General features: G+C 72.9%; 29 protein-coding genes and 1 pseudogene (1 of these 30 cut by a window edge). 11 read left to right on the forward strand and 19 right to left on the reverse strand.

Annotated features, from left to right (window positions below; genetic code table 11):
* Window positions 1–1,782 (reverse strand): ABC transporter transmembrane domain-containing protein (locus ACZ4NT_RS12490; protein WP_467725080.1); only part of this gene is annotated, 1,782 nt, incomplete at its 3' end.
* 360 nt (window positions 1,783–2,142) lie between these two features.
* Between ACZ4NT_RS12490 and ACZ4NT_RS12495 the strand changes: the two genes are divergently transcribed.
* Together ACZ4NT_RS12495 and ACZ4NT_RS12500 are read left to right on the forward strand one after the other, a co-directional pair.
* Entirely contained in the window at window positions 2,143–2,889 is a 747-nt protein-coding gene (locus tag ACZ4NT_RS12495; protein ID WP_467725082.1) for a hypothetical protein, read from the forward strand.
* Window positions 2,890–3,009: 120 nt separating this feature from the next.
* Window positions 3,010–4,704 (forward strand): peptide-N4-asparagine amidase, encoded by a 1,695-nt coding sequence (locus tag ACZ4NT_RS12500; RefSeq protein ID WP_467725084.1) that lies wholly within the window; start codon window positions 3,010–3,012, stop codon window positions 4,702–4,704.
* Here the strand turns inward: ACZ4NT_RS12500 and ACZ4NT_RS12505 are convergent.
* Both ACZ4NT_RS12505 and ACZ4NT_RS12510 read right to left on the reverse strand, forming a co-directional pair.
* Window positions 4,661–5,001, reverse strand: a pseudogene (locus tag ACZ4NT_RS12505) (FAD-binding oxidoreductase); the annotation flags it as partial. The gene ACZ4NT_RS12500 and the pseudogene ACZ4NT_RS12505 overlap by 44 nt on opposite strands.
* A 52-nt stretch (window positions 5,002–5,053) precedes the next feature.
* Entirely contained in the window at window positions 5,054–5,509 is a 456-nt protein-coding gene (locus ACZ4NT_RS12510; protein ID WP_121408442.1) for a MarR family transcriptional regulator, read from the reverse strand.
* A 94-nt stretch (window positions 5,510–5,603) separates the two neighbouring features.
* On the opposite strand from ACZ4NT_RS12510, the gene ACZ4NT_RS12515 reads away from it, so the two are divergent.
* Together ACZ4NT_RS12515 and mltG are read left to right on the forward strand one after the other, a co-directional pair.
* Complete coding sequence (locus tag ACZ4NT_RS12515) at window positions 5,604–7,403, forward strand: ABC transporter ATP-binding protein (RefSeq protein WP_467725086.1); 1,800 nt, start codon at window positions 5,604–5,606, stop codon at window positions 7,401–7,403.
* Between the two features lie 43 nt (window positions 7,404–7,446).
* Window positions 7,447–8,289, forward strand: a complete 843-nt coding sequence (gene mltG / locus ACZ4NT_RS12520) for an endolytic transglycosylase MltG (protein WP_467725088.1) — start codon at window positions 7,447–7,449, stop codon at window positions 8,287–8,289.
* 32 nt (window positions 8,290–8,321) lie between these two features.
* Here the strand turns inward: mltG and ACZ4NT_RS12525 are convergent, their stop codons facing one another.
* From ACZ4NT_RS12525 to ACZ4NT_RS12550, 6 genes are all read right to left on the reverse strand, one after another.
* Complete coding sequence (locus ACZ4NT_RS12525; protein ID WP_467725089.1) at window positions 8,322–9,410, reverse strand: NAD(P)-binding domain-containing protein; 1,089 nt, start codon at window positions 9,408–9,410, stop codon at window positions 8,322–8,324.
* Between the two features lie 48 nt (window positions 9,411–9,458).
* Window positions 9,459–10,616: an LLM class flavin-dependent oxidoreductase gene (locus ACZ4NT_RS12530; protein WP_467725091.1), complete on the reverse strand. Its 1,158-nt coding sequence runs from the start codon at window positions 10,614–10,616 to the stop codon at window positions 9,459–9,461.
* 2 nt (window positions 10,617–10,618) lie between these two features.
* The gene (locus tag ACZ4NT_RS12535; RefSeq protein WP_467725093.1) at window positions 10,619–11,650 is read right to left on the reverse strand and encodes an ABC transporter substrate-binding protein; all 1,032 of its coding nucleotides are present in this window, start codon (window positions 11,648–11,650) and stop codon (window positions 10,619–10,621) included.
* Between the two features lie 76 nt (window positions 11,651–11,726).
* On the reverse strand, window positions 11,727–12,488 hold the full coding sequence (locus tag ACZ4NT_RS12540; RefSeq protein ID WP_467725095.1) for an ABC transporter ATP-binding protein: 762 nt from the start codon (window positions 12,486–12,488) through the stop codon (window positions 11,727–11,729).
* Window positions 12,461–13,351 carry an ABC transporter permease gene (locus tag ACZ4NT_RS12545; RefSeq protein WP_467725097.1) on the reverse strand — a complete coding sequence of 297 codons (891 nt, stop codon included), beginning with the start codon at window positions 13,349–13,351 and terminating at the stop codon, window positions 12,461–12,463. The genes ACZ4NT_RS12540 and ACZ4NT_RS12545 overlap by 28 nt, the downstream gene beginning before the upstream one ends.
* Before the next feature lie 146 nt (window positions 13,352–13,497).
* The gene (locus ACZ4NT_RS12550) at window positions 13,498–13,581 is read right to left on the reverse strand and encodes a putative leader peptide (protein ID WP_349817350.1); all 84 of its coding nucleotides are present in this window, start codon (window positions 13,579–13,581) and stop codon (window positions 13,498–13,500) included.
* Window positions 13,582–13,703: 122 nt separating this feature from the next.
* Here ACZ4NT_RS12550 and ACZ4NT_RS12555 point away from each other — a divergent pair, with 122 nt between their 5' ends.
* Window positions 13,704–14,126 carry a secondary thiamine-phosphate synthase enzyme YjbQ gene (locus ACZ4NT_RS12555; RefSeq protein ID WP_121408434.1) on the forward strand — a complete coding sequence of 141 codons (423 nt, stop codon included), beginning with the start codon at window positions 13,704–13,706 and terminating at the stop codon, window positions 14,124–14,126.
* Between the two features lie 11 nt (window positions 14,127–14,137).
* On the opposite strand, the gene ACZ4NT_RS12560 is transcribed toward ACZ4NT_RS12555, so the two are convergent.
* The 10 genes from ACZ4NT_RS12560 to ACZ4NT_RS12605 form a co-directional block, all read right to left on the reverse strand.
* Window positions 14,138–14,413 (reverse strand): hypothetical protein, encoded by a 276-nt coding sequence (locus ACZ4NT_RS12560; RefSeq protein WP_467725099.1) that lies wholly within the window; start codon window positions 14,411–14,413, stop codon window positions 14,138–14,140.
* Entirely contained in the window at window positions 14,406–19,163 is a 4,758-nt protein-coding gene (locus ACZ4NT_RS12565; protein ID WP_121408432.1) for a putative T7SS-secreted protein, read from the reverse strand. Before ACZ4NT_RS12565 ends, ACZ4NT_RS12560 begins: the two co-directional genes overlap by 8 nt.
* Window positions 19,163–19,831: a hypothetical protein gene (locus ACZ4NT_RS12570; protein WP_121408431.1), complete on the reverse strand. Its 669-nt coding sequence runs from the start codon at window positions 19,829–19,831 to the stop codon at window positions 19,163–19,165. Before ACZ4NT_RS12570 ends, ACZ4NT_RS12565 begins: the two co-directional genes overlap by 1 nt.
* Window positions 19,828–20,442, reverse strand: a complete 615-nt coding sequence (locus tag ACZ4NT_RS12575; protein ID WP_467725102.1) for a hypothetical protein — start codon at window positions 20,440–20,442, stop codon at window positions 19,828–19,830. The genes ACZ4NT_RS12570 and ACZ4NT_RS12575 overlap by 4 nt, the downstream gene beginning before the upstream one ends.
* 100 nt (window positions 20,443–20,542) lie before the next feature.
* Complete coding sequence (locus ACZ4NT_RS12580; protein WP_467725104.1) at window positions 20,543–21,283, reverse strand: class I SAM-dependent DNA methyltransferase; 741 nt, start codon at window positions 21,281–21,283, stop codon at window positions 20,543–20,545.
* A gap of 144 nt (window positions 21,284–21,427) precedes the next feature.
* Complete coding sequence (locus ACZ4NT_RS12585; protein ID WP_467725106.1) at window positions 21,428–23,482, reverse strand: RICIN domain-containing protein; 2,055 nt, start codon at window positions 23,480–23,482, stop codon at window positions 21,428–21,430.
* Window positions 23,483–23,580: 98 nt separating this feature from the next.
* Window positions 23,581–25,638, reverse strand: coding sequence for a beta-galactosidase (locus ACZ4NT_RS12590; RefSeq protein WP_467725108.1), 2,058 nt, complete (start codon window positions 25,636–25,638; stop codon window positions 23,581–23,583).
* A gap of 49 nt (window positions 25,639–25,687) precedes the next feature.
* Window positions 25,688–27,022, reverse strand: a complete 1,335-nt coding sequence (locus ACZ4NT_RS12595; protein ID WP_467725110.1) for an ABC transporter substrate-binding protein — start codon at window positions 27,020–27,022, stop codon at window positions 25,688–25,690.
* Window positions 27,023–27,105: 83 nt separating this feature from the next.
* On the reverse strand, window positions 27,106–28,062 hold the full coding sequence (locus ACZ4NT_RS12600; protein ID WP_121408427.1) for a carbohydrate ABC transporter permease: 957 nt from the start codon (window positions 28,060–28,062) through the stop codon (window positions 27,106–27,108).
* Between the two features lie 5 nt (window positions 28,063–28,067).
* Complete coding sequence (locus ACZ4NT_RS12605; RefSeq protein ID WP_121408426.1) at window positions 28,068–28,994, reverse strand: carbohydrate ABC transporter permease; 927 nt, start codon at window positions 28,992–28,994, stop codon at window positions 28,068–28,070.
* A 193-nt stretch (window positions 28,995–29,187) separates the two neighbouring features.
* On the opposite strand from ACZ4NT_RS12605, the gene ACZ4NT_RS12610 reads away from it, so the two are divergent.
* The 6 genes from ACZ4NT_RS12610 to ACZ4NT_RS12635 form a co-directional block, all read left to right on the forward strand.
* Window positions 29,188–30,261, forward strand: a complete 1,074-nt coding sequence (locus ACZ4NT_RS12610) for a LacI family DNA-binding transcriptional regulator (protein ID WP_467725113.1) — start codon at window positions 29,188–29,190, stop codon at window positions 30,259–30,261.
* Window positions 30,262–30,503: 242 nt separating this feature from the next.
* Window positions 30,504–31,277: a thioesterase II family protein gene (locus ACZ4NT_RS12615; protein WP_467725115.1), complete on the forward strand. Its 774-nt coding sequence runs from the start codon at window positions 30,504–30,506 to the stop codon at window positions 31,275–31,277.
* Window positions 31,278–32,480: 1,203 nt separating this feature from the next.
* Window positions 32,481–33,689, forward strand: coding sequence for a cytochrome P450 (locus ACZ4NT_RS12620; protein WP_467725117.1), 1,209 nt, complete (start codon window positions 32,481–32,483; stop codon window positions 33,687–33,689).
* Window positions 33,690–33,786: 97 nt separating this feature from the next.
* Window positions 33,787–35,136 (forward strand): serine hydrolase domain-containing protein, encoded by a 1,350-nt coding sequence (locus ACZ4NT_RS12625; protein WP_467725119.1) that lies wholly within the window; start codon window positions 33,787–33,789, stop codon window positions 35,134–35,136.
* A 136-nt stretch (window positions 35,137–35,272) separates the two neighbouring features.
* Window positions 35,273–54,076 (forward strand): non-ribosomal peptide synthetase, encoded by an 18,804-nt coding sequence (locus ACZ4NT_RS12630; protein WP_467725121.1) that lies wholly within the window; start codon window positions 35,273–35,275, stop codon window positions 54,074–54,076.
* Window positions 54,077–54,089: 13 nt separating this feature from the next.
* Window positions 54,090–57,671 carry the start of a non-ribosomal peptide synthase/polyketide synthase gene (locus ACZ4NT_RS12635; RefSeq protein ID WP_467725123.1) on the forward strand. 16,443 nt of this gene lie beyond the right edge of the window, so the window shows 3,582 of its 20,025 coding nt (coding positions 1–3,582); its start codon is at window positions 54,090–54,092; its stop codon lies off the right edge, out of view.

The following is a 57,671-nucleotide window of genomic DNA, read 5'->3' on the forward strand; positions in this document are numbered from 1 at the left end:
GGCTGGGGTGCCGGTCGTGGGACGGCTGTCGCAGAACGGGGTTGCGTCCTCGGTCTCCGGGGTCACAAGGGCGCGGGACCGGGGCTCGGCGTGCACCAGCTCGCGGTGCACGCCGACGGCCACGACCTCGCCTCCTTCCACGAGGACGACGCGGTCCGCGTGGTCCAGGAGCAGGGGTGAGGAGGTGAAGACGACCGTCGTACGGCCCGCTCGCAGGGAGCGGACACCGTCGGCGACCCGGGCCTCGGTGTGTGAGTCGACCGCGGACGTGGGCTCGTCCAGGACCAGCACCTCCGGGTCGGTGATCAGGGACCGGGCCAGCGCCAGCCGTTGCCGTTGGCCGCCGGACAGGGACCGGCCCCGTTCGGTGATGCGTGCGTCCATCGGGTCCCCGGCGTCCAGCGACCCCTGGGCGAGCGCGTCCAGCACATCACCGCACTGTGCGGCCGCGAGGGCCTCGGGGGCAGTCACGGCGCCGGAGGCGGGGACGTCGAGCAGATCGCGCAGCGAGCCCGACAGGAGCACCGGGTCCTTGTCCTGGACCAGGACGGCGGACCGTGCCGAGTCGAGGGGCAGTTCGTCCAGCGGTACTCCGCCCAGCAGCACGGAGACGCCGGCCTCCTCGCCCGTCGCATGTCCGCCGAGCCGCTCGGCCAGGACGCCCGCCGCGTCCGGGTCGCCGCACACCACGGCGGTGAACCGTCCGGCGGGTGCCAGCAGCCCGGTCGCCGGGTCGTACAGGTCGCCGGTCGGCACGACGGCGTCGCGCGAACCGGCGATGTCCGTGATCCGTTCCAGCGACAGCACATGGGCGGCCCGCTTGGCGGAGGGCCGCGAGAAGGAATACGCCATGGCGATCTCCTCGAAGTGCCGCAGCGGATACGTGAGGAGCATGACGGCGCTGTACACCGTGACGAGTTCGCCGACCGTGATGCGGCCGTCGCGGGCCAGATGGACCCCGTACCAGACGACCGCGACGAGCAGCAGACCCGGCAGCAGCACCTGGAGCGCCGAGATCAGCGCCCACATACGGGCGCTGCGCACCGCGGCGCGACGGACCTCCTGGGAGGCCCGGCGATAGCGGTCGAGGAACAGCTCCTCGCCGCCGATGCCGCGCAGCACCCGCAGGCCTGCGACCGTGTCGGAGGCCAGTTCCGTGGCGCGTCCCGCCTTCTCGCGCTGCTGGTCGGCGCGGCGGGTGGCGGGCGGGAGGAGAGGCAGGACGGCGAGCGCCAGAACCGGCACGCCCACGGCGACGACGACACCGAGCGCGGGCTGGTAGACGACCAGACCGGCGCAGACCAGGACGACGGTGAGTGCGGCGGCGGCGAACCGTGACAGGGCCTCGACGAACCAGCCGATCTTCTCCACGTCACCCGTGGAGACGGCGACGACCTCGCCGGCCGCCACGCGCTGTGTCAGCGCCGAGCCCAGCCGGGCGGTGCTGCGGGCCAGGAGCTGCTGGACGCGTGCCGCGGCGGTGATCCAGTTGGTGACGGCGGTGCGGTGCAGCATCAGTTCGCCGAGCGCGATGGCCGCACCGCAGAGGGCCATCAGCCCCCCGGTCAGCGCGAGCCGGCTGCCGGACCGGTCGACGACGGCCTGGACGGCCAGGCCGACGCAGAAGGGCAAACCGGAGACGGCGACGAAGTGCAGCAGACCCCAGGCGAGGGCCTTGAGCTGTCCGCCCAGTTGGTTCCGGCCGAGCCACCACAGGAATCTGGGACCCGAGCGCGCGTCGGGCACACCCGGATCCGGATACGGAAGGTCTTGAATCTGCATGACATCCCAGTGGCTCGTGTCAGGGGTGGACGGCCGCGCGGACCGACGGCGAACCGGTCGCGGCGGCCGGGCGGAACCGGCCCGGGGCCGGTGGCCCCGCGGCCGCATGCCGCGGGCACCGGACCGCTGGGCGGTCGAACCCGGCCCCGCGAGGGACCGGCACCGACCGCCGCTGCCGTGGCCGGCACCGAACCGGTCGCGAGAGTCGGCAACAAACCGTGAAAGGTTCGCCTCGGAGCGTGGTCGGAGGCAAACGGTTTTTCTCCGCAGGGCAAAGATTCGGCCCGGACCGCCCGCATATGACCGGGAAGCGAGGGGGCCGCGGGCAGGGGTCCCGCACGTGGTGCGACGATGGACCGCATGCAAACAGGCGGTGCGAACGGTTCGGCGCGAGCGGGGGTCGCTGTGGCGGCCTGCGGTGTGCTTCTGATGTCCCTGTCGGCCTGCGGCGGTTCGGACGGGGGGAGCGGGACGAAGGGTGACGGCGGCAGCGAGGCCGGCCGGGCCGCGGCGCGCACGGTCGACCTGAAGCGCATCCCTGACGTCGGCGACCGGCTGCAGAAGCAGATTCCCGCCAACTCCCGCCAGGTCGTGGCCGTCTACGGAGAGGGCAAGGACTCCGCCGACTCGACGGTCGTCCTCTATTCGAAGCACGGCGCCACCTGGGACCGGACCCGTACGTGGAAGGGCCACAACGGCAAGAAGGGCTGGACGACCGAGCACCACGAGGGCGACAAGCGCAGCCCCGTCGGTGTGTTCACGCTCAGCGACGCGGGCGGAGTCCTCGCCGACCCGGGTGCGCGGCTTCCGTACACCAGGTCCGCGTCCTTCCAGGCGCCGCACTACTGGGCCAAGTCGCACTGGCACGACTTCGACTACGTCATCGCCATCGACTACAACCGCGTCAAGGGCACCTCGCCGAACGACCCCACCCGACCCGAGGGCCAGTCCAAGGGCGGCAGCATCTGGCTGCACATGGACCACGGCAGCGGTACCTCGGCCTGCGTGAGCCTGTCCAAGTCCGGCATGAACTACCTCCTGCGCACGCTCGACCCGGACCGGCATCCGGTGGTGGTGATGGGCGACAAGGCCGACCTGAAGGCGTAGCCTCCGCCTGCCCGGCCCCGGCCTGCCCGGCTCATTGCCCCGGCCCCCAAGGGTTCCGGGGCTCGGATGTCTCCCTGGCACCGTTGCGGGCGAGGCCAACTCCCCCGTAGAACACCGCCCATGAGAAGACCGGTCATCATGTCCATGCTCGCCGGAGCGATCCTCGCGGTGAGCACTCTCCTCGGCGCAGGCCCGGCTCCCGCGGCGAGCCCCGCGCAGGATTCCGCGGCCGAATCCGTGGACCCACCGGCCGAGTTCGGTACCGACTGGCACGATCCCCTGACGGCCGCCCCGCCCGTCTCCAGGCCCGGCGGCAAGGCCTGCCGGGTCACCGTAGCCGAGGCGCAGTTCCGTGACTTCACGCCGTACCGCGGCACGTACGCGCCGCCGAGCGGGTGTGGTGAGCGCTGGAGCAAGGTCGTACTGCGGCTCGACGGCACCGTCAAGGGGCGGCAGTTCGACCGTCTCGGATACCTCCGCATCGGAGGAGTCGAGGTCTTCCGCACATCGACGCCCGAGCCCTCACCCGACGGCATCGAGTGGTCCGTCGAGAAGGACGTGACGCGCTACGGCGACACCCTCCGGGAGCACCGTGACGTGGAGATGCTCATCGGCAACGTGGTCGACGACACCTACACCGGAGTCATCGACGTCAAGGTCACCCTGACCTTCTACCCGGCCCGGCACACCATGGGTCCCGGCGTCACGACCCGGCGCGGCACGCCCGCGCAACCCGCCGCCCGCACCGGTTCCGCCAGCCCCGCCTCACCCCCCGACCGCGTCCTCACCCTCAAGGACGGGACGCTCACCGCACCACGCAACAGCGAACGGATCGTCGCCGAGGTGTACGCCACCGGTTCGGGCGGCGGGTGTGAGGAGTACTGGTACCTGACGGTGCCCGACGCCGCGCCGTACTCCTGCAAGGCCACCGACGGCCCCTACCGCGAGGTGCAGATCACGGTGGACGGCCGGCTCGCCGGTGTCGCGGCTCCGTTTCCGACCGTGTGGACCGGCGGGTGGTCCAACCCCTTCCTCTGGTATGTGATTCCGGGTCCCCGCGCCTTCGACATCAAGCCGATCGAGTACGACCTGACCCCGTTCGCCGGACTCCTCAACGACGGCCGAGCCCACCGGATCGACGTCTCCGTGGCCGGGGTCCCCGCGGGCCGGAGCGGCTGGAGCACCCCGGTCAACGTGCTGGTGTGGCAGGACGCGGGGCGCGCGCACGTCTCCGGCGCGCTCACCGAGGTCACCGCGGGAGACCTCACCAACTCCTCCGTGCACACGCCTGGTTCCGAACACCGGCTGGACACCGAGGGCGGCCACCGGCTGACGGTGGCCGGATACGCCGACACCTCGCACGGCCGCGTCACCACCACCGTGCGCCGCACGCTGGCCAACACCTCCGTGCACCGCTGGACCGACGGCGAGAGCACGGACGGCCTCGACGCCGTCTGGACGGACGACGAGAAGGTCACCGTGGACGGACGCGGACCGGCCGTCGTGACGCGCACACACCGCACGTACACCATGGACGGCACCACGACGCTGGGCGCCGGTGACCGGCTGCGGACGGTGCTGACCCTCGGCGACCGGGTGTCGGTCGACGAGACGCGCGGCCGCCGCACCGCCTGGTCGAAGGCGGACGACATCTATACGGGCGACGCGACGTACACGGCGAACGTGCCGCGCGACCAGCGGCACGCGGTCGCCACCACGCGTGAGCGCTACCGGCTGCGCGGCTCGGACGGGTGCCACGATCGGACCCTGGTCACCGTGCAGGGGACGCTGACCGAGGACCTGAGCCGCTGCTGACCGCTGATCGGTCACCGGTGACGCGCAGACCGGTGCCCGGAGGTCGGCAGGCCCCGCTGAGACGGGTCGCGCGCTCGGCTCCAGCAGGACGGAGCGGTAGCCGCGGCCCGTCGCGTGGTCCATGCCGACCCCGCATCTGCGGTTCGCCGAGCGGTGCGCGTCGAAGGCGCGGGTCGCCACGAACGCGGCCTCCCTGCGCGTGGCCGCCTCGGTGAGTTCCGGGTGCGGCATGCCGCGGTCACCGGCGAAGGCGCAGCAGCCGGCGTCGGCGGGGACGACCCCCTCGTCGGCGTGTGCTCGGCCACCACGCGGACTCACGCGTTCCGGTCGGCCACCGCCCCAGGGACGGTCAGCAGGGCGGCTCCGCGCCGGGCGTGCCGTCGACCAGGGTGTCCAGCAGCTCGCCGAGCACCTCGCGCTGCGCGTCCGTGAGCGGAGCCAGGATCTCCTCGGCCGCCGACCGGCGCGCGCCGCGCAGCTCCCGCAGCGCCTTGCGCCCGTCGTCCGTGACCTCGATCCGGATCACCCGGCGATTGCTGGGGTCGGGCACCCGGCGGACCTTCCCGTTCGCCTCCAGGCCGTCGACCAGCGTGGTCACGGCGCGCGGCACCACCTCCAGGCGCTCGGCCAGATCGGCCATCCGGGGCGGCGAGCCGTAGTGGGCCAGGGTGCGCAGGAGCCGCGACTGGGCCGGCGTGATGCCCAGGGCGCGCTGCTCCAGATGGCGCTTCTGGATGCGGTGCACGCGACGGGTCAGCCGCAGCAACTGCTCGGCGAGCAGGCCGTCGGCATCGGGGGTGGTCATGCGGGAACAATATCAGGATGCCGTTCATTGTGAGTATAGGTAACAATGAGCTATGCTCCGTCAGTCGTCCTCGTCTCACCTCCCGTAGGAGCCCATGCGCCCCGATCGCCCCACCTGGACCCCGCCACCCGCCGAGGCCGAGCAGCCGCGTCAGGTGCGCCGCATCCTGAAGCTCTTCCGCCCCTACCGCGGCCGGCTCGCGGTCGTCGGCCTGCTGGTCGGCGCCGCGTCCCTGGTCTCCGTCGCCACGCCCTTCCTGCTGAGGGAGATCCTTGACGTCGCGATCCCCGAGGGCCGCACCGGTCTGCTGAGCCTGCTCGCGCTCGGCATGATCCTGAGCGCGGTCGTCACCAGCGTCTTCGGCGTGCTGCAGACGCTGATCTCCACCACGGTCGGCCAGCGCGTCATGCACGATCTGCGCACCGCCGTCTACGGGCGGCTGCAGCGCATGTCGCTCGCCTTCTTCACCCGCACGCGCACCGGAGAGGTCCAGTCCCGCATCGCCAACGACATCGGCGGCATGCAGGCCACGGTCACCTCCACCGCCACGTCGCTCGTCTCGAATCTCACCAGCGTCGTCGCCACGATCGTCGCGATGGTCGCCCTGGACTGGCGGCTCACGGTCGTCTCGCTGCTCCTGCTGCCGGTCTTCGTCTGGATCAGCCGCCGGGTCGGCCGCGAGCGCAAGAAGATTGCGACGCAACGCCAGAAGCAGATGGCCACGATGGCCGCCACCGTCACCGAGTCGCTGTCCGTCAGCGGCATCCTCCTCGGCCGGACCATGGGCCGCGCCGACTCGCTCACGCGATCCTTCGCCGACGAGTCCGAGAGCCTGGTCGACCTGGAAGTCAGGTCGAACATGGCGGGCCGCTGGCGCATGGCCGTCATCACCATCGTCATGGCCGCCATGCCCGCCGTCATCTACTGGACCGCGGGACTGGCCCTGCAGTTCGGCGGGCCGGCCATCTCCATCGGCACGCTCGTCGCCTTCGTCTCGCTCCAACAGGGGCTCTTCCGGCCGACCGTGAGCCTGCTGTCGACGGGCGTCCAGATCCAGACCTCGCTCGCGCTCTTCCAGCGCATCTTCGAGTACCTCGACCTGCCCATCGACATCACCGAGCCGGAGCAGCCGGTCCACCTCGACCAGGTCAAGGGCGAGATCCGCTTCGAGGACGTCGAGTTCCGCTACGACGGCAAGGGCGGACCGGTCCTTCAGGGCATCGACATCACGGTGCCCGCGGGCGGCAGCCTCGCCGTCGTCGGCCCGACCGGCTCCGGCAAGTCCACGCTCAGCTATCTCGTGCCCCGGCTCTACGACGTCACGGGCGGGCGCGTCACGCTGGACGGGGTCGACGTGCGCGACCTGGACTTCGACACGCTCGCCCGCGCGGTCGGCGTGGTCTCCCAGGAGACGTACCTGTTCCACGCCTCGGTCGCCGACAACCTGCGCTTCGCCAAGCCGGACGCCACCGACGAGGAGCTGCATGCGGCGGCCCGGGCGGCCCAGATCCACGAGCACATCGCCTCCCTGCCCGACGGGTACGAGACGGTGGTCGGCGAGCGCGGGCACCGGTTTTCCGGCGGCGAGAAGCAGCGTCTGGCCATCGCCCGCACGATCCTGCGCGACCCGCCGGTGCTCATCCTCGACGAGGCGACCAGCGCCCTGGACACCCGCACGGAGCGCGCCGTCCAGGAAGCCATCGACGCCCTGTCGGCCAACCGGACGACGCTCACCATCGCGCACCGGCTGTCCACCATCCGGGGCGCCGACCAGATCGTGGTCCTGGACGCCGGCCGCGCTGCCGAACGCGGCACGCACGAGGAGCTGCTGGAGCGGGACGGCCGTTACGCCGCCCTCGTCCGCCGAGACGCTCAACTGGAGCCGACAAGATGAAGATATGTCGGGTTTGTGAGCTTTAGCGGGTTACCGTGCCCGCATGCAGACCAACACTCCGCCACGGAGCACGATTCGACTGACGCGCCGGGGCCGGGTCGCCCTGATCGCGACCGGAGCCGTCGTCGCGGCCACCGCCGTGGCGGTGCCGCTGCTGACCATGGACGACGAGGACGCGCGTCCCAGGTCCCTGGTGATTCCGGAGGGCTGGCGAGCGGTCCAGGTGTACGGCGCCGTGGACAAAGCCCTGCGCCTGCCGGCCGGCAGTACCAGGAAGTCCCTGGGCAAGGCCGGTCTGAAGTTGCCCAATGACGCCGAGGGCAACCCGGAGGGCTACCTCTTCCCCGCCACGTATCCGCTCGACGAGAAGACCAGCCCCGAGTCGCTGCTGTCGTTCATGGTCGCCACCGCGAACAAGAAGTTCAACGGCGGCCAGGTCACCGCGGGGGCCCAGCGCAACGCGATGAACGTGTATCAGGCGGTCACGATCGCGAGCATCGTCCAGGCCGAGGCCGCCACCAAGGAGGACATGGGCAAGGTCGCCCGTGTCATCTTCAACCGGCTGGAGCGGGGCATGCCGCTGCAGATGGACTCCACCCTCAACTACGCGCTGAACCGCAGCAGCCTGACGACCACGCAGAAGGACACCAAGCTCGACAACCCGTACAACTCGTACCAGCGCATGGGGCTGCCCCCTACGCCGATCGCCAACCCCGGCGAGGAGGCGATGCGCGCGGCGATCAACCCCACCCCGGGCGACTGGCTGTACTTCGTCACCGTCAAGCCGGGCGACACGCGCTTCACAGCCGTCTACGAGGAGCACCAGAGGAACGTCGCCGAGTTCAACCGGAACCAGAAGATCGCCTCGGCCTCACCCTCGCGCTGACCGGGCGGGCAATGCGCCGGCCCGCCCGGACGTCACGCGCTGGCCGGCACCTCCGCCAGCAACCGCCTGATGTCCCGCACCGCCGCGCGTCCGGCCCGGTTGGCGCCGATCGTGCTGGCCGACGGGCCGTAACCGACCAGGTGGACGCGAGGGTCGGCGACCGCCCGCGTGCCGTCGACGCGGATGCCGCCGCCCGGCTCGCGCAGCCGCAGCGGGGCGAGGTGGTCGATCGCCGCACGGAACCCGGTGGCCCACAGGATGACGTCGGCGTCCACGTGCCGCCCGTCGTCCCATGCCACGCCGTCCGGGGTGATCCGGTCGAACATGGGGAGCCGGTCCAGGACACCGTCCGCGAGGCCCCGCCGGATCGCGTCGTTCAGGGGCAGCCCGGTCACGGACACCACGCTCTGCGGGGGCAGGCCCCGCCGGACCCGCTCCTCCACGCGCGCGACCGCGGCCCTGCCCACCTCCTCGTCGAAGGGCCCCTCCCGGAACACGGGGGGCCGCCGGGTCACCCAGCTGGTCTCCGCCGCGTACGGGGCGATCTCCATCAGGTGCTGGGTGCCGGACGCGCCCCCGCCCACGACGACGACCCGCAGTCCGGCGAACTCCTCCGGTCCCGGGTACTGCGCGGTGTGCAGCTGGCGGCCACGGAAGGTCTCCTGGCCCGGATAGCGCGGCCAGAACGGCCGGTCCCAGGTGCCGGTCGCGTTGATCAGCGCCCGCGCCGCCCAGGAGCCGTCCGAGGTCTCGACGAGCAGCCGCCCGCCGTCGCCCTCGCGCACCGCACGGACGTCCACCGGCCGGCGTACGCGCAGATCGAAGGTGCGCTCGTAGGCGTCGAAGTACTCCGCGATGACCTCGGAGGACGGCCGGGCCGGATCGGCGTCCGTCAGCTCCATCCCCGGCAGCGCGTGCATGCCGTGCACCTTGCCGTACGTCAGTGACGGCCAGCGGAACTGCCAGGCGCCGCCCGGCCGCGTGGCGTGGTCCAGCACGACGAAGTCCCGCCCCGGCTCGGACCCGGTCCGCCGCAGGTGGTGGGCGCTGGACAGGCCCGCCTGCCCAGCGCCTATGACGACCACGTCGACCTCGTGCGTCCCTGCCCCGGTGCTGTTCACTCCTCTGCCAACCGGACCGGGGTCCGGTATCTTCCCGGGCGGGAGAGTTCAGCGGCCGCTCGCGACCAGCAGCGGTGCGCCACCGCCGACGGCCCCGGCCCCGGGCAGCAGCCCACGGGCGGCCAGGTCCGGGATCACTCCCTCGCCGAACCAGTACGCCTCCTCCAGATGGGGATAGCCGGAGAGAACGAAGTGCTCGATGCCGAGCGCGTGGTACTCCTCGATCCGGTCCGCGACCTCGGCGTGGCTGCCGACGAGCGCCGTTCCGGCACCACCGCGGACCAGACCCACGCCGGCCCACAGGTTCGGGGAGATCTCCAGCTCGTCCCGCGAGCCGCCGTGCAGGGCGAGCATGCGCTGCTGTCCCACCGACTCGCTGCGACCGAGCGCGGCCTGCGCGGCGGCGATCGTCTCGGGGTCGAGGTCGCCGAGCAGCCGGTCGGCCGTCGTCCACGCCTCGGCGGAGGAGTCCCTCGAGATGGTGTGCAGCCGGATCCCGAAGCGCACCGTGCGTCCCTCGCGCTCGGCGAGCGAGCGGATCCAGTCGATTTTCTCCTTGACCTGGGCGGGCGGCTCGCCCCAGGTCAGGTACACGTCGGCGTGCCGTGCGGCGACGGGCCCGGCGGCGGGCGACGAGCCGCCGAAGAAGATCTCCGGCAGCGGGTCGGGCGGCAGCGCCGTCAGTCCGCCCTCGACCTGGTAGTGGGTTCCGTCGAAGTCGTAGGGGCGGCCGCTCCACACGCCCCGTACGACGGAGAGGAACTCGTCCGTGCGGCTGTAGCGCCGGTCGTGGTCGAGGTGGTCGCCGAAACGCCGCTGCTCGGTGGAGTCGCCGCCGGTCACGACGTTGAGCAGGAGCCGTCCGCGCGTGATGCGCTGATAGGTGGCCGCCATCTGCGCCGCGAGCGTGGGGGAGATGACGCCGGGGCGGAACGCGACCAGGAACTTCAGCCGCTCGGTGTGCTGCGCGAGTGCCACCGTGGTCAGCCAGGCGTCCTCGCACCAGGTGCCGGTCGGGGTGAGCACCGCCTCGAAGCCCAACTGCTCGGCCGCCTTGGCGATCTGGGCCAGATAGTCGATGTCGGGAGGGCGCACCCCGCTCACCGGTCGTGCGCGGTCGACGGGGTTGGCGGCGTAGGCGTGCCGGTCCACGAGCGTGCGGCCGTCGCCGCCGGTGGGCAGGAACCAGTGGAGGTGGACGGTCACGGTCACGACTCCTTGTAGACGCGGGGAGCGGTGGTCGACGCAGGCAGATCGCCGTTGAAGCGGGTGTCCACGAAGTCACCGAAGTCGACCTTGCGCGGGATCAGCTTCAGACCGGCGAAGGTGTCGACGATCTCCTGCTCGGAGGCCACGAGCTTGTCGTCGACGGCCACCGGGACGCGCGAGGCGTTGGTCCTCTTCACCGATGCCAGGGCCACCTCGTAGGGCAGCCCGGTGTCCTTCGCCCACACCTTCGCCCAGGCCGCGGGGTGGGCGAAGACCCAGTCCTGGGCGCGCCGCAGCCGCTCCAGGTAGTCCTTGACGGCGGCGGCCTTCTTCTTGTCCCGGAGCGCGTCGGGGGCGGCCACCTGGAAGGTGAGGCCGTTCACCACGCCGTCGCCGTCGGTCAGGACGCGGCCCTGCCCGGCCTTCAACACCTGCGAGGTGTACGGGTCCCAGACCGCCCAGGCGTCCACCTTGCCGCTGGTGAAGGCGGCCAGCGCGTCGGCCGGCTGCAGGTACTTCACCTTGACGTCGCCCAGTTCCAGCCCGGCCTTCTTGAGTGAGGCGACCAGCTGGTAGTGGGCGGACGAGCCCTGTGCCACGGCGATCGATTTGCCCTTGAGCTCCGCGGGCTTCTTCAGCGGGGACTTCGGGGGTACGAGAATGGTGTCGCCCTTGGACGTGCCGTGCCAGGCGGCCACCACCTTGATCTTCGAGCCGGCGCCGGCCGCGAAGACGGGCGGGGTGTTGCCCACGCCGCCGATGTCGACGGCCTTGGCGTTGACCGCCTCCAGCAGGGGCGGGCCGGACGTGAACGTCGACCACTTGATCTTGTAGTCGAGGTCGTCGAGCTCCCCGGCGGCCCGCAGCACCGCTTCCGAACCACCCTTCTGGTCACCGACGTCGAGCGTGAGCGAGCCCTTGCCGTCGGTCCCGCCGCCGACCGGGCTGTCGGCCGCCGAGTTGCCGCCGCAGGCGGTGAGCAGCAGGGCGAGGGGGAGGAGCAGTGCGGCGGGAGCGAGACGTCGTCGCATGGTGATTCCGTTCGGTCGGTTCAGATGAGGGTGTGTTCGGCTCCCGGGCAAGGGGTGAGCCGGGAGGGGAGGGAGGTCAGGCCGCTTCGGCGGCGGTGTCGACGCCGAGCCGTTCCAGGAGTTCGCCGCGCAGCTCGGCGAACCGCGGGTCGGTGATGTCACGGGGGCGGTCCAGGTCGACCGTCGTCTCGTAGGCGATGACGCCGTCGTCCATGACGAGGACGCGGTCCGCGAGCAGCACCGCCTCCTCGACGTCGTGCGTGACCAGCAGGACGGCGCAGCCGCGGCGCTGCCACAGCCGGCCGACGAGCCGCTGCGCCTTGATGCGGGTGAGGGCGTCGAGCGCGCCGAACGGCTCGTCGAGCAGCAGCAGGTCGGGTTCGCGGACCAACGCCCGTGCCAACGAGGCGCGTTGGGCCTCACCCCCGGAGAGCGTCTTGGGCCACGCGTCCGAGCGGTGGGTGAGTCCGACTTCCGTCAGCGCCTGTTCGGCGACGGCTCGTCCGGGCTTGCCGGGCAGTCCGAGGAGGACGTTGCGCCACACCTTCTTCCACGGCATCAGTCGGGGCGCCTGGAAGGCGACGGCCTTGCGGCGCGGTACGAGGACCGTGCCCTCGATGTCCCGGTCCAGGCCGGCCAGGATGCGCAGCAGGGTGGACTTGCCGCAGCCGCTCCGGCCGAGCAGGGCCACGAACTCGCCCGGTTCGACGTCCAGTCGGAGGTTGTCGATGACGGCGCGGCCGTCGAAGGAGCGGGTCAGCCCGTCCACGCGTACCGCCGGTGCCGAGGCGGGCGCGGTCGGGTCGGCAGTCACCGGCCGGTGAACGTCGGTCGCCATTGCAGCAGCAGCCTTTCGAGGGAGCGGACGATGAAGTCGGCGAGCAGGCCGAGGAAGGCGTAGACGATCAGGCACACCACGATCACGTCGGTGCGCAGGAAGTCGCGGGCCTGCACCATGAGGAAGCCGATCCCGGCGTCCGCGTTGATCTGCTCGGCGAAGACGAGGGCGAGCCAGGCGATGCCCAGCGAGTAGCGCAGGCCGGTCATGGCACCGGGCAGCGCGCCGGGCAGGACGACATGGCGCACCAGTCCCCATCGGGACAGTCCGAGGGATTCCCCGGCCTCGATGAGCTGGGAGTCGACGCCGCGGATGCCGGCGTACACGTTGAGGTAGAGCGGGAAGGACACGCCGAGGGTGATGATCGCGACCTTCGGTGCCTCGCCGATGCCGAACCAGATGATGAACAGCGGGATCAGGCCGACGAACGGCACGGTGCGCAGCATCTGGACGCTGGCGTCGACCAGGTCCTCGCCGATCCGGAACAGCCCCGACAGCAGGGCGAGTCCGGTACCGACGACGGTTCCGAGGAGCAGGCCCACGGCGACGCGCTGCAGCGACACGCCCATGGCGTTGGGCAGCGACCCGTCCGCCACCAGGTCCTTTCCGACCCGGGCGATGGTGCCCGGCGAGGCGAGGACGTCGGGGGTCAGCACCCCTGTGCTGCTCAGGACTTGCCACAGCGCGAGGAGGAGGAGCGGGCCGGAGGTGCGGCGCAGCCAGCGCGGGACCCGGGTGCGGCGGGTGGAGGCGGGGACGATGGGTTCGAGGGCCGGCGACGCGTGCTCGGAGGCGCTGACGTTCTTGGATATAGCCGGAATGTCGGACTCTTGAGAGCCCGGCGGGGCATGGCTGATGCTCATGACTGCTCCACGGGAGGAGAGCGACCGGAAGGAGGTGCGCGAGGGCGCGACCGAGCCCGGCGATCAGCGCGTCAGGAGGCCGACGTGTGATCGGACATGCGGACGGGCGAGGCGCAGGGGCGCGGTGTCAGCAGGGTGAAAGGGCGTCAGCAGCCGCGGCGACACGCGGCGGAGGCCACCCGCAGCAGGTCGATGTGACCGCGCGTGGTGAGCAGGGCTGAACGCAACATGCGGCAGAAAGTAGCCAGACTGCGTGTGCACGGTCAATGGCGTCTCGCGGAGTGGAATGCGCGTACCACCGAACGGGCGCCAGGTCAGGTGTGAAATGCGGCCCACGGGTCAGGATGGGGTCATGTCCGAAGCCTTCACCACGCGTGTCCTGAACATCGCCTCCGGCTCGTCCGAGAACGTCGTCGACCTCACCCGCGACTGCGAGGCGTTCCTCGCCGAGGCGGCGGCGGGCCGGGACGGTCTGCTGAACGTCTTCGTCCCGCACGCCACCGCCGGAGTCGCGATCATCGAGACCGGGGCCGGCAGTGACGACGACCTGCTCGCCGCCCTGCACACCCTGCTCCCCGCCGACGACCGCTGGCAGCACCGGCACGGCAGCCCCGGCCACGGCCGCGACCACGTGCTTCCGGCCATGGTCCCGCCCCATGCCACCCTGCCGGTCGTCGCCGGGCGGCTGGAGCTGGGGACGTGGCAGTCGGTGTGCCTGGTCGACACGAACAAGGACAACCCCGACCGGAAGGTGCGCCTGTCGTTCCTCGGGTGACGAGGGGCGTGTCACTCCACCGACACGAGGGTGGTCTGCGGCACCACAAGCCCCGCGCCTGCGCCGGTCAGGGTCACCCTGCCGGAGTGCACGGTGTCGAGTTCCGTCACCTCCCTGCCGTACCACTCGATCCGGGTCAGCGCGAGTGAGTCCCCGGTGCCCGCCTCGGTCCGAAAACGGGAGCCGAGCACGGCGGTGCCCTGAAGGCAGCGCACCACACAGACGACGGTGTCCTCGGATGTCATCGGTTCGAGCGACAGCACGCTCAGGACCGCGGGGTCAGGCACGGCGGTGGGCCTCCTCGACGAAGTGGCTGATCTGCTCCGGTGTCAGCTTCGGAATATCGTATTCGAGCAGCGGATCGATATCGCCGTTGCCGATGCGGCGGGGGACGTCGATGCCCATCTCGCTCAGAATGTCCCGGGCGACGGACGACGGCACCTGTACCGAGGCGCGGGAAGAGAGTTCGGCAGGGCTCAGCTCGACCGGCCATTCGGCTTCGCGGGCGATGTAGCCCTCGTGGACCGGGACGTCGTTCAGGGCGCCGCGGGGATAGATCTCGACGACGGCGTCCCCGAACCGCTCGGCCTGGGTCGCGAAGACGGTGGCCACTCCGGGGTCGGACGACGTGGGCGTGATGCCGTGCCGCTGCACCCCGGGGCTCCCCTCGAAGCCTCGGGTGGTGCCCCGGAAAAGATGGGGCGGGCAGGGCGACAGGCCCAACGGGTCCGACCAGGTGTGGGGATTGGGCACGTAGGAGGCAGGGTTGGGCGCCGGAGTCAGCCCGAGCGGATCGCCGGTGAGGTACCGCCCCGTCGCGGGGTCGTAGTGGCGGAAGTAGTTCTGGTGCAGGCCCGTCTCCGGGTCGAAGTACTGCCCGGGGAAGCGCAGCGGCGTGTAGGCGGTGCTGTCCTTGCTCCACGCGGTCGTGCCCCACAGAGTGGAGCGGGCCCGCCATGCCGTGGCGCCGCTCTCGTCGACGAGTTCGCGGGGTGTGCCGACGAGGTCCGTGACGATGGCGAAGAAGCGGGAGTCCACTTCCGTCTGCGGAGCGCCGGCCGCGTGGATGCGCTCCGTCTGGGTGAGCGGGCGCGCGCCCGCGTGGTCCCAGGTCAGTGTGACGACGTTCGGCGACTCGGCGACGGTCGTGCTCTGCTCGCACAGCGTCGGGCCGTCCCAGGTGAAGTCGGTTCGCTCGGCCACCGACCGTCCGTCGGCGGCGAGCCGCAGTTTGGCGGTGCGGCGCCCCGTGGGGTCGTAGCGGTACCGCCAGCGCGTGCCGTCCGGTGTCGTCACCCCGGTCAGACGGTCCTCGACGTCCCAGGAGTAGCGCCAGACGTCCACCGGCCCCGACAGCCGCCGGACCCGGCGCTCGACCACGCGGCCGGCCTCGTCGTACGTGTAGTGGACCCGGCCGGCGCGCACGACCTTGGTGCCCGTGTACGCGCGGGGACCGGCGGCTTCCCGGCCGACGGGGGCGTCGGGCCACTCGGCGTCGGTCTGGTTGCCGGAGGCGTCGTAGGCGTACCGCTCCGTCCAGTTCGCCCCCTGGACGGTGGTGACCCGGCCCGTCGGATCGAGACCGAAGGTGCACGCGCCGAGCAGGGGGTCCTCGACCGCCGACAGGTTCCCGTCGGGACGATAGACGTACGCGCGATGCGCGAGGGACTCCTCGCGCGCGTTCCGGAGCGTCTGGCCGGTGAGCCGTCCGAGTGCGTCGAAGGTGTGATGGATGCCGATCCCGCTGCTGAACCGGCGGGCCGTCTCCCGGCCCGTGGCGTCGAAGGAGAAGGCCACGGTGCGGCCGGACGTGGCCAGTTCCGTCCGGTTTCCTGCCGCGTCGAACGCCCACGTGCTGGTCGCGCCCGCGGGCGTGCGCCGCGAGACGCGTCGGCCCAGTTGGTCGTAGGTGTACGTGATGGTGCGCCCGTCGACCGTTTCGGACCGGAGGAGACCGGCGCGGTCCCGGAGCCGGACGAGGGCGACGTCGGGCCCGCGGGCTTCGGCGAGTTGGCCCGTGAAGTCGTAGGCATACGTGGTGACCCGGCCGCCGGCCTCCTTGCGGACCACCCGGCCCAGCGCGTCGCGCTCGAAGGTGACGACGTCACCCGAGACGGTGGTCCGGGCCGCGAGGCGTCCCGCCGCGTCGTGCCGGTAGCCGGCCGTGCGCCCGTCGAAGTCCGTCTCCGAGACCACCCGGCCCGCCGGGTCGTGGTCGTAACTCCACGTCAGCCCCAGCGGGTTGGTGACCTTGGTCAGGCGCAGTTCCGTGTCGTAGGTGAACTCGTGACGTGCTCCGTCGGGGTCGGTCCGGGCCGTCAGGAGGTCGAAGTCGGTGTACTCGAAACGGGTCACCGCGCCCGTGGCGGTGGTGTGGCTCGTGCAGTTGCCCTCGCCGTCGTACGTCCACGACTGGACGCCGCCGTCCGGGGAGATGTGCCGGGCGAGCCTGCTCTCCACGGTCCATTCGAGGCGGGTGGTCGCCCCGAGCGGATCCGTGATCGCGACGGGGCGTCCGAACGCGTCCCGTTCGTACCGGGTGGTCGCGCCGAGCGGATCGGTGACGTGCGTCGGCAGCCCCGCGGCGTCGCAGCGGACCCGCGTGGTGTCGCCCAGCGCGTCGGTGACCGAGGCGAGGTGCCCTGCGGAGTCGTACGCGAAGCGGGTGGTCCGCCCGCCCGGAGCCGTCAGCCGGACGCGGTTGCCGCGCTCGTCGTACTGCTGGTGCATCGCGGTGCCGTCGGCACCGATCACCTTCACGGGCAGGCCGTGAGCGTACTCCGCGTGCGCCGTGTGGCCGTCCGGCCGGGTGACGGACGTCTGGTTGCCGTCCTGGTCGTACGTGAACGACGTCGTGCCGCCGAGCGGATCCGTGCGCGAGAGGAGACGTCCCTTGTCGTCGTAGGTGTGGTGCGTGGCCGCACCGCACGCGTCGACGGCGGTGACGACCCGCCGGTGCCGGTCGATCCGGTAACGCGTGGTGTGGCCGAGCGAGTCGGTCACGGCGGTGGTCGTGAACCCCGGCTCGGGACCGTCCTCGTACCGGAAGACCGACCGCAGGTGCCCGGCGCCGCCGGACTGGCCGACGCAGCGGTCCCGGTCGTCGTAGGTGTACGAGAAGGTGTTCCCGTTCGTGTCGGTCCACGCGGTGATGCGCCCCGGCTCGTCGTACGCGAACCGCAGGGGAGTTCCCGACGAACCGGTGACCTCGGCGAGATGACCGTCGGGGCCGTACCCGTACCGGACGATCTCCTGGTCGGCGCCGTCCGGCGCTCCGCCCGCCAGACGCAGCGAGGTGACCCGTCCCTCGCGGCTGGTCAGCAGCAGGCGGCGCCCCGCGCTGTCGTACACCGAACAGGGGGCGCCGGTGTCCTCGTCGTACTCGAAGGCGATCCAGTGGCCGCTTCTGTCGTCGATGCGCTCCAGCAGCGCCTCGTACTCCCCCCGCTGCCCGAAACTCAGGACGCGACCGGAGCGCGGATCGGTGACCGTGTAGCCCTGGGCCGTCCGGTCCAGGCGCCACTGCGGCCCCCGGTGGGGGAGGGTCGGCGCCCCCGGCGCCGGGTGCGGGAAGGTCAGCAGCAGACCGTGCTCGCCGACGAGGACGATTCCCTCGGTGTCGATCTCCAGACGCTGGTCGACGGTGGAGGACCAGGTGGGGCCGAACCAGCGGCCCGCCCGGTACGAGGACTCGAACTCCCGCTTGAACACCAGCGGGAGGCGGCCCGGCAGCGACACGTCACCCTGGGCCAGCACCATGTGGCCGCTGGCCACGTCGACCGGATCCTTCTCGCAGGTCTTCTCGTGGGGCTGCTGCGCACGTGTCTGCGGATGCTGCTCGGCGCCGTTGCGCGCCTCCCGGCGCAGCCCGCTCTCCAGTCCTTCCTTCGCGCCCGTCTTGAGACCGAGGCGTACACCGCTCCGGGCCAGGCCCGCGCCCTTGGTACCGATGAGCTCGGGGATGAGGCGGCCGACGAACTCCGAGGGGTCCTTCTTGAAGCCGTCGACGGCGGCGGTGACGATCCGCTCGGGATGCGCAGCCGTGGAGACGAGGCCGGAGAGCGTCATGGACACGTTCTGCAGGTATGCGGCCGGATGCGTGAGGTTGTACGGATCGGTGGGGTTGAGGCCGCGGGCGAAGTTGACGAGGCCGGCGGTGCCCTTGAGCGCACCGCCGACGACATGCGTCAATTCGGTGTTGACGGCCTGGTAGCCGTCGACGAGGTTGTTGCCGAGGCGGTCCAGCGGAGGCGGCTCGGCGGGCGCGTGCGCGAGAGCCCCCTTGACCTTGGTCCCGGCCTCGGAAGCGCTGGTGTTGCGCTGCTTGCGGGCCTCGGCCAGGGTTTCCCGGGCCTTGGTGATGTCGGCCTTGCCGGGATCCCGGAACGGCTCGGGCCTCGGGCCGGGGTCCTCGTTCGCCTTGACCTTGGCGTTGTAGGCGTCGACGCGCTTGTTGTACGCCGCGACCGCGTCGTCGGACGCCTTCCGGCCCTTCTTGTAGAGCTCGACGGCCTCCTTGGCCCTGCCCTGCGCCCACTTGACGGTGTCGGCGTACGCCTCCAGTGCCGCCGCGGCCTTGTCACAGGCGTCGGAGGCCTGCGCCCACTTGGTGGGATGGACACCGAACTTCTCGCGGAACGCGTCGCCGCCCTCGCCCGCCCAGCCGGACGCGTCGACCTTCTTCATGCCCTGGGCGACGTGGTCGAAGGCGGTGTGGAAGTCCTTGAGATGCTTCGCGGACTCACTGATCCTGGCGGGATTGCCGTGGACGAGTTCGTTGGCCTCCTCGGTCTGGCCGAGCTGCTGCTCACCGGGGGTGGCGCCGAGGTCGGAGGCCACCTCGTCGCCCCAGTCCTCGACCGCGTCCGCGGCGTCGTGCAGGCCCACGTGGTCCAGGCCGTCACCGACCTTGCCGGTGGCCCAGTCGACCCCCTCGCCGACCTTCTTCCTGCCCTCGTCGACGAGGTCCTCACCGATGGCCAGGCCGTGGTTGATGCCGCCCTTGATGCCGTCACCGATGTCACCCAGGATGCCCACTACTGCTCACCCCCGCCCTGCTGCTCGGCGGCCGCCGCGCGCGCTTCGGGGGACGGACCGAAGGTGCTGTCGAGCCACTGGTCGTACTCGGCGTCGGACATGCCCGCCGCGCCGTGCAGGTTCTCCGGGTTGAGGCCCAGCGGGCCGACCGTGTGGGAGGTCATGACATCGCGGCCGGCGTCCTTCCAGCCCTGCGCACTGTTCGCCATGGCCTGGTCGAAGGACTCCTTGCTGTAGTCGGCGCCGCCGAACGCGCCGGAGGTGGCGATGTCGCCCCAGCCCTGCCCGATCACCTCCTCCTCGGTGGCGTACGGGTTGCCGATCGCTGCGTTCGTCACGACCTTGAGGGATCCCTCGACGTACTGCTCGGTCTCGTAGTAAGTGCCCGCGGACAGACCGGTCTTGACCGCGAAGGCGTTGCCCTCGTTGACCAGTGACCGCACGCCCCACTCCCAGCGCTCGCAGAAGGACTTGAACGTCTCGGTCAGGCCTTCGTGGCCGAGCTCCAGGCCGGACAGCGCGATGTCGCCGAAGCCGCGTCCGGCGCCGGCCTCGCCGACCATGCCGAGTTCCTTCAGCTCGCCCAGCGCCTCGGTCAGTCCCTTCGCGACCAGGTCCAGACCGCCGGCCTTCAGATCCTTGCCGCCACCGTTTCCGCCGCCCGTCATGCCGCGTCCTCCTCGTGGCCGTCGACGGCGGCCTCGGCCGGCACGATGCCCCGCACCGGCGGGAACACCACGCCGTCCGGGCCGTCCGCGCAGTCCAGTGCCACCCCGCACGGCACCCCGGCCGCGGGCACCGCCACGTCGAGCAGCCGGGCACCGAGCACGGTGCGGTACGTCCATTCCCGGGTGTACGCGCCACGGGCCTGCGCGTAGCGGGCCAGCGCCTGCTCGTCGGAGAAGGCGAGGATGAACCTGATGCCGTTGAAGTCGGCGGTCAGCAGCCCGCGTTCCTCCGCCGGGCCGGGTTCGTCGCCCAGCGGCACGAGCACGGCCGTCCGCCGGAACTCGCCCAGCAACCGGGCGAACGCCTTTCTGCGCGCAGCCACTTCGGGATCCTCGACGACAGAGCCCTCGGCGACGGGGCCCTCGACGACCGGCTCCGCCTCCGGGGCGGGCGGTTTCCGGACGGCGGGGTCCGGCTCCGGCTCTCCGGCCGGGTTCCCCGACAGCGGGGGAGCGTCGGCGGCGGGCGCCCCGCTCAGCTCCGCGTAGTCGGTGAGACGTGATGTCGGTATGCGTGGCGGCTCATCTGCCGCACCCCCGTGCTCGAACATGCTGTCCATCATCACAACTGCACATCGCACACGGCAACGTGCCTGCGTCACACCCGTGTCACAGCCTCTGACGTGGGGTCGCCGTGGGATACCCGGTGCGTCAGGACGGCTTGCGCCACACCGAGACGTGCTGCGACGACTCCTGGGTGAAGGGCGTCCCGTCCCAGTCCGCGACGCGGCGCTCCAGTGCGAGTCCCGCGATCCGGGCCATCAGGTCCAGCTCCGCGGGCCACGCGTACCGGTGCCGGGACGCCCCGCGGCGGAAGCGTCCGTCGTCCCCGTCGGAAGTGAAGTGGTGCGAGACGAGGATCTGCTCGACCAGGTCGAAGGTGTCGAAGCCCAGGTGGCCCTCGGAGACGTCGAAGGGCACCGCCGTCTGCCCGGGCGGCAGGAACCGCAGGGGCGGGACACCGAGCTCGATGACGAACCGGCCGCCGGGGGCGAGATGGCGCGCGGCGTTCCGGAAGCACTCGACCTGCTCGTCCTGGGTCAGCAGGTTCGAGATGGTGTTGTAGACGAGATAGACCAGCGTGAACTCACCCGGCACGACGGTCGTGGCCATGTCCCCGACGGTGACCGGGAGCGTCTGCTCGTCGGCCTTGCGGCGCAGGACCGCGACCATGTGCTCGGACAGTTCGATGCCCGCCACGGGGACGCCGCGTCGCCGCAGGGGGACACCCACGCGGCCGGTGCCGATCGCAAACTCCAATGCCCTTCCGCCACCGGCCAGTTCGGCCAGGAAGTCGAGGGTGGGTCCGAGGAAGTCGGTGGAGGTCCGCTCGCCCTCTTCGGCGTCGTAGCGTTCGGCGGTCGCTCGGTCCCAGAATTCGCTGCTCGTCACGAGGGCCACAGTGCCCGGCACGCCGGACACTGTCGACCGATTTTCGCCGCGCGGCGTCGGCCGCCGGTGCCGGGGCCACACACGCCTTCGTGACCCCGGCCGGGTGGGCGACAGGCGGGGGTGGTGGCCCCGGATCGGCCGGGTCTACGAATCCGGGTCTTCGGTCACGTCGGAGATCCTCCACCGCTGATTGGAGCCGGAGTTCGGGGTCCAGACCGTGACCGGGGAGCCTTCCGACGTGGCCTGTCCGCCGACCTCCAGGAGCCGGCCGGTGGCGGCGTTGACCAGGGTCCAGGTGCCGTCGCCGGTGGTCGACAGGATCCACTGCGCCGCCCTGTCGCTCCGGCGGCCGTCCGCCTCCAGGACGGCGGCGCCGTCGCGCACCGCCAGCCGCCTGCCCTCGGCGGGGTTGGTGAGCACGTAGCGCTGGAGGTTGCCGGTCTCGCTGCCGGTCCTGCGCAGCCGCCACTGCTGCGGGGTGCCGGCCGCGCCCCCGGTCGCGGACCTGATGACGAGCCCGGCACCGTCGTCCGCGACGGTGAGGGCCTTGCCGCTCTGGACGCCGGTCAGCCGGTAGGTGTGGCCGTGCTGTGCGGGAGCCGCGTCCTCGGCGACGCCGGAGACGCCCTTGACGAGGAAGGACGTCACGGACTGCGCGGGCACGGTCAGGGTGGCCCGTCCGCCCGCGACCCGGACGGGGGAGCCCCGGTCGAGCTTGCCCGCGGCGCTGGTCACCACGGGCGTCACGGTCGCGTTCCGTGCGATGCGGCCGAACTTGGACAGATCGAGCGTCACCGCCCGGGTATCGGTGGTCCGGTTGACATGGACGACCGTCGCGGCCGCGCCCTTGCCGGCGACGGCGGCGGCGCTCGACGTGTCGTCGGTCCCGATCAGCCGGTCACCGGGCTTGATGTAGTGCGTGAAGTTGCGTGCGGTGTCGAACTTCGTGTTGGTACGCACCGGGCAGGTGGCCGGGGTGTCCGCGGCGGTGCAGCCGAACGGGAGCTGGATACTGCCCCAGTTGCCGCCCTTGGCCGACTCGCCGCCGGGCTTCATGTTGTCGTAGTCCTCGACCGGCTGCCAGAACACCCAGGCCCTCGGCTCCAGTTCGCGCAGATCGTCGACCATCTGCTGGGCGAGGCCGAGGCCCGGCCGCATGTCGGTGAAGCTCTGGCCGTCTCCCCAGTCGCCCTCGACCTCGCTCATCCACAGCGGCTTGTCCGCCGCCTTGGCCAGGTCGCGGACGCTGGTGCGACCGCCGGTTCCGTAGGTGTGGACGTTCAGCTGCCCGACCAGGTCGCGCACGTCCTGCGGGTAGGTGTTCCAGTTCTGTGCGAAGAGCGTCGGGTTGGTCTCGTCCATGGCGGAGATCTCCGCGCCGGTCCCCGCCTTCTTCAGGGCGGGGGCCAGGGCGCTGATCACCTTCTGCTGGAGCCCGGGACCGATGTGGGCGCCCTCCTGACGGCCGCCGACCGGCTGCCCGTCGGCTCCCAGGCGGGTGCTCCAGTAGCCCGTGTCGGGCTCGTTGAACGGGTCGAGCGTGTCGACCTTGATGCCGTGCGCCTTCTCCAGGCGCTTCGTGGCGCCCGCGAGGTAGGCCGCGAAGTCGTCGACGGAGTCGGCCCTGAGCTGGTCCGCGTTCGCGTCGAAACCGCCGGAGACATAACCACTCCCGGTCATGAACCAGGGCGGTGAGTTGCTGAACGTCTCCCAGTGGTCGACGTCCTTCTTGATCCGGTCCACCCACCAGCGCTGGGTGGCGTCGGCGTCCGGGTTCCAGTCGGCCGGGTCCTCCGCGTCCCACCAGCCGGTGTCCTCGCGCGTGGTGCCCGCCGGTGCCTTCCACCAGCCCTCGACCGCCCCGCCCGCGCGGAGGTAGTCCTTGACGTCGGGCGCGTTGCCGCCGCCTATGTTGTAGCGGGCGATGTTGAGCGCGAGGCCGTCGTCGCCGAAGAGCAGGTCGGCGAGCTTCTCCCGGATCTCCGGCGGATAGTCGCCCGTGGCGTTGGCGAACCAGACCAGGCTGGTGCCCCAGCCCTCGAAGCTCTGTGCCCGGTACGAGGGGTCGGGCGAGACGGTGACGGCGGTCGCCGCCGCCTCCGCGTGCGTCGGTGGTGCGGTGACCAGGGTGGCCCCGAGGGTCAGAGCGGTGACCCCGAGGGGTCCCGGAAGCCGTCGTGTGCGGGTACGGCGTGCCAACGTGTGCTCCCAACTCGTCTGTAGTCGCTGCGATGGACCGTCGTGCCCGGTGGTCGCGGCACGACGGCTGCCCCGGAGCAGGCGTGGAGCGGGCCGGCTCAGGGGTGTCGAGGGGCGGGCTGTCGCAGTACGGCGACGTCCCTGGGCGGCAGCACGAGCACGCCGTCGGTGTGTGTCGGGCCGATCAGGACCTCCCCGGCGATCCCGGCCAGCGGGACCGGCTCGTCGGTCCGGTTGACCAGGAACAGATAGCGGCTCGTGGCGTCGCGGCGCACGGTCAGCTCGACGTTCCCCCGTACGGCGTCCGGGAGCTCACTCTCGACGCCGGCCGGGGCGAGCAGGTGCGGCAGCAGCCCGGTCAGGCCTTCCGGGCCCAGCCGGGTGGAGACGTACGCGGCCGAACCGCGGCCCACCGCACGGCGCGTGACGGCGGGCAGGCCCGCGTACGCACCGCCGCGGTAGTGGCCGAGCACCTCCACGTCGGCGTCGGTCACGGTGATCCGGTCGGTCCACAGGGACCCGGTCGGGGCGTCGTCCAGGTCGAGGTCGACCGTGTCGCCGTCCAGCAGCGGGCCGAACTCCTCGACGCGGATGCCGAGCAGGTCGCGCAGGGCTCCCGGGTAGCCGCCGAGCCAGACGTGGTCGTTCTCGTCCACGACACCGGAGAAGTACGTGGTGACCAGGTGACCTCCCTGCTCGACGTACCGGGTGAGGTCCTTGGCCAGTCCGGCGGGGACCATGTGCAGCACGGGTGCGATCAGCAGGTCGTGGCGGCCGAGGTCGGCCCGCGCGGTGACGACGTCGGCCCGGACGCCGAGCGCGAGCAGGGCGGAGTACCAGTCGAGGGCCTCCTGCCGGTAGTCGAGCAGGGAGGTCGGGTGCGAGTCCTGCTCGCTCGCCCACCACGACTCCCAGTCGAAGACGATCCCGACCCGGGCCGGTTCGCGCTCGGTACCGGCGACCGGCGCCAGCGTCCCCAGGGTGCGGCCGAGTTCGGTGACCGCGCGGAAGAGCTCGCTGTCGGGACCGGCGTGCGGCACCATCGCCGAGTGGTACTTCTCGGCCCCGGCGGCCGACTGCCGCCACTGGAAGAAGCAGACGGCGTCGGCACCGTGCGCGACGTGCACCAGCGAGTCGCGGGCGAGTTCACCGGGCCGCTTCGCGACGTTGACCGGCTGCCAGTTCACGGCGCTGGTGGAGTGCTCCATCAGGAACCACGGGCGGCCGCCGGTGAGGCCGCTCACCAGGTTGGCGGAGAAGGACAGCTCGTCCCGGTCCTGGGGGCCGGGCAGGACGTAGTGGTCGTTGGAGACGAAGTCGATCTCCCCGGCCCAGTCGGCGTAGTCCATGCCCTTGGTGCCGCCCATCACCATGAAGTTCGTGGTGACCGGCACGTCGGGAGTCAGCTCCCGCAGCACGTCCCGCTCCGCGCGCAGATGGTCCTTCAGGGCGTCGGAGGAGAACCGCTTGAAGTCCAGCTGCTGGGTCGGGTTCGGATGGGAGGCGGCCAGCCGGGGCGGCAGGATCTGGTCCCAGTCGCTGTACCGCTGGGACCAGAAGGCCGTGCCCCAGGCGTGGTTGAGCGCGTCGAGCGTGGTGTAGCGGACGCGCAGCCAGTCGCGGAAGGCGCGGGCCGCGTCGTCGGAGTAGTCGTAGACGTTGTGGCAGCCCAGCTCGTTGGAGACGTGCCAGGCCACCAGCGCCGGATGGTCGGCGTACCGTCCGGCCATCTTCCGTACCAGGCGCAGGGCGTGGTCGCGGAAGACCGGCGAGGTGGGCCGCCAGTGCTGCCGTGCCCCCGGCCACACCGTCTCACCCGAGGCCGTCACGGGGAGGATCTCCGGGTGCGCGGTGGTGAGCCAGGGGGGCGGGGAGGCGGTGGCGGTGGCCAGGTCGACGCCGATGCCGCCCCTGTGCAGCAGGTCCATGATCTCGTCGAGCCAGGAGAAGTCCCACTCGTCCCGGGCCGGCTGGATGCGGGCCCAGGAGAAGATCCCCACCGACACGATGTTGACGCCGGCCTCGCGCATCAGCCGTATGTCGTCCTCCCACACCTCGCGCGGCCACTGCTCGGGGTTGTAGTCGGCGCCGTACGCGAGGCGTGGGGTGAAGTCACCGTCCGGCCCGTGGAGTCGGGACAGGAGGGTGGAGATCATGGTGGTCCTTCCGGTGGTGCACAGGGGCGGCGTGGGAGGCTTGCGTCGGCTACTCGACGGTGAAGCCCTGCTCCTTGCCGTACTTGACGGAGGCGTCCTGCCAGGACTTCAGGCCGTCGGCGAGCTTGGTGTTGCCGACGTAGGCCTTGCCGACGGTGTCGTTGAAGATCGAGTTGGCGTACTGCTGGAACGGCAGGTACGACCAGTCGTCGGCGACGTTGGCGGCGGAGTCCGCGAAGATCTCGTTGGCCTTCTGGCCGCCGAAGTACTCGAACTCGGTGTCGCGGAAGGACTCGGACTCCAGCTCGGCCCTGGTGGCCGGGAAGGCGCCTTCCTTGACCCGGCTCTGCACACCGGCCCCGGAGTTCGCGTACTCGACGAAGGCGTAGGCCAGTTCCTTGTTCTTGCCCAGCGCGGGCAGGGCCAGGGAGCTGCCGCCGTTCTCCGCGCTCGCCTTGTCGCCCTTGGTCCAGGCGGGCATGGGCGCGGCACGCCAGTCGCCGGAGGCGTTCGGAACGCCGGTGACGAAGTTGGCGGGCATCCAGGCACCGCTGGCGAGCGTGGCGATGGTGCCGTCGCCCAGCCCCTTGTACCAGTCGTCGGTCCAGCCGTTGATCGGGGCGAGGAGCTTCTCGTCGATCAGCTTCTGCCAGGTGTCGGTGTACCTCTTGGCGCCGGCGTCGGAGAAGTCGACCGTCACCTTGGTGCCGTCGACCCGGTAGGGACGCGAACCGGCCTGCCACAGCATGCTGGTGGTGAAGCCCGCGTCGCCGGCGTCGTTGGCGATGTAGACCTTCGGGTCGGCCTTGTGCAGCTTGCGGGCCGCGTCGACGTACTCGTCCCAGGTGGCCGGCACCGCGATCTTGTACTTGTCGAAGATCTTCTTGTTGTAGTAGAGCGCCATGGGGCCGGAGTCCATCGGCAGGCCGTAGACCTTGTCACCGTCGTTCACGGCGTTCCACGGGCCGGGGGTGTACGTGTCGGCGAGCTTGCCGGCGCCGAACGGGGCCAGGTCCGTCAGGCCCTTGGTGAGGGCGTACTGGCCCAGCGCGAAGTACTCGACCTGCGCGACGTCGGGGACGCCCTTCTCGGCCGAGATCGCGTTCGACAGGGCGGTGTAGTGCTTGTCGCCCGACCGCTCGCCGACCAGGTTGATCTTGACCTTGGGGTACTTCTTCTCGAAGTCGGAGACGACCGTCTTCAGCGTGGGCTCCCAGGCCCAGACCGTCACCGTGCCGCCCTTTTCGAGAGCGGCCCGGACGTCGCCGGCGGAGACCGGCTTCTGGTCGGAGCTGTCGTCGGAGCCGCCGCAGGCGGTCGCGCCCAGGGCGAGGACGGAAAGGGCGGCGAGGCCGCGCATCAGGCGGCTGGTCGTTCTGCGCATGGAGGTGCTTCCACTTCTTCGTGGGCGGGACGGGCGGTGGGTGCGGGACATGGGGCCGAGCGGCGTGGTGGCGGGGGAGCGGGTCATTCCTTGACGCTTCCGGCGGCGAGGCCGGACTGCCAGTACTTCTGCAGCAGGAGGAACGCGGCGATCAGCGGGACGATGGTGAGGAGCGAACCGGTGATCACCAGGTTGAAGATGACGTCGCCGCCGATCGTCTCGGCCTGGGAGTTCCAGGCGCTCAGGCCGAGGGTCAGGGGATACCAGTCGGGATCCTTGAGCATGATCAGCGGCAGGAAGTAGTTGTTCCAGGTGGCGACCGTGGTGAAGAGCAGGACGGTCACGATGCCGGGGGCGAGCAGCGGCAGGGCGACCCGGAAGAAGGTGCGCGCCTCGCCCGCTCCGTCGATGCGGGCCGCCTCCAGCAGTTCCACGGGGATGGCCTCGGTGGCGAAGACCCACATCAGATACAGGCCGAAGGGCGAGACCAGCGAGGGGATGATCACCGCCCACGGGGTGTCGGTCAGGCCCATCTTGCTGAACATCAGGAAGGTCGGCACCGCGAGGGCGGTACCCGGCACGGCGACGGCGCCGATGACCACGGCGAAGACGCCGCGCTTGCCGGGGAAGTCGAACTTCGCCAGTGCGTAACCGCCCAGGATCGCCAGCAGGGTGGCACCGCCGGCCCCGAGCACGACGTACAGGAGGGTGTTGAGGAGCCAGCGCCCGAAGATGCCGTCGTTGTACGTGAACGTCTCGCTGATGTTGTCCCAGAGGGCGAAGTCGTCGGCGAACGACAGCCCGGACGAGTCGGCGAGCCCTTCCTGCGTCTTGGTGGCGCTGATCAGCAGCCACACCAGGGGGACCACGGTGTAGACGAGGATCAGGCCGGTCAGCACGGTCAGCAGGATGCTGCGCCTGGGGCGCCCGGGGACGTGGTCGGCGCGCTTGCGCAGCCGGGGCACGTTCCGGGTGGTGCCGGACGGCGGGGCGGACGCGGGCGGGGAGGCGGTGGTGGCCGTGCTGCTCGTGCTGCTCATCGGGGTCACGCTCCCTTGCGCATGCCGCGCAGCTGTACGACATAGGCGATGACCATGGTGATCAGGCCCATGATGATGGCGACCGCCGCGGAGTAGTTGTGCTGCTGGCCGTTGAAGGACAGCGAGTAGGTGAAGAAGTTCGGGGTGTAGTCCGTCGTGATCGCGTTGCGCGCCAGCGGCCGCAGGATGTTCGGCTCGTTGAAGAGCTGGAAGCTGCCGATGATCGAGAAGATCGTCGCGATGACGAGGGCGCCGCGGATCGCGGGGAGCTTGATGGCGGTGACGACGCGGATCTGTCCGGCGCCGTCGATCTCCGCGGCCTCGTAGAGCGAGCTGGGGATGACCCGCAGCGCGGAGTAGAAGATCAGCATGTTGTAGCCGACGAACTCCCAGGTGACGATGTTTCCGATGGAGGCGAGCACCAGGTCGCTCGACAGCGGGTCGGGCAGGGTGACCCCGAAGGCGTCGTTGATGTCACCCACCAGCCCGTACTTGGTGCCGTACATGAACCCCCACATGAGGGTGGCGACCACGGCGGGCACCGCGTACGGCAGGAAGATCGATATGCGGAAGAAGTCCGTGCCGTAGAGCCGTCCGCTGTCCAGGGCCAGCGCCACCAGCAGGGCGATGCCCAGCATGATCGGCACCTGGACCAGGAGGAAGAGTGACACCCGGGCCAGGGAGGACCAGAACTGGTCGTCCTGAAGGGCCTGTTGGTAATTGTCCAGGCCCACGAAGGTGGTGCCGCCGATGAGTTGGTCCCGGAAGAGGCTGAGGTAGACCGAGTAGACGATCGGCGCCAGGAAGACGAAGGCGAAGACCACGGCGAAGGGGCCGATGAATCCCCACCCGGCCCAGGAGCGCCGGTCCTGTTTCGCCGGGGGCCGCTCCGGGGGCCGGCGCACGGCCGCGGGGGATTGCAGCGTCGTCATGTCGTTCCTCGCTCGTCCATCTCGGAACCGGCTTCGTGTGCCGCCGCGATGTTTGCGTAAACATCCCGCACCGAAGGGTGCCCGGGGCTGTTATGTTTACGTAAACATCTGATGGCGGCATGTCTACACTGCCCCCATGTCGGTGGTCAAGGGTCGTTCCGGGGAACGGCGGCCCGGGTAGCGAGGGAGACGAGTGGACACCGCGGACAGCGCCTCGACACCTGCGGAACGGGCCCGTGAGCGCGGGGACGGACAGGCCTCGCGTCGTACACAGAGCGCGTCCATGGCGGACGTCGCCCGGCTGGCCGGCGTCTCCTCGCAGACCGTCTCCCGGGTGTCCAACGGCTACGCCGGAGTCAACGAGGAGACACGGCGGCAGGTGCTCTCCGCGATGAAGGAGCTGGGCTACCGGCCCAACAGTGCCGCCCGGGCCCTCAAGCGCGGCGAGTTCCGCACCATCGGGGTCATCACCTTCAACCTGTCGACCACCGGCAACATGCGCACCCTGGAGGCCATCGCGACCTCCGCCGCGCTGGAGGGCTACGCCGTCACCCTGCTGCCCGTCGCCGTGCCCACCCAGGACGAGGTGCGCGGTGCCTTCTCCCGGCTCGGTGAACTCGCCGTCGACGCGGTCATCGCCATCATGGAGGTGCACCTGCTCGACGCGGCGACCATCTCCCTTCCCCCGCGGGTGCAGGTCGTCGTCGCCGACTCGGACGCCGGTGACCGCTACTCCGTGGTCGACACGGACCAGGCCGGGGGAGCGCGGGCGGCCGTCCGGCATCTGCTGGACCTCGGGCACCGCACGGTCTGGCATCTCGCCGGTCCCGAGGAGTCCTTCGCTGCCCAGCGCCGGGCCGACGCCTGGCGGGCCGAACTCGTCGACGCGGGGTGCCCGGTGCCGCCCGTCGTACGGGGCGACTGGTCGGCGGAGTCCGGGTACCGCGCCGGGCTCCGGCTCGCCGACGAGCAGGCGTGCACGGCGGTGTTCGCGGCCAACGACCAGATGGCGCTGGGGCTGTTGCGTGCCCTGCACGAGCGCGGCCGGAAGATCCCCGACGACGTCAGTGTCATCGGCTTCGACGACATTCCCGAGGCGAGTTCCTTCCTGCCTCCCCTCACCACCGTCCACCAGGACTTCGCCGAGGTGGGACGCCTCTGCGTCGAGGGCGTCCTGCGGCGGATGCGGCAGGAGGGGGCGGATCACGGCACCACCCTCGTACCGACGAAACTCGTGGTGCGCGAGAGCACGGCGCCGTCGCCCTGACCGGCACCCCCGGGTGGCCGGCCTTGACGTCGGTGGTCGGCGCAGAGTGTCGGCGCCGCGGCGGTCCGCCCGCCGCCTCGCGTGGTGCGGGCCCATGCGTCGCGCCTGCCGTTTTCCGGTCGCCCGGGCGCGCGACGGCGTCCGCCTCGTAGGCTCACACATGACGGCCGATCAAGGGACTTGCCCGGTAAGGCCGTTGACGTATCGGGTGGCGGCCGGACAAGGGGTGGGTGGCGTTGACGGTGAGCAGGGATCCCTGGATCCGGGAGCTGCGCAGGAGCGAACGGCCCGCGGCGCACGTGGTGTTCTTCCCGCACGCCGGGGGCGCCGCCACCTACTTCGTGCCGTTCGCGCCGCACCTGCCGGAGACGTTCGACATCTCGGCCGTTCAGTATCCGGGGCGTCAGGAGCGGCTCGGCGAGCCGTTCGTGCCGACCGTCGAAGCCCTGGCCGACCAGGTCGTCCCATCCCTGCGGCGGTACGCCGAGGCGCCCGTGCCGTTGGTGCTCTTCGGCCACAGCATGGGGGCGACCGTGGCCTTCGAGACCGCCGTCCGGCTGGCCGCCGGGCAGCCGGCGGCTCCGTGCCACCTGGTGGTCTCCGGGCGTCCCGCCCCCTCGGTGGACCGGCGGGACGAGGTGCCCGGTGGCTCGGACCAGGACATCCTGGACCACCTGGCCTCCCTCGGCGGTACGGACGCGGGCATCGCGGGCAGTCCCGACCTCATGGACCTGCTGCTGCCGGTCATCCGCAACGACTACCGGGCCGTCGGCCTGTACCGGCCGGTCGACACCACGGTGGCCGTGCCCGTCCTCTGCCTCACCGGCGAGCAGGACCGGCTCGTGAGGCCCGAGGACGCCGCCGCCTGGAAGCGTCACACGTCGGCGGACTTCCGGCAGAAGTCCTTCAGCGGCGGCCACTTCTTCCTGTCGGACCACCGGGCGGCCGTGGCCGGGCTCGTAGCGGACTGCGCCCGGTCCGCGCGCCGGTTCCCCGAACCGCGGGCGCGAGGCTGACCGACGGCGGGCGCGGCGCATGCCGCCCCCGGGGCCTGCCGGCCGTCTGCCGCCGGGGTGCGGCCCTCTTCCCGAACTCGCGCTGCGACGAGGGCGGTCGGGGACGCCCGGCACGGTGAATCGGGTGCCGCAGGGCCTCTTCCCGGCCGAGTCGTACGGAGGGGCACCGGCTCCCGGCGGATGCACGTGCCCGCGCACACGGTGTGACCGTGCGCCCCCGTGCGCCCGGCGGTGGGCCGCGGTGTCCGGGCCCGGTGACGGAGGGCTCCGGGCGGCCATGAGGGAGGGAAGCGCCGCGTCCGTCGGCGGTGGAAGGACGGCCACCGGAGGCCGACGACCGCCGCGCCGGGTCAACCCGCGGCGGCCACACAGGGGTTGCGTCGCTGGTGGGAGCGCCCCTCGGCGTACGCCCCGCGGGAAAGTCGGGGCCTCCCGGGCCGTCGGACGTTTGAGGGCGGGACGACAGGGCACCCGCCGGAAGCGGCGATCCGGCCGGACCGTCGTGCTGGTGGACGGGGCCCCGCGGAAGCTACTCAGGGGTCACATCCGGCGGTCCGTGGTCAGCACTCTCCGTTCAACTTCTGGGGGTTGCTATCACATGACTCGCCATGAAGACTGTGGGCCGAGTTCGACCGGGACAAGGGTGTTCCCGAGTACGCACCGCGTCCGGCGCGGACGGCATTCGTCGGTGTGCGTACCCGCGCATCCCGCCCCGGGCGACCGGCGTCTGCGGGCCTGCCACATGACCGTGTGAGCTGGGACAAGCCCCGTGCAGTGGCTGCGCGGGAAGATGCACTGGGGGAGCTGTGTATGTCGGCATGGTCCGCAAGGCGGGTGCCACCGTCCGTTCACGCACCGGCACGGAGCCGAAGTGCGACGCGGAGGACGTGTTGACCCTGCTCGAACGACCTCATCGACCTGAGGGATGACCACCGTACGGACCGGCGGCGCAGCCGCCGGATTCGGGGGGCCGCGGCCGCGCCGTCACTAGCGACGGACAGTTCAACCAGCCACAAATCGGGGGGAGTTCGGCCCATCGGCCGATGTATGGAGCGCATGTCGCAGCGCTCGCTTTCCCCCTGGCACGTCCGCCCGGGCGGCGTGCCGGTCCGCGTTCGGCGCACCGGACGCGCCGCCGGCCACCCCGTTCCATCGGTCACCCCGCTGCGCCTGCACGCCCCCCCCACATCCAAGGGAGACAAGGTGACAAGCAAGCAACTGACGGAGCCCTCCTTAGTCTGGGACGCCCTGACCGACCGGTGGCGGTCCTTACGGGAGGCCGGCCCCGTCCGGTACGACGAGGCCCAGGGCCTGTGGCAGGTCGTCGGCCACCGGGAAGTCGCCGCCGTACTGGCCGACCCGGCCACGTACTCCTCGGACATGTCCCCGATCGCCCCCACGCAGCCCGACTTCGACACCTTCCGGCAGGGCAACTTCGTCGGCATGGACCCGCCGGAGCACCGCAAGCTCCGCGCCCTGGTGAGCCAGGCGTTCACCCCGCGGGTCGTCCAGGGACTGGAAGCGCGCATCGAGGGCGTCTGCGCACGATTACTGGACGCGGTCGACGACCGCGACCGGTTCGACCTCGTCGACACGCTGGCCTACCCCCTCCCCATCATCGTGATCGCGGAACTGCTCGGCGTACCGCCCGAGGACCACACCCTGTTCCAGGACTGGGCGAGCACCCTCTTCAGCGGCGACCAGCTCGGCGAGACGCCCGACATGGCCGACCTGGAGCGGGCGTTGGAGGCCATCGCCCCCACCGTGCGGGAGATGAACGGCTACATCCTGGAGCACATCCGCAACCGGCGGGCCCGGCCCGGTGAGGACCTCACCAGCAAGCTCATCGCTGCGGAGGTCGACGGCGTCCGCATGGAGGACCAGGAGATCGTCGGGTTCGTGGCCCTGCTGCTGGTCGCGGGGCACATCACGACCACGGCGCTGCTGGGCAACGCCGTCGGAACCTTCGACCGGCACCCCGGCTCGCTCACCGCGCTGCGCGCGGACCCCGGCAGGCTGCCCGACGCCATCGAGGAGGTGCTGCGCTGGCTCCCGCCCTTCCCCGAGCTGGGACGCCGCGTCACCAGGCCCGTGGTGCTGGACGGTCACGACATCCCCGCCGACTCCCTGGTGATGGTGCACCTCGGCGCGGCCAATCGCGACCCCGCCCGCTTCACCTCACCCGACGTCCTCGACCTGGGCCGAAGTCCCAATCCCCATCTGACGTTCGGGCACGGCATCCACTTCTGCTTCGGCGCACCGCTGGCCCGGCTCGAAGCGCGTGTCGCGCTGCGGATGCTGCTTGAACGTTTCCGCACGCTGGACGTGCCGTCCTACGACGACGTCACGTTCCAGAACCCGGCCGTCATCGTCGGCGTACGCCACCTGCCGGTCGACGTCGGCCGCACGTAGCCGCACGCGACGTCCCCCGGCCCGGCTTCCGCACCCGCTCACCCTGCGGACCGGTCCGTCATCCCCGTGAGCCGCAGTCATCAGGAGTCCCCTTCCCATGCCGTATCCCACCGCCGCTCTGGTCGCCGACCGCCGACCGTCCCCCGTCCGCCAGGCACTGCAGGACCGTCTGGAACAGCTCACCGACCTCCACCGGGTGCCCGGCGCCCAGCTGGTCGTGGACTTCGGGACGCACGTCCTGAGCCTGCACACCGGCACGGCCGACGCATCCACGGGCGCGCCGTTCACCGCCGACACCGCCGTCCCGCTGGGCTCGGTCACCAAGGTCTACACCGCCGCCGCCGTGATGCTCCTGGCAGACGACGGCGACCTCTCCCCGGACGACCCGGTCGCGGACTTCCTCCCGGAGTTACGCGCGTTACCGGAGGTGACCGTACGTCACCTCCTCAGCCACACCGCCGGACTGCCGACCGGGCCCGACTCGGACACCGCCGCCGGCATCACCACGCCGCGCTACCTCTCCTCCGTCTGCACCGCCGCGGACGCGCTCTTCGCCCCCGGGACCGGGTTCTCGTACTCCAACGCCGGTTATGTCGCCGCCGGACGGCTGATCGCGGAGGTGACCGGGATGAGCTGGCAGGAAGCCGTCCGGGCCCTGCTCATGGAGCCCCTGGAAACCGACCCCTGCTTCCTCGGCGACACCCGCCCCACCCGCCCGGCCGCCGCCGGGCACACCTTCAACACGGCTTCGGGGCGCGTCCGCACGACGCACCAGAACCTGGCCCCGCTCGAAGCCCCCGCCGGCGCCGTGCAGGCGAGTGCCCTGGACCTGGCGGCCCTGGGCAGAGCCCTCGTCGGCCGGTCCGCCGTGCTGCCACCGGCCGCCGCCGCACAGCTGCGCCGCCGCGAACCCGCGGCCGCCCCGGGAGTCCTGGCGCACGGCTGGGGCCTCGGCCCGGCCCTGTTCCGGCAGGACGGACGCTGGTGGTGCGGGCACGACGGCAACGCCCAGGGCACCTCGTGCCATCTGCGGGCCGAGCCCGACAGCGGTCTCGTCGTCGCCTTCACGGGCAACGCCAAGGGTGCCACCGCGGTCTGGCAGGACCTGGCCGGGGATCTGGCCCGGATCACCGGGATGCGCGTACCGACGATGCCCGTCCGCGCGCGCCGCGACCGGCCCGTCCCGCTGCCCGAGAGCGCGGGCACCTACCGCAACGGCGGAACCGAGTACCGGATCGAGGTAGACGGGGACGGCATGCCGGCGCTCTCCGTGGACGGCGACTGCGCTCTTCCCCTCGCCTGCTACCCGGATCTGAGCTGCGACCTCGTCGATCCGGCGACCGGCCGCCGAGAGCCCGGCGGGCGCTTCCACCGCAACCCCGCTACCGGCGCCATCGAACGCGTGCAGATCTCCGGACGCACCGCCCGGCGCACCGGCACCTCCTGAGGTCCGGACCGCAGCCGCCGTCCCCGTCCCCGCGTGTGCGGGCAGCCACCCCACCGCCGCGTCGGGTCCTCGGGCCGTCTCCCCGGCCGCCCGTGTCCGCGCGCACCGCTTCGTTCTTCGCCCAAAAGGACTCCCCATGACGGACCCGCACGACATGGCCATCCCCGCGCCCCGCTCACCGCAGGCCGACGACGCAGCCGCGCCCGGCGGCCTCGGTGCCCGCACTGCACCGCACCCCCCGCTGGGTGAGCTGTTCGCCGCGCAGGCCGTCCGCACCCCGTCGGCACCCGCGCTGACCGACGGCCTGCGGACCTGGTCCTACCGTGAACTGGCGGCACGGGCCGACCTGTTGGCCGCCGACCTCGTGCGGCAGGGCGCCGGGCCCGACCGGTCCGTCGCGCTGGTCCTGCCCCGCTCCATGGAACTGGTCGCGGCGGAACTCGCCGTGGCGCGGGCAGGTGCCGCCTTCCTGCCCGTCGACCCCGGGTACCCGGCCGAGCGGCGTGCCCTGATGCTGTCCGACGCCCGCCCCGCCGTGGTCCTCGACGACCTGGACCGGGTGCGCGAGGTGATGGCCGGGGACCCGGGCCAAGGGGCCGCTACCCGGCTCCCGGCGGTGGCGGCCGACCATGCCGCGTACGTCATCTACACCTCCGGATCCAGCGGGACCCCCAAGGGCGTCACGGTCACCCACCGCGGCATCGGCGGCTTCGCGCGGGCCGCCGCGCGGCGGTACGCCGTGGGTCCGGGCGACCGCGTCCTGCAGTTCTCCTCGCCCAGCTTCGACGCCTCCGTCCTGGAGCTGTTCATCTCCCTCCTGACGGGCGCCACCATGGTCGTCCCGCCCGACGGCCCCTGGCTGGGCGACGAACTCGCCGCCGTGCTCGACGAGTTCCGCATCACCCACGCCCTGATCCCGCCCGCCGCGCTCGCCACACTTCCCGACCCGGCGGTCCACGGCTGCGCACGCCGGCTGCGCACGCTGATCGTGGGAGCCGAGGCCTGTCCGGCGGCCCTCGTCGACCGCTGGGCCCCCGGCCGCCGCATGATCAACTCGTACGGGCCGACCGAGGCCACCATCGTCACGTCCTGGACCGGCGAGCTGGCCGCGGGCCGCGGCACCCCGACGATCGGCGCTCCCCTGCCCGGGCTGCGGGCCTACGTGCTGGACGAGGCGATGCGGCCCGTACCGCCCGGCACGGACGGCGAACTGTACGTCGGCGGCGACGGGCTGGCCCGCGGCTATCTCGGCCGTCCCGGCCTGACCGCGGCGCGCTTCGTCGCCGACCCCTTCGGGCCGCCCGGCGCCCGGCTGTACCGCACCGGCGACCGGACGCGCTGGACCGCGGACGGCGAGCTGGAGTTCCTCGGCCGGCTGGACCGGCAGGTGAAGGTGCGCGGCTTCCGGATCGAACCGGGGGAGATCGAGGCGGCCCTCGCGTGCCGGAACGGCGTCCGTGAGGCCGTCGTCGTCGTACGCGAGGACGAGCCGGGGCGGCAGCGGCTCGTCGGCTACGTCACGCCCACCGACCCGCAACAGGCCCCGGACCCGGGCGAGTTGCGCGCCGCGCTCACCGCCGTGCTGCCGGCGCACCTGGTCCCGTCGGCCGTCGTCGTCCTGGCCGAACTGCCCCTCACCCCGCAGCACAAGGTCGACCGGCGCGCCCTGCCCGCTCCCGGCCCGGCCCCCGTCGCGAGCCATGTCCCGCCGCGCACCGCCGAGGAGCGGGCACTGGCAGCGATCTGGGCGGACGTGCTGGGCGTGGACGCCGTCGGCGCCGACGACGACTTCTTCGACCTGGGCGGCGACTCGATCCTCGCCGCCCGCGTGCTGTCCCGGATCAGGGACCGACTGGGCGTACGGCTGTCGGTCCGTGACGTGTTCACCGCGCGGACGGTCGCCGCGCTGGCCCCGCTGCTCGGTGAACCGGCCACCACCGCCCCGCCGGAAGCGATCCCGCCCGCCCCGCGGGACCAGCCGCTCCCGCTGTCCAGCGCGCAGCGGCGGCTGTGGTTCCTCGACGACCTCACCGCGGGCGGTACCGAGTACAACACCGGAGTGGCGCTGCGCCTGCGCGGGCCGCTCGACGGCGGCGCGCTGCGGCGCGCCCTGGACCGGCTCGCCGCCCGCCACGACTCCCTGCGCACCACCTTCACCACCGTGGAGGGGCAGGCGGTGCAGAGAGTGCACGGCGAGGCGACGGTGCCGTTGCGCACCGCGGACCTCGGGGAACTCTCCGCCGACCGCCGTGCCGAGGCCACCGAACGCCTGCTCACCGAGGAACTGGGCCGCCCCCACGACCTGGCGCGGGGGCCGCTCACCCGGGCCCTGCTCGTCCGCCGCACCGATGACGACCACCTGCTCCTGCTGGCCCAGCACCACATCGTCACCGACGGCTGGTCGGTGGGCGTACTGACCCGCGACCTCGCGGCGCTCTACCGCGCCGAGGTGTCCGGAGCCCCCGACGGCCTGCCCGCGCCGGGCGTGCAGTACCCGGACTTCGCGGTGTGGGAGGCCGGGCTGCGGTCCGCCGGCGGTGACGCCGAGAGCCTCGCCTACTGGAAGCGCCACCTGACCGGGATGCAGCAGCTGGAACTGCCCACGGACCGGCCCCGGCCCGCCGTGCGCACCACCGCGGGAGCTGCGCACCGGCACGAGATCCCCGCCGGACTGGTGGCGAGGCTGCGGAACCTGGCGGGCGGCCGCGGCACCACCGTGTTCACCCTGTTCGCCGGTGCCGCGGCGGTGCTGTTCTCCCGGTACTCCGGGCAGCGGGACGTCGCCTTCGGCACCGTCACCAACGGTCGGGGGCGCCGGGACCTGGAGGACGTGACCGGCTTCTTCGCCAACACCGTGGTGCTGCGCGCCGAGGTCGACGACGACGTCACCGTCGACCGGTTCGTGGAGAGCATGCGGGCGACCGTGCTGGACGCCTTCGCGCACGACGGAGTGCCCTTCGACCGGGTCGTGGAGGAGCTGGCCCCGCCCAGGGACCCCAGCCGCACCCCGCTGGTGCAGGCGCTCGTGGTCCAGCAGACCGCCCCGGCCCACCCCGGCCGGGCCGGCGGCCTGCGGATCGAGGACCACCCGCTTCCCCGCCCGGCCGCCCGCTTCGACCTGGTCCTGGAATTCGCGCCGCGCCCGGACGGCGGATCGGAGCTGACGGTCGAGTACAACACGGACCTCTTCGAGGCACGCACCGTCGCCCGGATGAGCCGCCACCTTCACCGCCTGTTGGAGGGCATGGCGGACGGGCCGCACCGGACGCTCGCCGAACTGCCGCTGCTGTCGGACGAGGAGCGCCGCACGCTGCTCGACGCCTGGAACCCGCCGGCTCGCGACCGGCAGGACACCGGGGACAGCACCCTGGCGGCGCTCTTCGAGGCGCAGGCGGCCCGGACCCCGGACCGGACCGCCGTCGTCTGCGGCCCCGTCCGCCTGGACTACGCGGAGGTGAACCGGCGTGCCAACCGGCTCGCCCGCGTGCTGCTGGCCCGCGGCGCCGGCCCCGAGACGCTCGTGGCGCTGTGCCTGCCCCGCACCGCCGATCTGCTGCCGGTGCTGTGGGCGGTGCTGAAGTCCGGCGCGGGCTATCTGCCGGTGGACCCCGGATACCCGGCCGAGCGCATCCGCTTCATGCTCGACGACGCGGCTCCCGCGCTGGTCGTGGCCACCCGGGAGACGGCGGCCGTGCTGCCCGACGGGTGCGATGCGCTGACCCTGGAGAACTGCGGGACGGAGGCCGAGGGGGCCGACGCCGCCGGACGCGATGCGCTGGGTTCGAATGGCGGGGCCGGTGGGGCGGGCTCGGTCGGCGGGACCGATGCGGCCGACTCGGCGGATGTGAACGTCAGCGATGCCGAGCGCCCGCAGCCCCTGGACCCCGGTCACCCCGCGTACGTCATCTACACCTCGGGATCGACCGGCCGCCCCAAAGGGGTCGTGGTCGCCCAGCGCAGTGTGGCCGCGCTGGCCGCCTGGGCCCAGGAGGAGTTCGGCACCCGAGGGCTGGCGCACGTCGTGGCGTCCACCTCGCTCAACTTCGACGTGTCCGTCTTCGAGATGCTGTGCCCCCTGCTGGCCGGCGGCAGCGTCGAACTGGTCGCCGACCTGCCCGCCCTCGCCGACGCGCCGGGACCCAGGCGGGCCGGGCTGGTCAGCGGGGTGCCGTCGGTGGTCTCCCGGATGCTCACCGGGGACGCCACCGCCGTCGAGGCCGACACGGTCGTCCTGGCGGGCGAGGCACTGCCCGCGCAGACCGTGCGCGACCTGCGCCGCGCCATGCCCGGCGGCGAGGTGGCCAACATCTACGGGCCGACCGAGGCCACCGTCTACGCCACCGCCTGGTTCGCCGGCGACGCCGTCCCCGACCAGGCCCCGCCGATCGGCAGGCCGGTGGCCCGTACCCGGGCCTACGTCCTGGACCGCCTGCTGCGCCCGCAGCCCCCGGGGGTGACGGGAGAGCTCTACCTCGGAGGCGGCGGCCTGGCACGCGGTTACCTGCGCCGCCCCGGCCTGACCGCCGCCCGCTTCGTCGCCGATCCCCACGGCGCGCCCGGCGACCGGATGTACCGCACCGGGGACCTGGTGCGCTGGACCGCCGACGGCGAACTCGAATACCTCGGGCGGACCGACCAGCAGGTCAAGGTACGCGGATTCCGCATCGAACTCGGCGAGGTCGAGGAGGCACTGCGCGGCTGCGAGGGTGTGGCCGAGGCCGCCGCAGGCGTGCGGGAGAGCGAGGGCCACCGGCGCCTGGTGGGCTATGTCGTGCCCGCCACGGGAGCGCGCGTCGAGCCGGAGGCGGTACGGCGGACGCTCGCCGCCTCCCTGCCGGACTACATGGTGCCCGCCGCCGTGGTGGTGCTGGACTCCCTGCCGCTCAACCCCAACGGCAAACTGGACCGCGCCCGGCTGCCCGACCCCGGGCCCGCGCCGCACACCACGCGTCACGTCGCGCCCCGCACGCCCACCGAGCGGACCCTCGCCACCATCTGGGCGGACGTCCTGCACGTGGAGCGGGTCGGGGCGGACGACAACTTCTTCGCCCTCGGCGGCGACTCCATCCTCAGCATCCAGGTGGTGGCGCAGGCCCGGCGGGCCGGCCTGACGGTGACGTCCCGCGACGTCTACCGCCATCAGACGGTCGCCGCGCTCGCCCGCTGCGCCGACGCGGCCGGGAGCCGCCGGCCGGCCGCACCCGCCCCGGTCGCGGCCACCGGCACGGTGCCACTGACGCCCATTCAGCACTGGCTCTTCGAGAGCGCGGCCGAACGGGCGGGCCACTTCGCCCAGACGCTGTCGGTACGACTGCCCGACGCCGTCGACGAGACGGCGCTCGAAGACGCCCTGAACGACCTGGTCACGCATCACGACGCGCTGCGCTCCCGCTTCCTCACCGCGGACGGCGACACCGGAGTCCGCTGGCACATCGACGACCGGGCACCCCGGCTGGAACTGGCGCACCACACCGGCCCCGACACCGACGCCCCGCACACCGGCCCCTTCGACCTGTCCCGGGGCCCCCTGCTGCGCGCCGTGCTGCACGACCGGGGGGCGGGCCGGCCCCCGGTCCTGCACCTGGCCGTCCACCACCTGGTCGTCGACGGAATCTCCTGGCGCGTCCTGCTGGAGGACCTCGACCGGGCCTACCGCGCCCGCCGCGAGGGCCGTGACGGGACGGCCGCGCTGCCGTCGAAGTCCTCGGCCCTGCGGCACTGGGCGCGCCGGCTGACCGACCTCGCCGCCGACGGCGGCTTCGCGGACGAGACCGCGTACTGGGCACGGCAGGGGACGGACGCGGACACCGCGACGGCCGACCCGGAGGGGGCCGGCAGCCGTACCACGGCCCTGCCGGCGGACGAGGGCGCCGGCACCTACGCGACGGCACGCTCGGTGACCGTCCGCCTGGGCGCCGAGGACACGGCCGCCCTGCTGCGCACCCTCCCCGAGACCTACCGCACCCAGGCCAACGACGTCCTGCTGAGCGCCCTGGGCCGGGCGCTGTGCGGGTGGACCGGGCACGACCGCGTCGTGGTCGACGTCGAAGGGCACGGCCGGGAGGAACTGTTCGACGACGTCGACACCAGCCGCACCGTCGGCTGGTTCACGACCCGCCATCCCGTGGCGCTGACCGTGCCGCCGGACGCGGACTGGGACACCGTCCTCAAGCGGGTCAAGGAGGACCTCCGTGCGGTGCCCCGGCACGGACTGGGGCACGGCGTCCTGCGGCACCTGGTCCGCCCCGGGGAGCCGCTCCCGGCGCCGACCGCACAGGTGAGCTTCAACTACCTGGGCCGGTTCGGACTGCCGGACGGCGGGCCCGACAGCCTCTTCGCCGCCCCGTTCCGCCCGCTCGAACTGGACGCCCACCCGCTGGCTCGGCGCCCGCACGCCCTGGAGGTCGTGGGCCGACTGGACGGCGACGCACTGGAGTTCACCTGGTTCTACTCCGCCGAGCGGCACCGGGAGGACACCGTGGCGGAGCTCGCCGGACGCTTCGCCGACGAGCTGGCCGGTCTGGCCCGGCACGCCGCCCGGCCCGGCACCGCCGGGCGCACCCCCTCGGACTTCCCGCTGGCGCGACTGGACCAGCGGGCCGTGGACCGGATCGTGGGGGACGACCCCGGCGCGGTGGAGGACGTCCACGCCCTCACACCGACCCAGGCCGGCATGCTGTTCCACGGACTCGCCCAGGACGAGCGCAGCGCGTACTTCCAGCAGCTCACCTTCGTGCTGGACGGGATACCCGACCCCGCCGCACTGGCCGCGGCCTGGCAGCGGGTCGCGGACCGCACCCCCGTCCTGCGCGGCCGAGTCGTCTGGCAGGACATGCCGGAACCGCTGCTCGTCGTCCAGCGCCACGCCGCCGTGCCGGTCGTGCACGCCGACTGGCGCGCGCTGTCCGAGCCTGAACGTGACGAGCGGCTGCGGGAGTTGCTGGACGACGACCGCGCCACCGGCATCGATCTGGGCCGGGCTCCGCTGCAGCGCCTGGTGCTCGCCCGGGTGTCCGACGACAGCGTGCGGGTGGTGTGGTCCTTCCACCACCTGATCCTCGACGGCTGGAGCCTGTTCCAGGTCCTGTCGGACGTCTTCGCCTGCCATTCCCCGACCACTGGCACCCCCGAGGGGTCCGGTCCGGCGGCCGACGACGTCCTGCCCGACCGGCGCCCGTTCCGCGACTACGTGGCCTGGCTGCGCGACCGCGACCGGGCGGCGGCCGAACGGCACTGGCAGGAGCGCCTGTCGGGGCTGGCGGAGAACACCGCGCTGCCCTACGACCGCGAGCCGCGCGAAAGCCACCGGGCCGAGTCCACGGAGGCGGTCCGTGCCACGGTCCCGGCCACGACGAGCCGGGCCCTCGTGGAGCTGGCCAGGACGGCGGGACTGACCCTCAACACTCTCGTCCAGGGCGCCTGGGCACTCCTGTTGAGCCGTCAGGCGGGCCGCCGGGACGTGCTGTTCGGCACCACGGTCTCGGGACGTCCCCCCGAGCTGGCCGGCGCCGAATCCATGACCGGCCTGTTCATCACGACGCTGCCCACCCGTGTCACGGTGCCGCACGACGAGCCCCTCCTCGCCTGGCTGAACCGTCTGCAGCAGGACCAGAGCGAGGACCGGCGCTTCGGACACACACCACTCGCCCGCATGAAGGCGTTCACCGAACTGCCGGACCGCGTCGGCCTGTTCGACAGCATCGTCGTCTTCGAGAACTATCCCGTCGACGACAGCCTCGCCGCCGCGCACGGACTGCGCCTGAGCGACCTCGACGGCATCGAGACCACCAACTACCCGCTGAGCCTCGTCGCCTACCCCGGCCCGGAACTCGGACTGCGCCTCGGCTACGACCCGGAGCTGTTCGACGCCGGCACCGTCGCGCGCATGGCCGAGTACCTCACCGTCCTGCTGGAGGGTATCGCCGCGGCACCCCAACTCCCGCCTGCTCGTCTGCCGTTGCTGACCCCCGCCCGCCGCCACCAGGTCGTCCGCGAGTGGAACGCCACGGACACCGGCGAACCGGACGCGGACACCACCGTCGCCGAACTGTTCGCCGCGCAGGTGCGCCGCACACCGGACGCCGTCGCCCTGGAGGCAGGCGCCGAGCACGTCACGTACCGGGAGCTCGACTCCCGGGCCGGGGCCCTGGCGGCCCGGCTGACCGCGCTCGGCGTCCGGCCCGAGGTCCCGGTGGGCGTGCTCATGGACCGTTCGGCCACCCTGGTCGTCGCCCAGCTGGCGCTCGCCCGGCTCGGCGGTGTCTACGTCCCGCTGGACGTCCGGACACCGGCCGAGCGCCGGCGGCGGATGCTCACGGAGGCGGGCGCCCACCTGCTGCTCACGGACGCGGTCCACGAGGAGGCGGCCCGGACGGTGCACCCCGCGGGTGAGGTCGTACGGCTGGACGCGGACACCGGCCCCGACGCCGACGCATCCGGTACGGAGCGTCCGTACGGCGCCCCGGTGCACCCGGACAACGTCCAGTACCTCATGTTCACCTCCGGCTCCACCGGCGTCCCCAAGGGCGTCGCCGTGCGTCAGCGGGACGTCGCCGCGCTGGCGCTGGACCGGGCCTTCGCCGGCCACGACCGCGTACTCGTCCACTCCCCGCACGCCTTCGACGCCTCCACCTACGAGCTGTGGGTACCGCTGCTGCGCGGCGGAACGGCCGTCCTGGCACCGCCGACGGACCTGGACGCCGGCGTCGTCCGCCGGGCGATCGACGAACAGGGCGTGCGCTGCCTCTGGCTCACCGCCGGACTGTTCCGCCTGCTCGCCCAGGAGGACCCCGCGTGTCTGCGCGGCGCCCGGGAGGTGTGGACCGGAGGCGAGGCCGTGCCGGGCGCCGTGGTGCGGCGCGTCCTGGACGCCTGCCCGGGCCTGACCGTCGTCGACGGCTACGGCCCGACCGAGACCACCACCTTCGCCACCCGGCGCGTCTTCCGCTCCGGCGATCCGCTGCCTCCCGTGCTGCCCATCGGACGCCCGCTGGACAACACCCGGGTGTACGTCCTGGACGACGCTCTCCAGCCGCAACCACCGGGCATACCGGGCGAGTTGTACGTGGCCGGTGCCGGCCTGGCCCGGGGTTACGCCCGGCGCCCGGGGGCGACCGCCGCGCGCTACCTCGCCGACCCCTTCGGCCCCGCAGGCGGCCGCATGTACCGTACCGGCGACATCGTGCGCTGGAGCGCGGACGGCGAACTCCACTTCGTGGGACGCGCGGACGACCAGATCAAGATCCGCGGCTTCCGGGTGGAACCCGCCGAGATCGAGGCCCGGCTGACCGCCCACCCGGCGATCGCGGAGGCGGTCGTCTCGGTGTACGAGGACGCCGGCCGCAAGCGGCTGGCCGCCCACCTCGTCCCCGCCCCGGCCACGGCCGTACCGCCCGCCACCGAGCTGCGCGCCCACCTGTCGGCCGGTCTGCCCGACTACATGCTGCCGGCCGCGTTCGTCACGGTGGCCGAGCTGCCCGTGACGGCCAACGGCAAGGTGGACCGGCGGCGCCTGCCCGCCCCCGACTGGTCGGCGGCCGGCGACACCGCGTACCGCACACCGCGCCCCGGCACCGAACAGGCCCTCGCCGCGATCTGGGCGGAGCTGCTCGGCGTCGAACGCGTCGGCGCCGACGACAACTTCTTCATGCTGGGCGGGGACTCGATCCTCAGCATCCAGGTCGTCTCGCGGGCCCGTGCCGCAGGACTCGCGCTGACGCCCCGGGACCTGTTCCGGCATCCCACGGTGGCCACCCTGGCCGCCGCCACCGGAACCGCCGCCCCCGTCGCGGGCACGGCGCCGGTGAGCGGCGAGGTCGCCCTCACACCCATCCAGCACTGGTTCCTCGACGCCGCGCCCCGACGCCCGGAGTTCTTCAACCAGTCCGTCTCGGTGCGGACGGCCGACGTCGACCCGGACGCCCTGCGCCGTGCCCTGGCGGCCCTGTGGGCCCACCACGACGCCCTGCGCTCCCGCTTCACTCCCCGGGACGACGGCTCCTGGCACCAGGACTGCGCCTCCCCGGACGCGGCGGCACCGGAGCTGCTGCGGGTCTGCGACCTGGGCGGTGCGGACACCGCCGAGGCCGAGGAGACCGAGGCCCGTGTCACGGCCGAGGCGCACGCCTCCTTCCGCCTCGACACCGGTCCGCTGCTCGCCGCCCGGCTCTTCACCGGGGTCCCCGCCGCACGCCCCGGGACCGATCCGGCGACCCGCTCCGACCGGCTCCTGCTGACCGTGCACCACCTGGTCGTCGACGGCGTCTCCTGGCGCGTCCTCCTGGAGGACCTGGAGACCGCCTACCGGCAGGCCCTCGCCGGGGAGCCGGTACGACTGCCGGACCGCACCACGTCCGTCCGGGAATGGGCGCGCCGGCTGCGCACGCACACCGACGAGGGCGGCTTCGCCGCGCAGCGTGCCCACTGGGAGGCGGTGGCGCGGCACTGCGCGGCACCGCTCCCCGTGGACGGCGACGGCGGCAACACGACGGCCGAGGTGCGCGCGGTGACCGTCCGCCTCGACCGGCAGCGCACCGGCGACCTGCTGCGGAAGGTGCCGGGCGTCTACCGCACGCGCATCGACGACGTCCTGCTGACCGCCCTGGCCGGTTTGCTCGCCGACTGGACGGGCCGGCGCACCGTCGCCGTCGATCTCGAAGGACACGGCCGCGAGGACCAGCTCTTCGACGACGTCGACCTGTCCCGTACCGTCGGCTGGTTCACCACCCTGTTCCCGGTCGCCCTCGACGTGCCGGACGGGGACTGGGGCAGCGCCCTGAAGTCCGTCAAGGAGCAGGTGCGGGCGGTGCCGGAACGGGGCCTCGGCCATGGCGCGCTGCGGTACCTGGCGCGATACGAGGGTCTCCGGGACGCGCCCATGCCCGGCGTGAGCTTCAACTACCTGGGCCGGTTCGACTGGTCCGCCCGCGACGGCGTGCTCGTCCGCTCGGTGCCCGAGGGCCTGGACGGCGCGGAGGCCCCCGAGTCCGTGCGCCCGCACCTGCTCGACGTGGTGGCCCGGGTGGCGGACGACGAACTGGAGCTCACCTGGCACTACAGCGCGGGCCTGCACCGCGAGGAGACGGTCACCGGGCTGGCGGAGCGGATGCGGCAGGCGCTGGAGGACCTGGTCGCCCACTGCGCACGACCGGAGGCGGGCGGGCGCACGCCGTCGGACTTCCCGCTGGCCCGTCTCGACCAGGCGGCGGTGGACCGGGTCGTGGGCGACGGGCGCGAGGTCGCCGATCTGTACCCGCTGACGCCGATGCAGGCCGGCATGCTGTTCCACAGCCTGCTGGACACGGACGCCCGCACCTATGTCAACCAGGTGCAGCTGGTGCTGTCCGGCGTCTCCGATCCGCACGCGTTCGCCGCGGCGTGGCAGGGGACCGCGGACGCCAACCCGATGCTGCGCACCCGGCTGGTGTGGCAGGAGACGCCCGAGCCCCTCCAGCTCGTGCAGCACCGGGCCGAGGTGCCGATCACCCACCACGACTGGTCGGAATGGCCCGCCGAGCGGTGCGAGCGGGAACTCGACCGCATGCTCGCCGAGGACCGCCGGGCCGGTGTGGACCTGGCCGCGGCGCCGCTGATGCGGCTGGCGCTGATCCGGCTGTCGTCCGACCGGGTGCGGATGGTGTGGACCTTCCACCACGTGCTGCTCGACGGCTGGAGCGCCGCCCAGGTGTTCGACGAGGTGTGTGAGCGGTACGCGGCGCTGACGGCCGGGCGCCGGCCGCAGCTCCCCGACCGCGCGCCCTTCGGCGACTACCTGGGCTGGCTGGCCCGGCAGGACACCGAGGCCGCGGAACGGTACTGGCGCGAGGCACTGGCCGGCTTCTCCGTCCCCACCGAACTGCCGCGCGACCGGCGGCCGGCCGAGACCCACGGCGCCTCCTCGTCGGGCTCGGTGCGGGTGACGCTCGACGCGGGCGTGTCGGCGGAGCTGCGCGAGACCGCGCAGCGGGCGGGGCTCACGGTCAACACGATGCTCCAGGGAGCCTGGGCGCTGCTGCTGTCCCGCTACGGCGGCGGGGACGACGTGGTGTTCGGGACGACGGTGTCCGGCCGCCCCGCCGAGCTGCCCGGTGTGACCTCCATGGTCGGGGTGTTCATCAACACGCTGCCCACCCGCGCGCGCATCGACGGAGGCAGGCCTCTGGTGGAGTGGCTGTGCGAGCTCCAGGCCGCGCAGTCGGAGGCCCGGCGCCACGAGTTCGTCTCCCTCGCCCAACTGCAGAGCTGGAGCGAGGTCCCCGGCGGCACCACGCTGTTCGACAGCATCGTCGTCTTCGAGAACTACCCCTTCGACGGCGACGCCCTGTCCCGGCACGGACTGGCCATGGAGCAGGAACGCGACCTGGAGCCGACCAACTACCCCCTCAGTGTGGTGGTCGCCCCCGGAGACACGCTCGCGGTCGCCCTGGACTACGACCCGCAGGCCTTCGACCGCACGACGGTCGAGGGGCTCGGAGGGAGCCTGCGCACACTCCTGACCGAGATGGCCGCCGACCCCGGCCGGCGCCTGGCCGACCTGCCGCTGGTCGCCCCCGAGCAGGGCCGCCGCCTCCTCGACCGGCTGGGCGGACCGGTCGCGCGGACGCCGCGGCGGACCCTGCCCGAGGTGTTCCAGGAGCAGGCCGCACGCACCCCGGACGCACCGGCGGTGCTGGCGGGCGCGGAGTGCCTCAGCTACCGGCAGCTCAACGAGCGGGCCAACCGGCTGGCCAGGCTGCTCGTCGACGCGGGCGCCGGCCCGGAGCGGTTCGTCGCCCTGGCCCTGCCCCGCGGCGCCGACCTGGTCGTCGCCCTCCTGGCGGTGCTCAAGAGCGGCGCCGCCTACCTCCCCGTCGATCCCGGCCACCCCGCCGAGCGCATCGCCTTCCTCTTCGACGACGTGCGCCCCGACGCGGTGGTGACGAGCGCCGAGACCTCCGGCCGGCTCCCGGACGGGCCCTTCGCGCGGATCGCCCTGGACGATCCCGACTGCGCCGCCCGCCTGGCCGCCGGATCCGGCGCCGACCTCGGCGACGCCGAACGGCGCGGCACCCTGCTGCCGGGCCACCCCGCCTACGTCATCCACACCTCCGGCTCGACGGGCCGCCCCAAGGGAGTCGTGGTCGCCCACGCCTCGGTGGTGGCGCTGACCGACTGGGCCGCCGCCGAGTTCGCCGGCCGGGGGCTCGCCCACGTGGTGGCCTCCACCTCGCTCAACTTCGACGTGTCGGTGTTCGAGATCTTCTCCCCGCTGCTCGCCGGAGGCTGCGTCGAGATCGTCCGCGACCTGCTGGCCCTCGCCGAGCGCGACCGGCCGTGGACCGCGGGCCTCCTCAGCGCCGTGCCCTCCGCGCTCGGCCGGCTGCTGGCCGAGGACACCGTCGACGTCACCGCGGACACCGTCGTCCTCGCCGGAGAGGCACTGCCCGTCCGCACCGTGCAGCAGGTCCGGGCCGCGGTCCCCGGCTGCCGGGTGATGAACATCTACGGGCCCACCGAGGCCACCGTGTACGCTACGGCCTTCACCTGCGACCCGGCGGAACCCGACCGGGTCCCGGCGATCGGCCGGCCCGTCGGCGGCGCCCGCGCCTACGTCCTGGACGGCCGCCTTCGCCCGGTGCCCTCCGGGGCTCCTGGCGAGCTGTACCTCGCCGGGACGGGCGTGGCCCGCGGCTACCTGGGCCGGCCCGGCCTGACCGCCTCCCGCTTCCTGGCCGACCCCTACGGACCGCCCGGCAGCCGCATGTACCGCACCGGCGACCTGGTGCGGTGGACCGCGCAGGGCGACCTGCTGTACCTCGGCCGGACGGACGACCAGGTGAAGGTCCGGGGATTCCGCATCGAACTGGGCGAGGTCGAGGCCGCCCTGGCCCAGCACCCGCTGGTGGCCGCGGCCGCCGCGCGGGTGGTGGAACACGACGGCCACCGGCGGCTGGTGGGCTACGCCGTCCCCGCGGGCGCCGACGCACCCGACCCCGCCGCGCTGCGCGACTTCCTCGCCCGCTCGCTCCCCGGCCATCTGGTACCGGCGGCCGTGGTGCCGCTGGAGCGGCTGCCGCTCGGCGCCACCGGCAAGCTGGACCGCAGGGCGCTGCCCGCCCCCGTGTGGGCCGCCCCCGCGTCCGAGGACGGCCGCCCGCCGCGCACCGGCACCGAGCGGACACTCGCCGCGATCTGGTCCGAGGTGCTCGGCGTGCCGCAAGTGGGGGCGCAGGACAACTACTTCGCACTGGGCGGTGACTCGATCCTCGGCATCCAGATCGTCTCCGCCGCCCGCCGGGCCGGCCTCGCCCTGACCCCGCGGCACCTGTTCCAGCACCAGACCGTGGCCGAACTGGCCGTCGCCGCCGAGGAACTGCCCGCCCCGGTGTCGTCGGCCGAACAGGGCCCCGTCGTCGGCGAGGTGCCGCTCACGCCGGTCCAGCACTGGCTGCTCGACACCCTCACCGGCGACCCGGCGCACTTCACGCAGTCGGTCGCCTTCCGGATCGCCGACGACACCGACGAGACGGCGCTGCGCGCCGCCCTCACCGCCGTCCTCGCCCACCACGACGCGCTGCGCCTGCGGTTCGAGCGGACCGGCGACGGACGCCACCGCCAGTACGGCACCGCACCCGGCGCGGCAGCGCACCTGGAGGTGCACGAACTCCCCGAGGGCACCGACACCGACGCCGCACTGCGCGAGCGCGCCGCCCTGCTCGGCACCGGCTTCGACCTGACCTCCGGCCCGCTGTTCAGGGGCGCCCTGTGCCGCCCCGGCGACGGCCGGCGTCCGGTGCTGCTGCTGAGCGCCCACCACCTGGTGGTCGACGCGGTCTCGTGGCGGGTCATCCTGGAGGACCTCGAAGCCGCGTACCGGTCACTGCGCGCCGGGCGGCGTCCGGACCTCGGACCGAAGACCACCTCCTACCGCTCGTGGTCCGAGCGGCTCGCCGCGCACACCGCGGCCGGCGGCTTCGACGACGAACTCGCCCACTGGCGGGCCCTGGACACCCGGGGCGCCCTTCCGGCCGACCTCTCCGGAGCGAACACGGTCGGCTGCGAGGAGACGCTGACGGTCGCGCTGGACGGCGAGGAGACCCGGCGCCTTCTGCAGGACGTACCGGACGTGTACCGCACCCGCGTCGACGACGTGCTGCTGTGCGCCCTCGGCCGGGTCCTGACCCGCTGGACCGGACGGGACCGGGTGGCGGTGACGCTGGAGGGCCACGGCCGTGAGGAGTTGTTCGACGACGTCGATCTCGCCCGTACCGTCGGCTGGTTCACCACCGTGTTCCCCGTCGCCCTCGACGTGCCCCGGGACGCGGACACCGGGACCGCCCTCAAGTCGGTCAAGGAGGGCCTGCGGGCCGTACCCCGGCGCGGACTGGGCTACGGCGCCCTGCGACACCTGCACCCCACCGCGGGTGAACAGCTCCCACCGCTGCCGCAGGTCGGCTTCAACTACCTCGGGCAGCAGGACTGGAACGCGTCCCCGGACGGTCTCCTGCGGGCACCCTGGGGCGGACTCGCGGGCGGCATGGACCCGTCCGCGGAACGGCCCCACCTCCTCGACGTGATGGGTCGAGTCGTCGACAAACGACTGGAGTTCACCTGGGCCTACTCGCGTGGGATCCACCGCCGCGACACCGTCGAGCGGCTGGCCGCCGAACTGACCGGCGAACTGCGCGCCATCGTGCGGCACTGCGCCCGGCCCGATGCGGGGGGCCGCACCCCCGCCGACTTCCCGCTGGCTCCGCTGGACCAGGCGGCCGTCGACCGGCTGGTCGGCACCGGCCGCGGGATCGAGGACGCCTACCCCCTCACCCACACCCAGACCGGCATGGTCGTGCACGCGATGGACGAACCGGGGGAGGGGCTGTACGTCGAGCAGATCACCTTCGTGCTCGACGGCGTGCGCGACACCGGCGCACTGGCGGCCGCCTGGCAGCACGTCGTCGACCGCACCCCCGTGCTGCGCAGCGCGGTCGTTCTCGACGCCGCCGTGCCGCTCCAGACGGTCCACCGCGACGCCCCGCTGCCCGTCACCGAGCACGACTGGAGCACCCTGCCGTCCGAGCGGCGGACGGCGGAGCTGGAGCGGCTGCTGGCCGAGGACAAGGCGCGCGGCATCGCCCTGGACCGGGCGCCGCTGCTGCGCGTCGCCCTGATCCGGCTCGGCCCGGACGAGGTGCGCGTGGTGTGGACGTTCCACCACGTGCTGCTGGACGGCTGGAGCGTCTTCCACGTGCTGTCCGATGTCGTGGCGTGCCATGCCGCGCTCGCCCGGGGCGACGAACCGCGCCTGCCGCAGCGGCGGCCGTTCGCCGACTACGCCGCCTGGCTCGCCGCCCGGGACGCGACCGGGGCCGAGAACCACTGGCGGAAGGCCCTCGCGGATCTCACCGCCCCCACACCCCTGCCCTACGACCACCGGCCCGCACCCGGCTCCCCGGCCCGCTCCGGCACCTGGCTGTCCCAGGGCCTCGAACCGGCCGACACCCGGCGGCTGCAGGATTTCGCCCGCCGTCACCGCCTCACCCTCAACACCCTGGTGCAGGGCGCCTGGGCGCTGCTGCTCGCGCGATGGAGCGGTGAACGGGAGGTGTGCTTCGGCACCACCGTCTCCGGACGGCCCGCCGACCTGCCGGGCGCCGACACCATCACCGGCCTCTTCATCACCACCCTGCCCGCACGCGTCACCGTGGACGAGGACGCGCCCTGCGACGCCTGGCTGCGCGAGATGCAGACGGCCCGCGCCGAGGACCGCCGCTTCGACCACACCCCGCTGACGGACCTGCATGAGTTCAGCGGAGTGCCTGCGGGAACGCCGCTCTTCGACAGCCTGCTGGTCTTCGAGAACTATCCCGTGGGCGACGCGACGGCGGGCGCCCACGGCGTGCGGGTGCGGGACCTGGACGCGCGGGAGGCCACCAACTACCCGCTCACCGTGGTCATTTCCCCCGGCGACCGACTGGGCGTCGAACTCGGCTACGACCCCAGGTACTTCGAGGAGGCCACGGCGCGGTCGCTGGCCGCCCGGCTGCTGCACACCCTCCGTGCCCTGGCCGCCTCCGCGGACGGTGCCCGCCTCGACGCGCTGGACGTGCTGCCGCCCGAGGAACGGGCCCGACTGCTCGATCCGCCCGCACGTCCCGAGTCGCCACCGGCGGCCCCGGTGACCCTGCCCGATCTGATCGAGGCCGGGGTGGACCGGTCACCGACGGCACCGGCGCTCGACGCACCCGGACTGCGGCTGTCCTTCGCCGAGGTGGAGGACCTGGCGAACCGACTGGCGCACCGCCTCATCGGCCGCGGCGCCGGCCCGGGTGACCTCGTCGCCCTGGTGCTGCCGCGCTCCGCGGAGATGGTCCTCGCCCAACTCGCGGTCGCCAAGACCGGCGCGGCGTTCCTGCCCGTCGACCCGGGCTACCCCGCCGAACGGGTCGCGCTGATGCTGCGCGACGCAGAGCCCGCCCTCACCCTCGACGCGGCGGAGGTCACCGGGCTGCTCCGGGCCGCGCCGGACGGAAGCCCGGAGCACCGGCCCACCGACGCCGACCGCGCCCGCCCGCTCGACCTGGACGACGCGGCCTACGTCATCTACACATCGGGCTCCACCGGCACGCCCAAGGGCGTCGTCGTCACCCACCGGGGTCTGGCCGCCTTCGCCGCCGCCGAGGCCGAGCACTACCAGACAGGCCCCGGGGACCGCGTCCTGGCGTTCGCCACACCCAGCTTCGACGCCTCCGTCCTGGAGCTGTGCATGTCGCTGCCGAACGGCGCCTGCCTCGTCGTACCTCCGCCGGGACCGCTGCTCGGTGCGGAGCTCGCGGACGTGCTGCGCGGCGCCCGGATCACCCACACACTGCTGCCGCCGGCCGCGCTGGCCACCCTCCCGCCGGACACCCCGGGCACCCTGCCGGACCTGCGGACCCTCACGGTCGGCGCCGACACCTGCGGCGCGGAGCTGGTCGCCCGCTGGGCACCGCACCACCGGATGATCAACTCCTACGGGCCCACCGAGGCCACGGTCGTCGCCACCTGGTCGGCGCCGCTGGAACCGGACGGCACCGCGCCCCCCATCGGACGCTCCCTGCCGGCGACGCGCGCCCACGTCCTGGACGCGCGGCTGCGTCCGGTCCCGCACGGTGTCGCGGGTGAACTCTGGTTGAGCGGCCCGGCGTTGGCCCGCGGGTACCTGAACCGTCCCGGTGCGACCGCGGCCCGCTTCACGGCGGACCCGTTCGGCCCGCCCGGCGCCCGCATGTACCGCACGGGGGACCTGGTGCGGCGTGACGCCCGCGGCGAGCTGCACTACCTGGGCCGCACCGACCACCAGCTCAAGCTCCGCGGGCACCGTATCGAGGCGGGCGAGGTCGAACAGGCCCTGGTGCGGCACCCGGCCGTGCTGGACGCCGTGGTGACCGTGCGGGAGGACGAGCCGGGGCTGCCGCGCCTGGTGGCCCACCTGCTCGCCGCACCCGGCGGCGAGCCGCCCACGGCCGCCGAGCCGCCCACGGCCGCCGAGCTGAGGGCCTCGGCCGCCCGCACCCTGCCCGGGCACATGATCCCCGCGGCGTTCGTGGTGATGGAGCGCTTCCCGCTCACCGAGAACGGCAAGACCGACCGGGCCGCCCTGCCCGCGCCCGCACCGGACGCGCGGGAGGCACCGGGGCACGTCGCCCCCCGCACCCCCACAGAGGAGGCGCTGGCCGCCATCTGGGAAGAGGCCCTGCACACCGCGGTGGGCGCGGAGGACGACTACTTCTCCCTGGGCGGCGACTCCCTGCGCGCCCTGCTCATCTCCTCGCGCGCCAACGACGCCTTCGGGGTGACCCTCACCCCCCGCGACGTGCTGGTCACCCGCACCGTCGCCGCGCTGGCCGACCTGGTCGAGGAACAGGTGCTGAGCGAACTCGAGGACGCCGTGCGCGGCGACAGCGACCACGACGAAGAACGGTGAGGACCGGACGACCATGACGTCTTCGAAGCGAAACCGCGCCGAGGCACTGCCCCAGGACCTCCAGGAGGCGCTCCGCCGCAGGCTGGCCGGACGGGCCGCCGGCGCTCCGGGCACGCCCGTCCGGCAGTCCATCCCCCACGCGGACCGCACCAGGCCGCTGCCCCTGTCCTTCGCCCAGCAGCGGCTGTGGTTCCTGGACCGGCTGCAACCGGGCGACGCCCGCTACAACAGCGCCGTCGCGCTGCGGCTCACCGGCCCGCTGGACCGGGCCGCGCTCTCCCGCGCCCTGGACACCGTCGTCGCCCGTCACGAGGCGCTGCGCACCACGTTCCAGGAGATCGACGGACGCCCGGCGCAGTCCGTCCGCCCGCCCTCCCCCGTACCCCTGCCGGTCCGGGACCTGGCGGCGGACGGCGGGCACGCCGACGGCGCGGGAGAGGCGGCGGACCGGGCCGACGACCTGGAGGCGGCGCTGCGGGCCGAGTACGCGCGCCCCTTCGACCTGAACACCGGACCGCTGCTGCGCGCCCTGCTGCTCAGCGAGCCGTCCGGCTCGCACGTGCTGCTGCTGACGGCCCATCACATCGTGACCGACGGCTGGTCGATGGGCGTCCTGCTGGAGGAACTGTGCACCGCCTACGACGCGCTGGCCCGGGGCGCCGCGGTGGATCTGCCTCCGGTCGCGACGCAGTACCCGGACTTCGCCGTGTGGCAGCGCGAGCAGCTGTCCGGGCCGCCGATGGAACGGCAACTCGCCTACTGGAAAGACGCGCTGTCCGGGGCGCTGCCCCCCGGGCTGCCGCTGGACCGGCCGCGTCGCGGGGCGGAGTCCGGCGCCGGCGCGGTCCACTCCTTCTCCGTACCGGCCGACGTCACCGCGGGGCTGCGGGGCCTCGCGGCCGAGCAGCACACCACCCTGTTCACCGCGCTGACCGCCGCCTGCCAGGCACTGCTGGCGCGCTGGTCCGGCCAGGACGACATCACGGTCGGCTCCCTGACCCCCGGGCGCTCCCGCACCGAACTGGAACGGGCCGTCGGCTTCTTCGCCAACACCGTCGTCCTGCGCACCCCCGTGGACACCGGCGGATCCTTCCGCTCGCTGCTGGCGGCCGCCGCGCGGACCGTCAACGACGCCTTCGCGCACGGCGACACGCCCTTCGAGCGGCTGGTGGAGGCGGTGGGAGCGGTCCGGGAGGCGGGCCGCAACCCGCTGTTCGACGTCATGGTCCTGCTGCACCCGTCCCCGCCCGAGGCACCCGCCCCGCACGGCCTCACGACCTCGCCGGTCGGTGTGGAGCGGCAGTCGGCCACCTTCGACCTCAGCGTGGAGTTCGTGCCCGACGGGGACGGCCTGCGCTGCCTGCTGGAGTACCGCACCGACCTCTTCGACGCGGTCACGGCCGAGCGGATGGGGGACCAGCTGCTGCGGACACTGACCGGCGCCGCCACCGAGCCCGACCGGCCGCTGGGCACGGTGCCGCTGCTCTCGCCGCGCGAGACGCGGAGGGTGACCGGCGACTGGAACGCCACCGCCCTGCCGGTCCCGGCCGCCACCCACCCGGAGCTCTTCCAGCGGCAGGCGGCCCGCACCCCGCACGCCACCGCGCTGGTCGCCGGGGACACCCGGCTGGACTACGCGGCACTCAACGCCCGCGCCAACCGCCTCGCCCACCACCTCATCGCCCGGGGCGCCGGACCCGAACGACTGGTCGCGCTGCGCCTGCCGCGCACCGCCGACATGATCGTCGCGATCCTCGCCGTGTGGAAGTCCGGCGCCGGCTACCTGCCCGTCGGCCTCGACCTGCCCGACGAACGCGTCCGGTTCCTGTTGCAGGACGCGCGGCCGGCCCTGGTGCTGGACGAGGACGCACTCCGGGAGGTGCCCCGCACCGCCCCCGACACGGACCCCACCGACACCGACCGGCGCGCTCCGCTCGACCCGGACCACACCGCGTACGTCATCCACACGTCCGGTTCCACCGGCCGCCCCAAGGGCGTCGCCGTCTCGCACCGCTCGCTGGCGAACCTGCTGGCCGGCCACCGGGAAGGCTTCGTCGCCGAGGCCGGCGGCGGTCCGCTGCGGGTGGCACTGACCGCGTCGTTCTCCTTCGACACCTCGCTGGAGGGCGTGCTGCTGATGGCCGACGGCCACCCGCTGCACCTGGTCGACGAAGCCACCCGGCTCGATCCCGCCGCCCTCGTCGAGTACGTCGTCGAGCACCGCGTGGACTTCCTCGACCTCACCCCGTCGTATCTGCGGCAATTGCTGCCCGCGGGGCTGCTCACCGACCCGCGGCACCGTCCCCGGGTGCTGATGCTGGGCGGCGAGGCCGTCGGCCCCGGGCTCTGGCGCGAGCTAGCCGCCCACCACGACATCGCCGCGTACAACTTCTACGGCCCCACCGAATGCACGGTCGACGCCCTGGCCTGCCGCATCGACGGCGACGACCGGCCCCTGGTCGGCCGGCCGCTGCCCAACGTACGGGCCTACGTCCTCGACGACCGGCTGAGGCCCGTACCGCCCGGAGTCGGCGGCGAGCTGTACCTGGCGGGGGAGCAGGTGGCCCGCGGCTACGCGTACCGCCCCGGCCTGACCGCCGCACGCTTCCTCGCCGACCCCTTCGGGGCGCCCGGCGGCCGGATGTACCGCACCGGCGACCTGGCCCGCTGGACCGCCGACGGACGCCTGGACTACCTCGGGCGCGCCGACGACCAGGTCAAGGTGCGCGGCCACCGCATCGAGCCCGGTGAGATCGAGGCGGCACTGCTCGACCTGCCCGAGGTCACCGCCGCCGCGGTCGTCGCGGTGGCCGACACGCACGGCCACACCCGACTGGCCGCCTACGTCGTGCCGGCCCCCGGCGCCGCGCGGCCCACCGCCTCCGAGCTGCGCGCGGCCTGCCGACGGGTCCTGCCCGACCACATGGTCCCGTCCTCCTTCACCCTCCTCGACACGCTGCCGCTGACCACCAGCGGCAAACTGGACCGGCGCGCACTGCCCGCCCCCGACCTCGACACCGCCCCGCGCGAACGGGAGTTCACCGCCCCGCGCACCCCCGCCGAGGAGACGCTGGCCGGCATCTGGTCGGACGTCCTGGGCGTGGCCGCCGTAGGCGCCGACGACAACTTCTTCGAACTCGGCGGCGACTCCATCCTCAGCATCCAGGTCGTCTCCCGCGCCCGCGCGGCCGGCGTGCACCTCACGTCCCGCGACGTCTTCCGCCACCAGACTGTCGCCGACCTGGCCGCCGCCGCCTCCGGGCGTGCCCCCGCGGTGCCCGCACCCCGCTCGCCGCACGACGACGGGCCCGCGCCGCTGACCCCCGTACAGGAGTGGTTCTTCGCCACGCACGGTCCGCTGCGACGGTTCGGCATGTCGATGCTGCTCGACCTGCCGCAGGACCTGGACGTCCCGGCACTGTCCCGGGCCGTCGAGGCGGTGGCCGCCCACCACCCGGCGCTGCGGACCCGGTTCGCCCGCAGCGGCGACACCTGGCGGCAGCACCCCGGCGCGGGACCGGCGGCCGGGCTGCTCACCCGCCACGACCTCACCGCGCTCGACGGCGCGGCCCTCTCGGCGGCGGTGGCCGAGGCG

The organism is Streptomyces sp. NPDC026417 (assembly GCF_055567695.1).

Bases quoted from the DNA above. Each gene is read 5' to 3' on its own strand.
- ACZ4NT_RS12535 (WP_467725093.1), bottom strand. From the start codon at position 11,650: ATGCGACGACGTCTCGCTCCCGCCGCACTGCTCCTCCCCCTCGCCCTG.
- ACZ4NT_RS12570 (WP_121408431.1), bottom strand. From the start codon at position 19,831: ATGACGGGCGGCGGAAACGGTGGCGGCAAGGATCTGAAGGCCGGCGGT.
- ACZ4NT_RS12600 (WP_121408427.1), bottom strand. From the start codon at position 28,062: ATGAGCAGCACGAGCAGCACGGCCACCACCGCCTCCCCGCCCGCGTCC.
- ACZ4NT_RS12515 (WP_467725086.1), top strand. From the start codon at position 5,604: ATGCGCCCCGATCGCCCCACCTGGACCCCGCCACCCGCCGAGGCCGAG.
- ACZ4NT_RS12590 (WP_467725108.1), bottom strand. From the start codon at position 25,638: ATGATCTCCACCCTCCTGTCCCGACTCCACGGGCCGGACGGTGACTTC.
- ACZ4NT_RS12575 (WP_467725102.1), bottom strand. From the start codon at position 20,442: ATGTTCGAGCACGGGGGTGCGGCAGATGAGCCGCCACGCATACCGACA.
- ACZ4NT_RS12625 (WP_467725119.1), top strand. From the start codon at position 33,787: ATGCCGTATCCCACCGCCGCTCTGGTCGCCGACCGCCGACCGTCCCCC.
- ACZ4NT_RS12545 (WP_467725097.1), bottom strand. From the start codon at position 13,351: ATGAGCATCAGCCATGCCCCGCCGGGCTCTCAAGAGTCCGACATTCCG.
- ACZ4NT_RS12500 (WP_467725084.1), top strand. From the start codon at position 3,010: ATGAGAAGACCGGTCATCATGTCCATGCTCGCCGGAGCGATCCTCGCG.
- ACZ4NT_RS12555 (WP_121408434.1), top strand. From the start codon at position 13,704: ATGTCCGAAGCCTTCACCACGCGTGTCCTGAACATCGCCTCCGGCTCG.
- ACZ4NT_RS12630 (WP_467725121.1), top strand. From the start codon at position 35,273: ATGACGGACCCGCACGACATGGCCATCCCCGCGCCCCGCTCACCGCAG.
- ACZ4NT_RS12595 (WP_467725110.1), bottom strand. From the start codon at position 27,022: ATGCGCAGAACGACCAGCCGCCTGATGCGCGGCCTCGCCGCCCTTTCC.
- ACZ4NT_RS12510 (WP_121408442.1), bottom strand. From the start codon at position 5,509: ATGACCACCCCCGATGCCGACGGCCTGCTCGCCGAGCAGTTGCTGCGG.
- ACZ4NT_RS12495 (WP_467725082.1), top strand. From the start codon at position 2,143: ATGCAAACAGGCGGTGCGAACGGTTCGGCGCGAGCGGGGGTCGCTGTG.
- mltG (WP_467725088.1), top strand. From the start codon at position 7,447: ATGCAGACCAACACTCCGCCACGGAGCACGATTCGACTGACGCGCCGG.
- ACZ4NT_RS12540 (WP_467725095.1), bottom strand. From the start codon at position 12,488: ATGGCGACCGACGTTCACCGGCCGGTGACTGCCGACCCGACCGCGCCC.
- ACZ4NT_RS12605 (WP_121408426.1), bottom strand. From the start codon at position 28,994: ATGACGACGCTGCAATCCCCCGCGGCCGTGCGCCGGCCCCCGGAGCGG.
- ACZ4NT_RS12550 (WP_349817350.1), bottom strand. From the start codon at position 13,581: ATGTTGCGTTCAGCCCTGCTCACCACGCGCGGTCACATCGACCTGCTG.